This window comes from Variovorax sp. UMC13 (assembly GCF_014170375.1).
Classification (GTDB): domain Bacteria; phylum Pseudomonadota; class Gammaproteobacteria; order Burkholderiales; family Burkholderiaceae_C; genus Variovorax.
In genome coordinates, this window is sequence record NZ_LZZW01000012.1 from 281,629 (window position 1) to 337,292 (window position 55,664).

Annotated in this window: 53 protein-coding genes (2 of these 53 only partly in view); 16 read left to right on the top strand and 37 right to left on the bottom strand. The window is 70.0% G+C overall.

The genetic code is table 11. The annotated features are described in order from the left end of the window. From murG to A9977_RS09925, 21 genes are all read right to left on the bottom strand, one after another. Window positions 1-426, bottom strand: partial view of an undecaprenyldiphospho-muramoylpentapeptide beta-N-acetylglucosaminyltransferase gene (gene murG / locus A9977_RS09825; RefSeq protein WP_183024643.1) — the 5' portion only. It extends 660 nt beyond the left edge of the window; only the first 426 of its 1,086 coding nucleotides appear in the window; its start codon is at window positions 424-426; the stop codon falls past the left edge of the window. Further along, entirely contained in the window at window positions 423-1,721 is a 1,299-nt protein-coding gene (ftsW, locus tag A9977_RS09830; RefSeq protein ID WP_183024644.1) for a putative lipid II flippase FtsW, read from the bottom strand. Before ftsW ends, murG begins: the two co-directional genes overlap by 4 nt. Beyond that, on the bottom strand, window positions 1,718-3,793 hold the full coding sequence (gene murD, locus A9977_RS09835; RefSeq protein ID WP_183024645.1) for a UDP-N-acetylmuramoyl-L-alanine--D-glutamate ligase: 2,076 nt from the start codon (window positions 3,791-3,793) through the stop codon (window positions 1,718-1,720). The genes ftsW and murD overlap by 4 nt, the downstream gene beginning before the upstream one ends. A gap of 7 nt (window positions 3,794-3,800) precedes the next feature. Continuing rightward, complete coding sequence (gene mraY, locus A9977_RS09840) at window positions 3,801-4,979, bottom strand: phospho-N-acetylmuramoyl-pentapeptide-transferase (RefSeq protein WP_183024646.1); 1,179 nt, start codon at window positions 4,977-4,979, stop codon at window positions 3,801-3,803. Window positions 4,980-4,994: 15 nt separating this feature from the next. Continuing rightward, the gene (gene murF / locus A9977_RS09845; protein ID WP_183024647.1) at window positions 4,995-6,458 is read right to left on the bottom strand and encodes a UDP-N-acetylmuramoyl-tripeptide--D-alanyl-D-alanine ligase; all 1,464 of its coding nucleotides are present in this window, start codon (window positions 6,456-6,458) and stop codon (window positions 4,995-4,997) included. Continuing rightward, window positions 6,455-7,957 (bottom strand): UDP-N-acetylmuramoyl-L-alanyl-D-glutamate--2,6-diaminopimelate ligase, encoded by a 1,503-nt coding sequence (locus A9977_RS09850; protein WP_183024648.1) that lies wholly within the window; start codon window positions 7,955-7,957, stop codon window positions 6,455-6,457. Before A9977_RS09850 ends, murF begins: the two co-directional genes overlap by 4 nt. Continuing rightward, complete coding sequence (locus A9977_RS09855) at window positions 7,957-9,711, bottom strand: penicillin-binding protein 2 (protein WP_183024649.1); 1,755 nt, start codon at window positions 9,709-9,711, stop codon at window positions 7,957-7,959. Before A9977_RS09855 ends, A9977_RS09850 begins: the two co-directional genes overlap by 1 nt. Beyond that, complete coding sequence (ftsL, locus tag A9977_RS09860; protein ID WP_183024650.1) at window positions 9,711-10,037, bottom strand: cell division protein FtsL; 327 nt, start codon at window positions 10,035-10,037, stop codon at window positions 9,711-9,713. The genes A9977_RS09855 and ftsL overlap by 1 nt, the downstream gene beginning before the upstream one ends. A 1-nt stretch (window position 10,038) precedes the next feature. Beyond that, on the bottom strand, window positions 10,039-10,962 hold the full coding sequence (gene rsmH / locus A9977_RS09865) for a 16S rRNA (cytosine(1402)-N(4))-methyltransferase RsmH (RefSeq protein WP_183024720.1): 924 nt from the start codon (window positions 10,960-10,962) through the stop codon (window positions 10,039-10,041). Window positions 10,963-10,976: 14 nt separating this feature from the next. Beyond that, window positions 10,977-11,408 carry a division/cell wall cluster transcriptional repressor MraZ gene (gene mraZ, locus A9977_RS09870; protein ID WP_183024721.1) on the bottom strand — a complete coding sequence of 144 codons (432 nt, stop codon included), beginning with the start codon at window positions 11,406-11,408 and terminating at the stop codon, window positions 10,977-10,979. 261 nt (window positions 11,409-11,669) lie between these two features. Continuing rightward, a complete protein-coding gene (hslU, locus tag A9977_RS09875; protein ID WP_183024651.1) occupies window positions 11,670-12,998 on the bottom strand; it encodes an ATP-dependent protease ATPase subunit HslU in 1,329 nt (442 codons plus the stop codon). A 1-nt stretch (window position 12,999) separates the two neighbouring features. Further along, on the bottom strand, window positions 13,000-13,545 hold the full coding sequence (hslV, locus tag A9977_RS09880) for an ATP-dependent protease subunit HslV (protein ID WP_183024652.1): 546 nt from the start codon (window positions 13,543-13,545) through the stop codon (window positions 13,000-13,002). A 43-nt stretch (window positions 13,546-13,588) separates the two neighbouring features. Continuing rightward, window positions 13,589-15,172: an STAS domain-containing protein gene (locus tag A9977_RS09885; RefSeq protein ID WP_183024653.1), complete on the bottom strand. Its 1,584-nt coding sequence runs from the start codon at window positions 15,170-15,172 to the stop codon at window positions 13,589-13,591. Between the two features lie 113 nt (window positions 15,173-15,285). Further along, on the bottom strand, window positions 15,286-15,960 hold the full coding sequence (gene dksA, locus A9977_RS09890) for an RNA polymerase-binding protein DksA (protein ID WP_259651882.1): 675 nt from the start codon (window positions 15,958-15,960) through the stop codon (window positions 15,286-15,288). Window positions 15,961-16,647: 687 nt separating this feature from the next. After that, window positions 16,648-17,706 carry a GTP-binding protein gene (locus A9977_RS09895; protein ID WP_183024654.1) on the bottom strand — a complete coding sequence of 353 codons (1,059 nt, stop codon included), beginning with the start codon at window positions 17,704-17,706 and terminating at the stop codon, window positions 16,648-16,650. Window positions 17,707-17,788: 82 nt separating this feature from the next. After that, the gene (locus A9977_RS09900; protein WP_183024655.1) at window positions 17,789-18,991 is read right to left on the bottom strand and encodes a class I SAM-dependent rRNA methyltransferase; all 1,203 of its coding nucleotides are present in this window, start codon (window positions 18,989-18,991) and stop codon (window positions 17,789-17,791) included. Further along, a complete protein-coding gene (locus A9977_RS09905) occupies window positions 18,988-19,986 on the bottom strand; it encodes a tyrosine recombinase XerC (RefSeq protein ID WP_405054678.1) in 999 nt (332 codons plus the stop codon). The genes A9977_RS09900 and A9977_RS09905 overlap by 4 nt, the downstream gene beginning before the upstream one ends. Window positions 19,987-20,030: 44 nt before the next feature. Next, complete coding sequence (locus A9977_RS09910; protein WP_183024657.1) at window positions 20,031-20,723, bottom strand: DUF484 family protein; 693 nt, start codon at window positions 20,721-20,723, stop codon at window positions 20,031-20,033. A 72-nt stretch (window positions 20,724-20,795) separates the two neighbouring features. Beyond that, on the bottom strand, window positions 20,796-21,668 hold the full coding sequence (gene dapF, locus A9977_RS09915) for a diaminopimelate epimerase (RefSeq protein WP_183024658.1): 873 nt from the start codon (window positions 21,666-21,668) through the stop codon (window positions 20,796-20,798). 34 nt (window positions 21,669-21,702) lie between these two features. Continuing rightward, window positions 21,703-22,593 carry a LysR substrate-binding domain-containing protein gene (locus A9977_RS09920; protein ID WP_183024659.1) on the bottom strand — a complete coding sequence of 297 codons (891 nt, stop codon included), beginning with the start codon at window positions 22,591-22,593 and terminating at the stop codon, window positions 21,703-21,705. Window positions 22,594-22,729: 136 nt separating this feature from the next. Next, the gene (locus tag A9977_RS09925) at window positions 22,730-24,364 is read right to left on the bottom strand and encodes an ATP-binding protein (RefSeq protein WP_183024660.1); all 1,635 of its coding nucleotides are present in this window, start codon (window positions 24,362-24,364) and stop codon (window positions 22,730-22,732) included. Between the two features lie 265 nt (window positions 24,365-24,629). On the opposite strand from A9977_RS09925, the gene A9977_RS09930 reads away from it, so the two are divergent. From A9977_RS09930 to A9977_RS09975, 10 genes are all read left to right on the top strand, one after another. Continuing rightward, on the top strand, window positions 24,630-25,832 hold the full coding sequence (locus A9977_RS09930) for an MFS transporter (protein ID WP_183024661.1): 1,203 nt from the start codon (window positions 24,630-24,632) through the stop codon (window positions 25,830-25,832). A gap of 133 nt (window positions 25,833-25,965) precedes the next feature. Further along, entirely contained in the window at window positions 25,966-26,781 is an 816-nt protein-coding gene (dkgB, locus tag A9977_RS09935) for a 2,5-didehydrogluconate reductase DkgB (RefSeq protein WP_183024662.1), read from the top strand. Window positions 26,782-26,786: 5 nt separating this feature from the next. Further along, window positions 26,787-27,122, top strand: coding sequence for a MoaF-related domain-containing protein (locus tag A9977_RS09940; protein WP_183024663.1), 336 nt, complete (start codon window positions 26,787-26,789; stop codon window positions 27,120-27,122). Next, window positions 27,119-27,547, top strand: a complete 429-nt coding sequence (locus tag A9977_RS09945) for a PPC domain-containing DNA-binding protein (RefSeq protein ID WP_183024664.1) — start codon at window positions 27,119-27,121, stop codon at window positions 27,545-27,547. Before A9977_RS09940 ends, A9977_RS09945 begins: the two co-directional genes overlap by 4 nt. Before the next feature lie 82 nt (window positions 27,548-27,629). Beyond that, on the top strand, window positions 27,630-28,799 hold the full coding sequence (locus tag A9977_RS09950; RefSeq protein WP_183024665.1) for an MFS transporter: 1,170 nt from the start codon (window positions 27,630-27,632) through the stop codon (window positions 28,797-28,799). Window positions 28,800-28,915: 116 nt separating this feature from the next. Then, window positions 28,916-29,824 carry an AraC family transcriptional regulator gene (locus A9977_RS09955; protein ID WP_183024666.1) on the top strand — a complete coding sequence of 303 codons (909 nt, stop codon included), beginning with the start codon at window positions 28,916-28,918 and terminating at the stop codon, window positions 29,822-29,824. A 196-nt stretch (window positions 29,825-30,020) separates the two neighbouring features. Then, entirely contained in the window at window positions 30,021-32,510 is a 2,490-nt protein-coding gene (locus tag A9977_RS09960) for a PAS domain-containing protein (protein ID WP_183024667.1), read from the top strand. Window positions 32,511-32,593: 83 nt separating this feature from the next. Beyond that, window positions 32,594-32,989: a response regulator gene (locus tag A9977_RS09965; protein WP_183024668.1), complete on the top strand. Its 396-nt coding sequence runs from the start codon at window positions 32,594-32,596 to the stop codon at window positions 32,987-32,989. A 108-nt stretch (window positions 32,990-33,097) separates the two neighbouring features. Next, entirely contained in the window at window positions 33,098-34,063 is a 966-nt protein-coding gene (locus A9977_RS09970) for an AraC family transcriptional regulator (RefSeq protein ID WP_183024669.1), read from the top strand. Window positions 34,064-34,222: 159 nt separating this feature from the next. After that, window positions 34,223-34,651 carry a cyclophilin-like fold protein gene (locus A9977_RS09975; RefSeq protein WP_183024670.1) on the top strand — a complete coding sequence of 143 codons (429 nt, stop codon included), beginning with the start codon at window positions 34,223-34,225 and terminating at the stop codon, window positions 34,649-34,651. Here A9977_RS09975 and A9977_RS09980 read toward each other — a convergent pair. Continuing rightward, a complete protein-coding gene (locus A9977_RS09980; RefSeq protein WP_183024671.1) occupies window positions 34,593-35,495 on the bottom strand; it encodes a LysR family transcriptional regulator in 903 nt (300 codons plus the stop codon). The two genes, A9977_RS09975 and A9977_RS09980, sit on opposite strands and share 59 nt — an antisense overlap. Before the next feature lie 196 nt (window positions 35,496-35,691). Here A9977_RS09980 and A9977_RS09985 point away from each other — a divergent pair, with 196 nt between their 5' ends. Beyond that, window positions 35,692-36,414 (top strand): pirin family protein, encoded by a 723-nt coding sequence (locus A9977_RS09985; RefSeq protein ID WP_183024672.1) that lies wholly within the window; start codon window positions 35,692-35,694, stop codon window positions 36,412-36,414. Between the two features lie 26 nt (window positions 36,415-36,440). Further along, window positions 36,441-36,761 carry a GNAT family N-acetyltransferase gene (locus A9977_RS09990; RefSeq protein WP_183024673.1) on the top strand — a complete coding sequence of 107 codons (321 nt, stop codon included), beginning with the start codon at window positions 36,441-36,443 and terminating at the stop codon, window positions 36,759-36,761. Here the strand turns inward: A9977_RS09990 and A9977_RS09995 are convergent, their stop codons facing one another. From A9977_RS09995 to A9977_RS10045, 11 genes are all read right to left on the bottom strand, one after another. Continuing rightward, entirely contained in the window at window positions 36,762-38,378 is a 1,617-nt protein-coding gene (locus A9977_RS09995) for an MFS transporter (protein ID WP_183024674.1), read from the bottom strand. It lies immediately after the preceding gene. Next, window positions 38,368-38,772, bottom strand: coding sequence for a DoxX family protein (locus tag A9977_RS10000; RefSeq protein ID WP_183024675.1), 405 nt, complete (start codon window positions 38,770-38,772; stop codon window positions 38,368-38,370). Before A9977_RS10000 ends, A9977_RS09995 begins: the two co-directional genes overlap by 11 nt. Then, window positions 38,772-40,655, bottom strand: a complete 1,884-nt coding sequence (locus tag A9977_RS10005) for an amidohydrolase (protein ID WP_183024723.1) — start codon at window positions 40,653-40,655, stop codon at window positions 38,772-38,774. Before A9977_RS10005 ends, A9977_RS10000 begins: the two co-directional genes overlap by 1 nt. A gap of 116 nt (window positions 40,656-40,771) precedes the next feature. Continuing rightward, complete coding sequence (locus A9977_RS10010) at window positions 40,772-41,056, bottom strand: XapX domain-containing protein (RefSeq protein WP_183024676.1); 285 nt, start codon at window positions 41,054-41,056, stop codon at window positions 40,772-40,774. Window positions 41,057-41,190: 134 nt separating this feature from the next. Then, window positions 41,191-41,844 (bottom strand): isochorismatase family protein, encoded by a 654-nt coding sequence (locus tag A9977_RS10015; protein WP_183024677.1) that lies wholly within the window; start codon window positions 41,842-41,844, stop codon window positions 41,191-41,193. A 35-nt stretch (window positions 41,845-41,879) separates the two neighbouring features. Then, window positions 41,880-42,701, bottom strand: coding sequence for an alpha/beta fold hydrolase (locus A9977_RS10020; RefSeq protein WP_183024678.1), 822 nt, complete (start codon window positions 42,699-42,701; stop codon window positions 41,880-41,882). Between the two features lie 171 nt (window positions 42,702-42,872). Next, window positions 42,873-45,068 (bottom strand): aldehyde oxidoreductase molybdenum-binding subunit PaoC, encoded by a 2,196-nt coding sequence (paoC, locus tag A9977_RS10025; protein ID WP_183024679.1) that lies wholly within the window; start codon window positions 45,066-45,068, stop codon window positions 42,873-42,875. 3 nt (window positions 45,069-45,071) lie between these two features. Beyond that, window positions 45,072-46,022, bottom strand: coding sequence for a xanthine dehydrogenase family protein subunit M (locus A9977_RS10030; protein WP_183024680.1), 951 nt, complete (start codon window positions 46,020-46,022; stop codon window positions 45,072-45,074). Beyond that, complete coding sequence (paoA, locus tag A9977_RS10035; protein ID WP_183024681.1) at window positions 46,019-46,684, bottom strand: aldehyde dehydrogenase iron-sulfur subunit PaoA; 666 nt, start codon at window positions 46,682-46,684, stop codon at window positions 46,019-46,021. The genes A9977_RS10030 and paoA overlap by 4 nt, the downstream gene beginning before the upstream one ends. A 284-nt stretch (window positions 46,685-46,968) precedes the next feature. Further along, entirely contained in the window at window positions 46,969-47,490 is a 522-nt protein-coding gene (locus A9977_RS10040; RefSeq protein WP_183024682.1) for a PPC domain-containing DNA-binding protein, read from the bottom strand. A gap of 176 nt (window positions 47,491-47,666) precedes the next feature. Next, entirely contained in the window at window positions 47,667-48,065 is a 399-nt protein-coding gene (locus A9977_RS10045; RefSeq protein WP_183024683.1) for a thioesterase family protein, read from the bottom strand. Window positions 48,066-48,297: 232 nt separating this feature from the next. Between A9977_RS10045 and A9977_RS10050 the strand changes: the two genes are divergently transcribed. Next, window positions 48,298-49,248: a transcriptional regulator GcvA gene (locus A9977_RS10050; protein WP_310936109.1), complete on the top strand. Its 951-nt coding sequence runs from the start codon at window positions 48,298-48,300 to the stop codon at window positions 49,246-49,248. 19 nt (window positions 49,249-49,267) lie between these two features. Further along, a complete protein-coding gene (locus tag A9977_RS10055) occupies window positions 49,268-49,732 on the top strand; it encodes an EVE domain-containing protein (protein WP_183024685.1) in 465 nt (154 codons plus the stop codon). A gap of 13 nt (window positions 49,733-49,745) precedes the next feature. On the opposite strand, the gene A9977_RS10060 is transcribed toward A9977_RS10055, so the two are convergent. Genes A9977_RS10060 through A9977_RS10075 form a run of 4 tightly spaced genes read right to left on the bottom strand, consistent with a single transcriptional unit; the run spans window position 49,746 to window position 53,739 of the window. Beyond that, entirely contained in the window at window positions 49,746-50,657 is a 912-nt protein-coding gene (locus tag A9977_RS10060) for an amidohydrolase (protein ID WP_183024686.1), read from the bottom strand. Window positions 50,658-50,673: 16 nt separating this feature from the next. Further along, window positions 50,674-51,666, bottom strand: a complete 993-nt coding sequence (locus tag A9977_RS10065; protein WP_183024687.1) for a tripartite tricarboxylate transporter substrate binding protein — start codon at window positions 51,664-51,666, stop codon at window positions 50,674-50,676. A gap of 31 nt (window positions 51,667-51,697) precedes the next feature. Continuing rightward, window positions 51,698-52,921, bottom strand: a complete 1,224-nt coding sequence (locus A9977_RS10070; RefSeq protein WP_183024688.1) for a CaiB/BaiF CoA-transferase family protein — start codon at window positions 52,919-52,921, stop codon at window positions 51,698-51,700. Window positions 52,922-52,959: 38 nt separating this feature from the next. Beyond that, complete coding sequence (locus tag A9977_RS10075) at window positions 52,960-53,739, bottom strand: enoyl-CoA hydratase-related protein (protein WP_183024689.1); 780 nt, start codon at window positions 53,737-53,739, stop codon at window positions 52,960-52,962. Between the two features lie 306 nt (window positions 53,740-54,045). Between A9977_RS10075 and A9977_RS10080 the strand changes: the two genes are divergently transcribed. Beyond that, window positions 54,046-55,182, top strand: coding sequence for an iron-containing alcohol dehydrogenase (locus tag A9977_RS10080; protein ID WP_183024690.1), 1,137 nt, complete (start codon window positions 54,046-54,048; stop codon window positions 55,180-55,182). Between the two features lie 47 nt (window positions 55,183-55,229). Next, a protein-coding gene (locus A9977_RS10085; protein WP_183024691.1) for a tripartite tricarboxylate transporter substrate binding protein crosses the window boundary here: on the top strand, window positions 55,230-55,664 show its start. Its footprint extends 531 nt past the window's final position; only the first 435 of its 966 coding nucleotides appear in the window; the start codon lies at window positions 55,230-55,232; its stop codon lies beyond the right edge, outside the window.

Here is a 55,664-nt window from a genome sequence, read left to right on the forward strand (position 1 = left end):
GAAGACCCGGTTCGCGACGCTGGCCAGCACCTTGTTGGCCAGGCCCGCGACCGAGTTCTGCTCGTGCAGCACCAGCGGGCTGCCCAGCAGCACGCTCATCAGGCCGCCGGGGAAGGTGATGTAGCCGCCCAGGCCGATGACCACGTCGGGCCTCACGCGGCGCAGCACGCCGACGCTCTGGGCGAAGGCGCGCAGCAGGCGCACCGGCAGCATCAGCACCGTGAGCGGACCCTTGCCGCGCAGGCCGCCGAACTGCACCGGCTCGAAGGCGAAGCCGCGCGGCGGCACCAGCTGCTGCTCCATGCTGCCGGGCGCGCCCAGCCAGTGCACGGTCCAGCCGCGCGCGCGCAGCGCCTCGGCCACGGCCAGGCCGGGGAAGATGTGGCCGCCGGTGCCGCCGGCCATCACGAGGGCCGTGCGCGTCATACACGCCCCCCACGCATGAGGACCCGGTTCTCGTAGTCGACGCGCAGCACCACGGCCAGCGCGATCGAGATCATCAGGATCGCCGAGCCGCCGAAGCTCATCAACGGCAGGCCCAGGCCCTTGGTCGGCAGCGCGCCCAGGTTCACGCCCATGTTGATGAAGGACTGGAAGCCGATCCAGATGCCGATGCCCTGCGCCACCAGGCCGGAGAACACGCGGTCGAGCGCGATCGCCTGGCGGCCGATGTGCATGATGCGGCGCGTGAGCCAGAGGAACAGGCCGATGACCAGCAGCACGCCGATCAGGCCGAACTCCTCGCCCAGCACGGCCAGCAGGAAGTCGGTGTGGGCCTCGGGCAGCCAGTGCAGCTTCTCGACGCTGCCGCCCAGCCCGACGCCGAAGATCTCGCCGCGGCCGATCGCGATCAGCGAGTGCGAGAGCTGGTAGCCCTTGCCCAGCGCGTGCGCTTCGCTGAAGGGGTCGAGGTAGGCAAAGATCCGCTCGCGCCGCCATTCGCTGGTCATCACGATCAGCGCGAAGGCCGCCACCACCAGCGTGGCGATCACGAAGAACATGCGCGCGTTGACGCCGCCCAGGAACAGGATGCCCATCGCGATGACCGCGATCACCATGAAGGCGCCCATGTCGGGCTCGGCCAGCAGCAGCATGCCGACCACCACCACCGCCACGCCCATCGGCAGCACGGCGCGGAAGAAGCGCTCCTTGATCTCCATCTTGCGCACCATGTAGCTGGCGGCATAGAGCACCATCGCGAGCTTGGCGAGCTCGGAGGGTTGGAAGTTCATGATGCCCAGCGGCAGCCAGCGACGCGCGCCGTTGACCACGCGGCCGATGTGCGGGATCAGCACCGCCACCAGCAGCAGCAGCGAGACGACGAACAGCCAGGGCGCGATGCGCTCCCAGGTCTGCATCGGGATCTGGAAGGCCAGCAGCGCCGCGACGAAGGCGATCGCGATGAACAGCACGTGGCGCGTGAGGAAAAACATCGGCCCGTAGCCGGCGCGCGCGAAACGCGGGTTGTCGGGCAGCGCGATCGAGGCCGAATAGACCATCACCGCGCCCCAGGCCAGCAGCGCCAGCGTGACCCACAGCAGCGCCTGGTCGAAGCCCAGCACGCGCATCGGCGCGGCCTTGGTCTGCGACATGGTGCCGCCGCCCAGCCGCACCGGCAGGTGCATCGGCAAGGCGTCGATGCCGCTCTTGGCGGCGCGCGTGAACCAGCCCTTGAGGCGGCCCGGCGCTTCGTTGGGGGTGGCGGCGCTGGCGTTGTTCATGCCGAATGTCCTTCGTCGATGCCGTCGTAGGACGACTCGGGCAGGGCCTGCACCGCTTCGCAGAACACCGCGGCGCGGTGGCCGTAGTCCCTGAACATGTCGAAGCTCGCGCAGGCCGGCGACAGCAGCACCGCGTCGCCCGGATGGGCGCGGCGCGCGGCCAGCTGCACGGCCTGTTCCATCGACTCGGCGTGCACGATCGTGACGCCGGTGTCGGCCAGCGCGGCCTCGATCACCGGCGCGTCGCGCCCGATCAGCACCACCGCGCGCGCGAACTGGCGCACCGGCGCGGCCAGCGGCGTGAAGTCCTGGCCCTTGCCGTCGCCGCCCAGGATCGCGACCACGCGGCGCTCGGCGCCGAGGCCGCCCAGCGCGGCCACGGTGGCGCCCACGTTGGTGCCCTTGCTGTCGTCGAAGTATTCGACCTGGTCGAGGATCGCGACCGACTCGACGCGGTGCGGCTCGCCCTGGTACTCGCGCAGGCCGTAGAGCATCGGGCCCAGCGGGCAGCCGGCGGCGCTGGCCAGCGCGAGCGCGGCCAGCGCGTTGAGCGCGTTGTGCTGGCCGCGGATGCGCAGCGCATCGGCGGGCATCAGGCGCTGCAGGATGATGTCCTCTTCCTGCGCCGCCGCGCCGCGCTTGCGCTTGATGGTTTCGTCGGCCTCGAGCGCGCGCACCAGCCAGGTCATGCCGTTGACGCGTTCGATGCCGAAGTCGGAGGGCCGCAGCGGCAGGCCGGCGCCGAAGGTGATATGGGTGCGGATCTGCGGGCGCTGCAGCTTGACGCGCACCGGCGGCGGCAGCATCGCCATCACGCCGGCGTCGTCGCGGTTGAGGATCATCAGGCCGCGCGCGCCGAAGATGCGCTGCTTGGCGCCGGCATACGCCGCCATGTCGCCGTGCCAGTCCAGATGGTCCTGCGTGAGGTTGAGCACGGTCGCGGCCGTGGGCTCGAAGCCCTGCACGCCGTCGAGCTGGAAGCTGGAGAGTTCGAGCACCCAGACCTCGGGCAGCGTGTCGGCATCGAGGTGCGCGCTCAGCGTGTCGAGCAGGGTCGGGCCGATGTTGCCGGCCACGGCCACGGTCTTGCCGGCGCGCTCGACCAGCTGGCCGGTGAGCGCGGTGACGGTGGTCTTGCCGTTGGTGCCGGTGATGGCCAGCACCGCGGGCTCGTAGCCCTTGGGCACGGCGACCTCGACGACCGGCGGCGCTTCGGCCACCGGCGCGGCTTCCTCGACCGCGGCCGAAGCCGGGTTCGAGACCGCCAGTTCGGCGATGCGGGCGACGAACTCGGCCGCCTCCTTGGCGGCGCTGGGAACGTAGGGCTGGCCGGCGGTCGGCTGGCGAAGGGCTGCGGCGGGCGCGACCGCGGCGGCGGGCACGGCCTGCGCCTCGGTCGCGGCGGCATCGGCCGGCTCGGCTTCTTCGGGCTGCGCCACCGCCACATGGGTCGACGGATCGCGCGGCGCGCTCTCGGCCATCGCGCTCGGCGTGGCGGCCGGTTCGGGCTCGACGGCTTCCGCTTCGATCGCTTCGGTCGGCAGGACCGCCTCGACCGATGCCGACTCGGACGGCGGCACCACGGCCTCCGGCGCTTCGGCAGGCGCCGGCGCTTCCGGCACCGCCTCGGCGGCGGCCGGTTCTTCGATCGTCTGCGGCGCCATCTCGATCTGCATCTGGGCGTCGGGCTCGGCTTCGGGCTCGGCCACCACCGGCGGCAGTTCGACCGTGCGCAGGTCGCTCAGCGCGCGCGCGAACAGGTCGAGTTCGCCGCCCACCGGCAGGCCGACCGCGCGCGCCGCATCGACCACCGGGGCCAGCGTGGCGGGCGTCAGGCCGGGCGAGCAGTACACGGCGCGCACAGAAGTGCCCTCGATCAGCGCGGCGCTCAGCGGACCGCCGACGAAGGCCACGTCGGGCCATTCGGCCTGCAGCCGGCCGAGCAGCGCCGGCGCTTCGCGCGTGTCGGCCACCGTGACCCGCGCGCCGTGGCGCGCGCACCAGCGCGCCATCGCCAGCCCAGACGCACCAAGGCCGAGGACGAGGACGGGGAGGTCTTTCAGATGCCGCATGGTCTCGTTACCGCAGCTTCAGCGTCGACAGGCCCACGAGGCACAGCAGCATCGTGATGATCCAGAAGCGCACCACGACCTGGGTCTCGCGCCAGCCGCTCTTCTCGAAGTGATGGTGCAGCGGCGCCATCTTGAGAATGCGCCGGCCTTCGCCGAAGCGCTTCTTGGTGTACTTGAAGTACATGACCTGCGCCATCACCGAGATCGCCTCGACCACGAAGATGCCGCCCATCACGAAGAACACGATCTCCTGGCGCACGATGACCGCGATGGTGCCCAGTGCGCCGCCCAGCGCCAGCGCGCCGACGTCGCCCATGAAGACCTGCGCCGGGTGCGTGTTGAACCACAGGAAGGCCAGGCCCGCGCCGGCCATGGCCGAGCAGAACACCAGCAGCTCGCCCGAGCCGGGGATGTGCGGGAACAGCAGGTACTTCGAATACACCGAGCTGCCGGTGACGTAGGCGAACACGCCCAGCGCCGAGCCGACCATCACCACCGGCATGATCGCCAGGCCGTCGAGCCCGTCGGTGAGGTTCACCGCATTGCTCGCGCCCACGATCACCAGGTAGGTCAGGATCACGAAGCCGATGCCGCCCAGCGGGTAGCTGATCTCCTTGAAGAAGGGCACCAGCAGGTTGATCTTGGGCGAGAACTCGAGCGCGAAGCCCGAGCGCACCCAGGCGCCGAACAGTTCCAGCACGCGCCAGTTGGAGCTCTCGGAGATGCTGAACAGCAGGTAGAAGCCGGCCACCAGGCCGACCAGCGACTGCCACAGGTACTTCTCGCGCGAGCGCATGCCCTCGGGGTCCTTGCGCACCACCTTGCGCCAGTCGTCGACCCAGCCGATGGCGCCGAAGCCCAGCGTGACCCACAGCACGATCCAGACGAAGCGGTTGCTCAGGTCGAACCACATCAGGGTGGCGAAGGCGATCGAGAACAGCACCAGCACGCCGCCCATGGTGGGCGTGCCGCTCTTGCTCAGGTGCGTTTCCATGCCGTAGCCGCGCACCGGCTGGCCGATCTTGAGGGCGGTCAGGCGGCGGATCGCGTAGGGGCCGACCGCCAGGCCGATCAGCAGCGCGGTGGTCGCGGCCATCAGCGCGCGGAAGGTCAGGTACTGGAAGACGCGCAGGAACCCGAGTTCGGGCGACAGCGTCTGCAGCCATTGGGCCAGGCTCATCAGCATGGGGTGTTGCGCGGTTCATGCGGCATGACCGGCCTCCTTGTTGTTGTTGTCGTCTATCGATTCGGGCTGCACGGCGGCGGCCGTCACGGCCTGCACCACCCGTTCCATGCGCATGGAGCGCGAGCCCTTGACCAGCACGCTGGCGGTCCGTGGCAGCTGTTCTCGCACCGCGGCCTGCAGCGCGTCGATGTCGGCGAAGTGCCGGCCATCGCGGCGCTGGCGCGTGTCGTCGAAGGCCGCGACGCTGTGCGCCGTGGCCTCGCCCAGCGCGAACAGCACCTCGATGCCCTGCTCGCGCGCCCAGGCACCGACCTCGGCGTGGAAGCCCTCGGATTGATCGCCCACCTCGGCCATGTCGCCCAGCACCAGCAGGCGCGGGCCGGGCAGCGCGGCCAGCACGTCGATGGCGGCGCGCACGGAGTCGGGGTTGGCGTTGTAGCTGTCGTCGATCAGCACCAGCGTGCGGCCGTCGGCCATCGGCAGTTCGAGCGCGCGCGAGCGGCCCTTGACCGGCTCGAAAGCCGCCAGGCCTTCGGCGATCTTCTCGATCGAGACACCGGTGGCCAGCGCGCAGGCCGTGGCGGCCAGCGCATTGATCACGTTGTGGCGCCCGGCGATGCGCAGCGTCGTGTGGAAGGCGCCGAGCGGCGTGCGCACCTCGACCTGCCAGGCGCCATGCGCCCAGGTGGCGCCGCCCAGCGAGATGTCGGCATCGGGCGTGTCGCCGAAGGTCATGCAGCGGCGCGTTCCGCCTTCGCGGGCGATCTCGTTCCACAGCGGCGTGAAGTCGTCGTCGGCCGGGAACACCGCGGTGCCGTTGTCGGGCAGTGCCGAGAACACGGCCGCGTTCTCCAGCGCCACCGCCTCGACGGTGCGCATGAACTCCTGGTGCTCGCGCTGCGCGTTGTTGACCAGCGCGATGGTGGGCTTGGCGATGGCGGCCAGCCGCGCGATCTCGCCCGGGTGGTTCATGCCCAGCTCGACCACCGCCAGCTGGTGCTGCGGGCGCAGCCGCATCAGCGTGAGCGGCAGGCCGATCTCGTTGTTGAAGTTGCCGACGGTGGCGAAGGCGCGCTCGCCCGAGGCGGCCTGCACGACCGCCGCGATCATCTGCGTGACGGTGGTCTTGCCGTTGCTGCCGGTCACGGCCACCAGCGGCAGTGCGAACTGGGCGCGCCAACCGGCCGCGACCGCGCCCAGGGCGCGCAGCGTGTCGGGCACTTCGAGGCCCGCCAGGCCGGCTTCGCGCAGGCCGCCGTGGGCGATGGCCGCGACCGCGCCGCTCGCGCGGGCGTCGGCCAGGAAAGCGTTGGCGTCGAAGCGCTCGCCCTTGAGCGCGACGAACAGGTCGCCCGGCTGCAGCGTGCGGCTGTCGGTGTGCACGCGCGCGATCGGCGTGGCGGGGTCGCCCACCAGGCGCGCCTCGGGCACCCAGGCCAGCAGTTGGCCCAGCGTCATCAGGGTGGCGCCCTGCGTCATGCGGCACTCCTCGCGCTCAGCGCGTCGATCGCATGCACGCGGTCGGAGAAGGCGATGCGCTCGCCCGCGATCTCCTGCCAGGCCTCGTGGCCCTTGCCGGCGATCAGCACCACGTCTTCGGGTGCGGCCTGGGCCAGCGTGGCGGCGATGGCCGCGGCGCGGTCGGGCTCGACCTGCGCGGCTTCGGGCCGCGACAGGCCCAGCAGGATCTGGCTCAGGATGGCAGCCGGCTTCTCGCTGCGCGGGTTGTCGCTGGTCAGCACCACGCGGTCGGCCTGGCGCTCGGCCACGGCGGCCATCATCGGCCGCTTGGTCGCATCGCGGTCGCCGCCGCAGCCGAACACGCACCAGAGCTTGCCGCCGCGCTGCGCGGCCAGCGGCTGCAGCCCGGCCAGCGCCTTGTCGAGCGCATCGGGCGTGTGGGCGTAGTCGACCACCGCCAGCGGCCGGCCCGGCAGCGCGATGCGCTCCATGCGGCCGGGCACGCTGTGCAGGCCGCGGCAGGCGTCGACCGCCTCGGCCAGCGTCATGCCCAGCGCGCGCAGCGCACCGATCACGCCCAGCAGGTTGGCCACGTTGTACTGGCCGATGAGTTGCGTGGCGAGCGACTGCGGTGCCGCGCCCTGCTCGACCACCTCGAAGGACAGGCCTTCGGCGCCGTGATGGATGTTCTGAGCCATCAGCCGCGCGGCACCGCCGTCGGCGGAGGTGGTCCAGATGTCGAGCGCGCCGGTGCCGCGGTCGATCAGCTGGGCCACCAGGCTCGCGCCGTGCAGGTCGTCGATGTTGACCACCGCCGCGCCCAGGCCCGGCCAGCGGAACAGCTCGGCCTTGGCTTCCCAGTAGGCGTCCATGTCGCCGTGGTAGTCGAGGTGGTCCTGCGTGAAATTGGTGAACACCGCGACGCGGATCTCGCAGCCGTCGAGGCGGCGCTCGGCGATGCCGATCGACGAGGCCTCGATGGCACAGGCGCTGAAGCCGCGCGCCACGAAGCCGCGCAGCTCGCGCTGCAGCATCACCGGGTCGGGCGTGGTCAGGCCGGTGTGGACCATGTCGGGCGGCACGCCGATGCCCAGCGTGCCGACCAGCGCGCAGGGCCCCTGGCCGGGGCGCTGCGACAGCGCCTCGGCCAGCCACCAGGCGGTCGAGGTCTTGCCGTTGGTGCCGGTGACGGCGATCAGCGGGATCTGGCTCGAGGGCTGGCCGTAGAAGGAGGAAGCGATCGGGCCGGTGGCGGCCTTGAGGCCGGCGAAGGACGCGATGCCCTCGTGTTCGAAGCCGAAGGCCTCGACGCCCTCGCGCTCGACCAGGCAGGCCACCGCGCCCTGCGCCAGCGCCGCGGCCACGTGGGCGCGGCCGTCGGTGGCGGCGCCGGGCCAGGCGATGAAGGCATCTCCGTCGCCCACGCGGCGGCTGTCGGCATGCAGGTCGCCCGGCACGCACGAACGCAGCCAGTGCGCGGCTTCGTTGGGGCTGGAAAGAAGGATGTCGTCGTCCATTAGAAACTCTCGTCGACGCCCTTGGTCAGGACCAGCGGCTTCACGGCCAGGTCGGGTGCCACATTCATCATGCGCAGCGTCTGCTGCACCACTTCGCTGAACACCGGGGCGGCGGCGATGCCGCCGAAGTAGCGGCCGTCGCCGGGCTCGTCGATCATCACGCCGACGATGATGCGCGGCGTCTCGATCGGCGCCATGCCGGTGAACCAGGCGCGGTACTTGTTGCTGGCGTAGCCCTTGCCGACCTGCTTGTGCGCGGTGCCGGACTTGCCGCCGACGGAATAGCCCACGGTCTGCGCCAGCTGGCCGGTGCCGCCAGGGCCCGCGGCCATCTGCAGCATCTTGCGCACCGCGTGCGCGTTCTCGGCCGAGAACACGCGCACGCCGACGGCCGGCTCCGAACTCTTGAGCATGGTCACCGGGATGATGCTGCCGTCGTGCGCGAAGGAGGTGTACGAATGTGCCATCTGAAACAGCGAGGCCGACAGGCCGTAGCCGTAGGCCATGGTGGCCTGCTCGACCGGCTTCCAGTTCTTCCAGGGCCGCAGCCGGCCCGTGACGGCGCCGGGGAACTGGATCTGCGGCTTCTGGCCGTAGCCGAGGGCGGTGTAGGTGTCCCACATCTCGTGGGGCGTCATCTTCTGCGCGATCTTGAGCGCACCGACGTTGCTGGACTTCTGGATCACACCCTCGACCGTCAGCGCGCCGTAGTTGTGCGTGTCGCTGATGGTGAAGCCGCCGATCTGGTAGCGGCCGGGGGCGGTGTCGATGATGGTCGACGGCTTGACGCGGCCGGCCTCGAGCGCCATGCCCACGGTGATCGGCTTCATGGTCGAGCCGGGCTCGAAGGTGTCGGTGATGGCGCGGTTGCGCAGCTGTTCGCCGGTCAGGTTCTGGCGCTTGTCGGGCACATAGCTCGGGTAGTTGGCCAGCGCCAGCACCTCGCCGGTGATGGCATCGAGCACCACCACGCTGCCGGCCTTGGCCTTGCGCGCGATCACCGCGTCGCGCAGCTTCTGGTAGGCGAAGAACTGCACCTTGCTGTCGACGCTGAGCTGGATGTCCTTGCCGTCGAGCGGCGGCACGGTCTCGCCCACGCCCTCGACCACGCGGCCCAGCCGGTCCTTGATCACGCGGCGCGAGCCGGCCTTGCCGGCCAGCTCCTTGTCGAAGGCCAGTTCGATGCCTTCCTGGCCGTGGTCTTCCACGTTGGTGAAGCCGACCACGTGCGCGGCGGCCTCGCCTTCGGGGTACTGGCGCTTGTATTCCTTGCGCTGGTAGATGCCCTTGAGGTTGAGGTCGGCGATCTGCTTGGCGATGGGCGCATCGACCTGGCGCTGGATCCAGACGAAGGTCTTGTCCTCGTCCTCGAGCTTCTTGTCGAAATCCTTCTGCGCCATGCCCAGCAGCTTGGCCACCTGCCTGAGCTTGGCGCGCACCTCGGGGTCGTTGCGCTCCACGTCTTCCGGGATGGCCCAGATGCTGGGCGCGACCACGCTCGACGCGAGCAGCAGGCCGTTGCGGTCGAGAATGCGGCCGCGGTTGGCCGGGAGCTCGAGCGTGCGCGCGAAGCGCACCTCGCCCTGGCGCTGGAAGAAGTCGTTGCCGATCACCTGCACGTAGGTGGCGCGGGCGGCCAGCACCACGAAGCCGAGCGCGATCGCGGCCACGATGAACTTGCTGCGCCAGACCGGCGTCTTGCTCGCGAGCAAGGGGCTGGTCGTGTACTGGACGCTGCGGCTGTTGCGGGCCATCAGCCGCCCCTTCGCGCCGGTGCCGGCGCCGGTGGGGGCGCCGGGATCGGCGGGATCACCGTGCCGTCGGGACGCACGTACTGCGTGATCGCCGGCGTGGTGGTGCGCATCTTGAGCTGCTCCTTGGCCAGCTTCTCGACCCGCAGCGGCGTGGCCTGGGCCCGCTTCTCGACCTGCAGCCGGTCGCCGTCGACCTCGAGCCGGCGCGCCTCGGTGTTGGCGCGGTCGAGCTCGGTGAACAGCAGGCGCGAGCGGTACTGCGTGTGCACGAGGAACAGCGCGGTCGCCATCACGGCCATCAGCAGGAGCACGTTGAGCCGCGCCATGTCAGGCCTCGGTGCGTTCGGCGATCCGCAGGATCGCGCTGCGCGAGCGCGGGTTGCCCGCCACCTCGGCCGCCGACGGCCGCACCCGGCCCAGCGCGCGCAGCTTCATCACCTTGGGCGCCGCGAAGGGCGCGCGGCGGTCGTAGACCTCCTTCGAGTGGGTCGCGATGAACTGCTTGACGATGCGGTCTTCCAGCGAATGGAAGGCGATCACCGCCAGCCGCCCGCCGGGTTCGAGCACCGAGAGGCTGGCCTCTAGCGCTTGTTGCAGCTCTTCAAGCTCGGCGTTGATGAAAATCCGAAGAGCCTGAAATGTGCGCGTTGCAGGGTTCTGGCCCTGCTCGCGGGTTTTGACCGCGCCAGCCACGAGCTCGGCCAGCTCGGTGGTGGTTGAAATTGGGCCCCGTTCTTGTCGGCGAGCATCAATCGCCTTTGCAATCTGAACAGCAAACCGTTCTTCGCCATAGTCACGAATCACCTCTGCAATCTGCTGAGTTTCGGCCGTCGCCAGCCAGTCGGCCACGCTTTCGCCGCGCGTGGTGTCCATGCGCATGTCGAGCGGGCCGTCGAAACGAAAAGAAAAACCCCGTGCGGGGTTGTCGATCTGCGGAGAGCTGATGCCCAAATCCATGAGCAAGCCGGTCACGCTGCGCGGCGGCAGCTCCCCCAGATCCTTGAAACCCTGGTGCCGGATCGAAAAACGCGCATCGGTGATGCGCGCTGCTTCGGCCACCGCTTCCGCGTCCTTGTCGAACGCGATGAGCCGGCCCTCCGGCGCCAGTTTTTCCAGCAGCCGCCGGGTGTGCCCCCCGCGGCCGAAGGTGGCATCCACGAAGGTGCCACCGAGTGCGTCCGGCCGGTCGGCGGTCAGTGCGTCGACCGCTTCATCCAGCAAGACGGTGGTGTGGGTCCATGAAGTGTCCAAGGCGGTACTCGTCATCAGAAGGCGAGGTCCTGGAAGGACTCCGAAGCGAGACCGGCCTGGATGGCTTCGGCCTCCTTGGCATCGTGCGTGGCCTTGTCCCACAGCTCGAAGTGGCTGCCCATGCCCAGCAGCAGCGCGTCGCGCGAGATGTTGGCCGCGGCACGCAGCTCGGGCGACACCAGCACGCGGCCGGTGCCGTCCATGTCGACGTCCATCGCGTTGCCCAGGAACAGGCGCTTGAGCCACTGGTCCTTGAGCGACATCGCGGCGATGCGTTCGCGGAACTGCTCCCAGGCGGGGCGCGGAAAGACCATCAGGCAGCCGTGCGGGTGACGTGTGATCGTGAGTTGACCGCCGGCCGTTGCGGCCAGCACGTCACGATGCCGGGTCGGCACGGAAAGGCGACCCTTGGCATCCAGACTCAGCGATGAAGCGCCTTGAAACACGGCCACGAAACCCTTGTGATGGGACAGCGCGGGCACCTCGACGAGGTACAAACCGACACTTTTTCCCACTTAACTGCACTTTTTTCCACTGTAGCAGCAAAGTTCAGGCGTGCAATCAGGCGTCGCGAGTATTTTTTGTAATGGAATCAACGACTTAGCGCGGTTTCCGAACCTTCGGAAACCGCGAATTCCGTTGCAAATGAAGCACTTAGCTCACGCAGTGAATGTGTTGCGTGAAGCCATGCGCCGTCGCGGCCCGCCTCAAAGGATGAAACGCGACAGGTCTTCGTCGTGACTTAGTGCCGCCAGCCGCTGATCGACGTAGGCCGCGTCGATGCGCACGGTCTGCCCCGACAGCTTGGCAGCGTCGAAGCTGATCTCGTCGAGCAGGCGCTCCATCACCGTCGACAGCCGGCGTGCACCGATGTTCTCGGTGCGCTCGTTGACCTCGAAGGCGATGCTCGCCAGCCGCGTGATGCCCTCGGGCGCGAAGTCGATGGTCACGCCTTCGGTGGCCAGCAGGGCCTGGTACTGCTTGACCAGCGAGGCGCGGGTCTGCGTGAGGATGGCCTCGAAGTCGGCCACCGAGAGCGACTGCAGCTCGACGCGGATCGGGAAGCGGCCCTGCAGCTCGGGGATCAGGTCGCTGGGCTTGCTCACGTGGAAGGCGCCGCTGGCGATGAACAGGATGTGGTCGGTGCGCACCACGCCGTACTTGGTGCTCACGGCCGTGCCCTCGACCAGCGGCAGCAGGTCGCGCTGCACGCCCTGGCGCGACACGTCGCTGCCCTGGGCCTCGGCGCGGGTCGCGACCTTGTCGATCTCGTCGATGAACACGATGCCATTCTGCTCGGCGTTGGCAATCGCCTGCGCGCGGATCTCTTCCTCGTTGACCAGCTTGCCGGCCTCCTCGTCGATCAGGAGGCGCATCGCCTCGGCGATCTTGAGCTTGCGCGTCTTGCGCTGCCCGCCCCCCATCTGGCCGAACATGCCGCGCAACTGCTCGGTCATCTCCTCCATGCCGGCTGGGCCCATGATTTCGAGCGGCGTGCGGGTTTCGGCCAGATCGAGTTCGATCTCCTTGTCGTCGAGTTCGTGCTCGCGCAGCTTCTTGCGGAAGGCCTGGCGGGTGGGGTTGGGCGCGTCCAGGGCGGTGGCGCCACCGTCGGCACCGCGCGCCGGCGGCAGCAGCACGTCGAGGATGCGCTCTTCGGCCGCGTCCTCGGCGCGCATGCGCACCTTGGTGCTTTCCTTCTCGCGCGTCTGCTTGACGGCGATCTCGGCCAGGTCGCGGATGATCGCGTCGACGTCCTTGCCGACGTAGCCGACCTCGGTGAACTTGGTGGCCTCGACCTTGATGAAGGGCGCATCGGCCAGGCGGGCCAGGCGGCGCGCGATCTCGGTCTTGCCGACGCCGGTCGGGCCGATCATCAGGATGTTCTTGGGCGTGATCTCGTGGCGCAGCGCGCCCTCGACCTGCTGGCGGCGCCAGCGGTTGCGCAGCGCGATGGCCACGGCGCGCTTGGCGTCCGGCTGGCCGACGATGTGGTTGTCGAGTTCGGAGACGATCTCCTGCGGGGTCATGGACATGTCAGAGCGTCTCAATCGTGTGGTGCATGTTGGTGTAGATGCAGAGGTCGCCGGCGATCTCGAGCGACTTCTTGACGATCTCGGCGGCCGAGAGCTCGGTGTTCTCGAGCAGCGCCTTGGCCGCCGACTGCGCATAGGCGCCGCCCGAACCGATGGCCACGATGCCGTCCTGTGGCTCCAGCACGTCGCCGTTGCCGGTGATGATCAGCGAGGTGGTGGCGTCGGCCACGGCCAGCATCGCCTCGAGGCGGCGCAGCACGCGGTCGGTGCGCCAGTCCTTGGTCAGCTCGACGGCGGCGCGGGCCAGCTGGCCCTGGTGCTTCTCGAGCTTGGCCTCGAAGCGCTCGAACAGGGTGAAGGCGTCGGCGGTGGCGCCGGCGAAGCCCGCGATGACCTTGCCGTGGTGCAGCCGGCGCACCTTGCGCGCCGAACCCTTGATGACGATGTTGCCCAGCGTGACCTGGCCATCGCCGCCGATGGCGACCTGGTCGCCTCCGGGGCCCTTGCGGCGCACGCTGATGATCGTGGTTCCGTGAAATTGTTCCATCGGAGCCACTTGGGGACCCTGGCGCCCAATGCAAGGGCCGATGTCAGTTCTCGCGCACCCGCACCAGCGCGTGGTCGGCGATGCCCACCACCTTGAAGAAGGCGGCGATCAGCCGGTGCGCGTCGACGAACTGCACCCGCTGGCCGCTGGCGTCGCGCTCGGTGACCCAGTTCAGCAGCGTGCCCGCGGCCGTGAGGTCCAGCCGCACCAGCGCGGCACAGGAAATGGTGGCGGCCGCCGCCGGCTGGGCCGTGCCGGCCTCGGCGATCTCGGCATCGAGACGGCGCCAGGTCGAGACCGAATCGCCGCTCAGGTCGCCGGTCAGCGCGGCCCGCATCGACTCCGGGCCGGCGTTCGCCGCGGGCATGGCGTCGAGCGAAAGCGCCGCCGGGGCGGTGCGCGGCGTGGTCGGCGCCTCCGCAGGCAGGCAGCGGCCGCGCGGCTCTTCCCAGGCCGGCGGCGACACCTCGTAGGTGATGCAGTAGTTGAGCGCGGCCAGCTCGAAGGGATCGACCGCGTTCAGCAGCCGCAGCGCCGCCATGCGCAACTGCCACCAACCCTGCTCGATGTCCCGCTCGTTGACCGGGGTGGCTTTCTCGAGCACGGCCAGCAGGCGCCCGACCCCCAGGAAACGCATGTCGACGGGCGACGCGGCCCAGTGGGCGAACAGCGCGCGCAAGGGACCGGCCGCGTTGGGCTCGATGCCGCCGAGCGCTCGCCAGTCGAGCGTCCAGACGTTGCCGGCCGCGGACAGCGCACGCGTGAGTTCGGCCAGGCTTTCGCGCGTGACCTGGGGCGGGCTGCGCCAGTCGGCCTCGTGGCCGCCGCCGACCGCCGCCTGGGTCTTGGCATGGCGCGCCAGCGCCCGCAGCGACACCCATTCGGGGCCGTTGCGCTTGAGCCGCTGGGCATAGCGCGTGCTGGCGGCCGCGAATTTCTCGGCATCGCCGGTCGCGCGGTACAGATCGAGCAGGGCCAGCCAGTTCTCGTTGTGGTCGGCCTGGCCGTCGGCCACCAGGCTCTGCAGCAGGATCGATTCGGCGCCGGCATCGTCGCCATGGGCGAAGCGGATCGCGGCCTCGTCGAGCGCGCTGTCGTAGACCAGCAGCGGCGAGGGCACGCTCGACGGCGCGTGGTCGAAGGCCATCGGCGACGAGGCGGGCACCGCATGTTCGGGCGGCAGGCCGGGCGTGGTGTCGGCATAGGCGCGCGCGCGCTGCTCGGCCAGCTCCTCGGGGTGGACCGACGAGACCGATTCCTCGGCCGGGCCGCCCTTCCACCACTGCTGGGACATCTGCTCTTCGATCTCGTCGATCTTCTTGAGCGTCAGGGCACGTCCCTCGGTCTTGTCCGTGGAGTTGCCGACGTTGAGCGAGGACGGCTGGTCGGGGTCGTGCGCGCCGGCCGCCTCGCGCTGGCGCATCTTGCGCAGCACGTCGAACTCGCGGCGGCGCACGAAGTCGTTGCGCTGGCGCCGCTCGATCATCTCCTTGAGCATCTCGCGGCTGTAGCCGTTCTCGTCGGTGCCGGTCTCCTGCGCATCGAGCTCGGCCCAGTCCTTGAGCGGGTTGCGCACGAACTTGGCCACCTTCGACAGCAGGCGGCCGGTCGGTTCTTCCTTGGACATGGCCCTCCCGTCAGGACACCGAAGAAAGGTCGTGGCCCGGGCCACGCACGCCCATGCACGGCGGCACCCGAACCGGAAGCCGGATCGGCCACAGCCCCGGACGCGCGCGCAGGCTAGTCACCGAACATCTTCTGCTTGAGTTCGCGGCGTTGCTGCGCTTCGAGCGACAGCGTGGCGGTCGGGCGGGCCAGCAGGCGGCCGACGCCGATCGGCTCGCCGGTCTCGTCGCAGTAACCGTAGTCGCCGGCATCGATGCGCTGGATCGACTGCTCGATCTTCTTGAGCAGCTTGCGCTCGCGGTCGCGCGTGCGCAGTTCCAGCGCATGCTCTTCCTCGATGGTGGCGCGGTCGGCCGGGTCCGGCACGACGACGGTGTCTTCGCGCAGGTGCTCGGTCGTTTCACCGGCGTTCTCGAGGATGCCGCGCTTGAGTTCGACCAGCTTCAGGCGGAAGAACGCCATCTGCTTCTCGTTCATGTACTCCGCGTCGGGCATGGCGATGACCTCGGCGTCGAGCAGTTCCTCGGCGCTCTTGGTCTTCCAGTTGTTGGCCAGCTTCGGGTCCTTCTTCACGGCCACGTGCGGCGGCGGCACCAGGGCGGTCGAGACGATCTGGGTGAAGCTGGACTTGGCGGCGGTCGAGGCGACCGACTGGGCCATCGAGGGCACGGTCAGTTGGGACAGGCGCGAGACCCGTCCGCCGCGGGCGGCGGGCGCTGGCGGCGTGGCGTTGTTCGCGGTCGAAGTTGTCGCCGGGGCGGTGGTGGAGGCGGCAGCCGTCTTTTTCATGGGGGTCGGGGGAGCTGGAAGAACGGCAGCGGAACTGCCGACAGGTTTGGATGACGATGGGCCCACGCCTGCAGTCTTGGTTGCAGCAGCGACAAGCTTGGCGGATTTTTTCGCAACGGTCTCGGCCTTGGCCGGTGATGCTGCGGACTTTTTGGAAGCGCTCTTCTCCTTCGAGGCAGAAGCCGGGGCGGTGGCGGAAACCTTCTTGGCCGCAGGGGTCGCCTGCTTGGCAGCCGCCGCATGCGTTGCTGCGGCGGGCCGGGTGGCGGGCGTTGCCTTGGCGGCGGGTTTCTTCACGGTGACTGGCTCCTTGAACGAACTGGAACGCGCTTTCACTGGGTGTCTCCTCCCATGGGAGCCCCGAGGGCCCCCGTTGTCGAGGTGCTCGCCTGTCGGCGAACCCCGGGGTTATACCCCTTAAAGCTCTCCAGAAACACGCGGCACCCCGTGCCGACAGCCACATCCCGTCGTGCGGGACCCGTCTGGCTCTCGGAACAGGCGCGCGATTGTATAGAGAACTCGGGGGCGCGGGCCATAGGGTGGGGGCGCCATCGTCCGGCCCCGGACGCCCGCCGCCGGGATGGCCCGCAAGACCTTGGAGAAAAAGGCTGTATGGAGGCGCCCCAAAGCCAAACGGCGCGCCCCTCGCGGGACGCGCCGTCGTTCAGGGCCGAAGCCGCCGCGGGATCAGACCAGGCACTGGTCCAGGCCCTGCACCAGGATGTCGCGCGGCAGTTCGATGCCGATGAACACCATGCGGCTGTTGCGCGCCTCGTCCGCACCCCATTCCGGACCCAGGTCGCTGCCCATGAGCTGGTGCACGCCCTGGAAGATCACCTTGCGGTCGGTGCCCTTCATGTTCAGCACGCCCTTGTAGCGCAGCATGCGCGGGCCGTAGATGTTGACGATGGCGCCCAGGAAGTCCTCGAGCTTGGCCGGATCGAAGGCGCGGTCGGCCTTGTAGACGAAGCTCTTGACGTCGTCGTCATGGTGGTGATGGTGGCCGTGGCCTTCGTGCTTGTGCGAGGGATGGTCGCAATGCTCGCCGTGTTCGTGGTCGTGGCCCGCGTGATCGTGGTCGTGGTCGTCTTCCTTGAGGAAGTCGGGGTCGATGTCCAGCTTGGCGTTCAAGTTGAAGCCGCGCAGGTCGAACACGCTGGAGAGCGGCACTTCGCCGAAATGCACCTTCTGCTGCGGGGCGCGCGGGTTCATGTGCTTCAGGCGATGGATCAGCGCGTCGGTCTCCTCGGCCGACACCAGCTCGCTCTTGCTGATGAAGATCTGGTCGGCGAAGCCCACCTGGCGGCGTGCTTCCTGGCGGTCGTTGAGCTGCTGCGGCGCGTGCTTGGCGTCGACCAGCGTCAGGATCGAGTCGAGCAAATAGCTCTCGGCGATCTCGTCGTCCATGAAGAAGGTCTGGGCCACCGGGCCGGGGTCGGCCAGGCCGGTGGTCTCGATCACCACGCGGTCGAAGTCCAGCAGGCCCTGGCGCTTCTTGGCGGCCAGCAGCTGCAGCGCCTCGCGCAGGTCTTCGCGGATGGTGCAGCAGACGCAGCCGTTGCTCATCTGCACGATCTGCTCCTTGGACTCGGTCACCAGGATGTCGCTGTCGATGTTCTCCTCGCCGAACTCGTTCTCGATCACGGCGATCTTCTGGCCGTGGGCCTCGGTGAGGATGCGCTTGAGCAGCGTGGTCTTGCCCGAGCCGAGGAAGCCGGTGAGGATGGTGGCGGGGATGAGGGCCATGGGATGCTCCGGAGGGTCGAAAACGGGAAAGGGCAGAAAGTTTAACGAGGCGGGACTACACCCGCTGGCGCAAGGGCAAAGCCTACTTGCGCACCACCACCAGGCCCTTGAGGTACTCGCCTTCGGGGAATTCGATGGTCATCGGGTGATCGGGCGCCGCGCCCAGGCGCTCGCTGATGTAGCCGTCCACGCCCGCGTCGATGCCGGCCGAGGCCACGATCTTGTGGAACAGGTCGGCGCCGATGCCGCCCGAGCAGGAGAAGGTCAGCAGCACGCCGCCCGGCGCCAGCAGCTTGAGCCCGAGCCGGTTGATGTCCTTGTAGGCGCGCGCGGCGCGCTCGGCATGGGCCACCGTGGGCGCGAACTTGGGCGGATCGAGCACGATCGCGTCGAAAGTCCGGCCTTCCTCGATGAAACGGCGCAGCGAGGCGTTGACGTCGGCATCGAGGAACTGCGCGTTGGCGCCCTCGAAGCCGTTGAGCGCCAGGTTGGCGCGTGCCCGGTCGAGCGCGGGCAGCGAGGAATCGATGGAGGTCAGCTCGGCGCCCTCGATCGCGCCGGCCGCCTTCAGGCCGGCCAGCGCGGCCACGGTGAAGCCGCCCGTGTAGCAGAAGCAGTTGAGCACGCGGCGGAATTTGCGGTGCTGCGCCATCTCGGCGAAGCGCTGGCGGCTGTCGCGCTGGTCGAGGTAGAAGCCGGTTTTGTGGCCGGTCGCGATGTCCAGCGACAGCCGCCAGGCATGCTCGCGGATCACCTGCGCGGTGTCGCCCTCGCCGCGCAGCCAGCCGGTGACGGGCTTCAGGCCCTCGCGTTCGCGCCCGCTGGCGTCGGAGCGCTCGTAGAGCTTCGACAGCCCCGTGGCGGCCAGCAGCGCATCGGCCAGCACCGGCTTCCAGCGCTCGACGCCGGCCGACAGGAACTGCGCGACCAGCGTGTCGCCATAACGGTCGACGATCAGGCCCGGCAGGCCGTCGGCCTCGCCGTGCACCAGCCGCACGCCGTCGCTCTGCAGGTCGAACAGGCCGCGGGCGTCGACCGCCTTCTTCACCCGCTCCTGGAAGAAGGCCGCGTCGATGCGCTGCGTCTCCACGAAGCTCCAGGCCCGGGCCCGGATCTTCGAAGCCGGGCTGGTCGAGGCCCAGGCCAGGAACTGGCCCTCGCTGGACTCGACGCGCACCGTCTCGCCCGCGTCGCCGCTGCCCTTGGCGATGGCCGAATCGAACACCCAGGGATGGCGCCGCAGCAGCGAGCGCTCCTTGCCAGGCCGCAGCCGCAATGCCTTCATTTGTCTTTTGCTTTCGTCTCGGGGGAATCGTCGTTGCGCGCTTTCGCGCGGGGATGGGCGGCGTCGTAGGCCCTGGCCAGGTGCTGGAAGTCCAGCCGGGTGTAGACCTGCGTGGTCGTGATGTTGGCGTGGCCCAGCAGCTCCTGCACCGCGCGCAGGTCGCTGCTCGATTGCAGCACATGGCTGGCGAAGGAATGGCGCAGCATGTGCGGATGCACCGGCGCGGCCAGGCCGGCCTTGAGGCTGCGCGCGCGGACCTGCTTCCAGGCGGCCTGCGGCGTGAGGCGCATGCCGGTGCGGCCGATGAACAGCGCCGCGGCGCTGGCCGGATCGCGCAGCGCCGCGGCCGCCAGCGCGGGCGCATCGGCGCGCACCGCGAGCCAGGCGCGCAAGGCTTCGGCCGCCTTGGAGCCGACCGGCACGCTGCGGCGCTTGCCGCCCTTGCCCAGCACATGGGCCTCGCCCGCAGCCAGGTCGACCCAGCCCGCGGCGTCGCGGTTGGCGTGCAGGTCGAGGCCGGTGAGCTCGCTCACGCGCAGGCCGCAGCCGTAGAGCATCTCGACCACCGCGCGGTCGCGCGCCTCGGTCCAGGGGTCGGCCTCGGCGTCATGCCATTCGGCCAGCCGCACCGCGTCGTCGACCGCCAGCGCCTTGGGCAGCGGCCGGCCGGCCTTGGGTGCGCGCACGTCCTGCACCGGGTTCGAGGCCACCAGGCCTTCGTGGCCCAGCCAGCGGTAGAAGCTGCGCCAGCACGACAGCACCAGCGCGATGCCGCGCGGCTCGCGGCCGGCACCGTGCAGCTGCGCCATCCAGCGGCGCACATGGGCCGCGGTGACGCGCTGGACGCCGAGCCGGGCCTCGGCGATCTTCGCGGCCAGCAGCCGCAGGTGCTCGGCGTAGATGTCGAGCGTGCGTGTGGCCAGCCGGCGCTCCACGCGGGCGTGCTCGAGGTAGCGCGCGATCAGCGCCTCGTCGGTGGGATGTTGTTCAGCCATGGCCATGCGCAGCGGGGTTCACGGTGGCAGGGCCCGGCGGGCGCTCAGGGCCGCAGGCGCGACAGCGATGCCGACGCGAGTTCGGCGATGCGCTCGAGGAAATCGGTGCCCATGTCGGGGTTGAAGCGCTGCGAGTCGGGCGAGGCCAGCACCAGCATGCCGAAGGCCGGCGATTCGGGGTCGGCCCGCAGCGGGATCATTGCGATCGACACCGCCGCGCGCGCGTCCTCCAGCCAGCCCGAGGCCTCGAAGCCCGAATTGAGCCCGCAGTACGGCGCGCTCAGCGAGGTGGCCAGCGCCTTCACGTCGTCGCTCACCCACTGGGCATAGGCCTCGTTCTGGTAGGCGGCGTCGCAGTCCCAGAGCTTGATCGCGGTCTGCGGCACCATGAAGAAGGCGCGCAGGTCGTCGGTCAGGCTGTAGGGCAGGCCGCGCGGATCGCGCGCGGTCAGCAGGCCGCGCGTCCAGCGCTGCATGCGGTCGGCCGTCATCGCGTTCTCGGTGCCGTGGCGCACCATGTCCATCAGCCGGTGCTCGAGCGCCTTGATCTTCTCGCGCAGCATCTCGGCCTGGCGCTCCTGCAGGCTCACGGCCCGGCTGCCGTGCGGGCTGGTGAGCTGCACCTGGGCCAGCAACTGCGCATGGCGCTCGAAGAAGTCGGGCGTGTTCGCCAGGTAGTTGGCGATGTCGTCCTCGGTGATCGGGTTCATGGCGGCGTCGTTGTAGGAGGTGGTCATTCAGGGTTCCATGAGGACGGGTCAACCGGCTGCATCAGCCGAGGTGGGCAGACGACACGCAGTGCGCGCGGCTCAGATTTCCGGAATCTCGATGTCGCCGGCAAAGACGGTGACGGCCGGCCCGGTCATGCGCACCGGCTGGCCCAGGCCCTGCCATTCGATGGTCAGCAGGCCGCCGCGCGTCTCGACGTCGACCCGCGCGTCGAGCCGGCCCGAGCGGATGCCCGCCACCACCGCCGCGCAGGCGCCGGTGCCGCAGGCCAGGGTCTCGCCCGCGCCGCGTTCGAACACGCGCAGCCGCACGTGGGTGCGGTCGACGATCTGCAGGAAGCCGGCGTTCACGCGCTGCGGAAAGCGCGGATGGTGCTCGATCAGCGGGCCCTGGGTGGCCACGGGCGCGGTGTCGACGTCGTCGACGATCTGCACCGCGTGCGGGTTGCCCATCGACAGCACCGCCAGCGCGACGATCGCGCCCTCGGCATGGGTCGACAGCGCCAGGTGCCAGTTCTCCCAGCCGCCGTCGGCCTGCGGCGTGAGGCCGGCCGCGTCGAAGGGCACGCGCGCCAGTTCGAAGACCGGGGCGCCCATGTCGACCGTGACGCGGCCGTCGGCGTTCATGCGCGGCTCGATCACGCCGGACAGCGTCTGCACCCGCACCGCGTCCTGGGTCGTGAGGCCCTGCTCGCGCACGAAGCGCATGAAGCAGCGCGCGCCGTTGCCGCACTGCTCCACCTCGCCGCCGTCGGCGTTGTGGATCACGTACTGGAAGTCGACGCCCGCCGCGGGCGAGGGCCGCACCGAGAGGATCTGGTCGGCGCCCACGCCGAAGTGGCGGTCGGCCAGGAACTGGTACTGCGCGGTCGACAGGCCGAGCGGCGCACGGGTCTCGTCGAGCACGACGAAGTCGTTGCCGGCGCCCTGCATCTTGGTAAAGCGGATTCGCATCGTCGGATTATCCGCCGCGCGCGCTTGCCCCTGCTCAGGCCTCGCCCAGCCGCGCACCCAGGAAATCGAGGAAACAGGCGATGCGCGCCGCCAGCTGGGTGTTGCGGTAGTACACCGCGTTGATCGGCTGGCGCACGTCGACCGTCTCCTTCGCCAGCACCTGCACCAGGTCGCCGCGCTCGCGGTCGGGCCCGGTCATGAAGTCCGACAGGCAGGCGATGCCCACGTCCTGCAGCGCCAGCTGGCGCAGCGTCTCGCCGTTCGACACCGTGATGTCGGGCGTGATCGGCCACTCGTCACCGTGCGCGCCGCGCAGCGGCCAGCGGTTGAGCGATTCGGGCTGGGTGAAGCCCAACAGCGTGTGCGGCGCCAGGCCCAGCACGCCCTTGGGCTTGCCCTGCGCGGCAAGGTAGGCCGGGCTCGCGAGCAGCCGCAGCCGGCTGGTGCACAGCGGGCGCGCATGCAGCGTGGAGTCGCGCAGCACGCCGATGCGGATCGCGATGTCGGTGCGGCGTTCGAGCAGGTCGATGTTGAGCTCGTCGGTGTCGAGCTCCAGCGTGATCTCGGGGTAGCGGCGCCGGAACTCGGGCACCAGCGGCACGATGGCATGCAGCATGAAGGGCGTGGCCGCATTGACCCGCAGCCGCCCGGCCGGCTTCTGGCGCCGCGCCGCCATCTGCTCCTCGGCATCGTCGATCGAGGCCAGGATCGCGCGCGTGCGGCCCAGGAACAGCGCGCCCTCCTCCGTGAGCTCGATCCGGCGCGTGGTCCGGCGCAGCAGCGTGGTGTCGAGCTTCTTCTCCAGCCGGCCCAGCGCGCGGCTCACGCCGGAGACGGTCTGCTCCAGCTGGTCGGCCGCGGCGGTCAGCGAGCCGGTGGCGACGACGGCGGCGAAGGCCTGGAGTTCTTCGAGGGTGGTTTTCATGGGGAAGCTTGGTGCATAGGAGTCCGATGAACCAAGGAAAAAAACGTTGCCTGACAACGACTTGGAAAGAGAACCCGGCAGCTTTGGCGCATGGCCTTGGCGCTGGCACCCTCGATAGCCCGCGATTTGAACCAAGTCATGGGAGCCGATAGCGCGTACCGCTGCGCACCCCTTGCGGCGCCAAGCGCCCGTCCTTGACGAGTTGCTCGACCGCTCGGCGAACACGGGAACGCGGGATCTCCTGGCCGATGCGCTGGTGGACCTCGCCGATCCTCGACTGCGGATAGCGCCCCACGTCTTCCACGATGAGCGCCAGCAACCGATGCGGCTCGATGCGCTGGAGCGTGGTCTGCCCCGCGAAATCGAGGCTGCGCAGCAATCCTGGATCGACGAAGTAGCGCGTGGCCTGGGTGCGGCCGACGCTCTGCACCAACTGCCACGCCAGCAGGCGCCTGATCCAGGGCTGCAGCGCGTCCACGTCCGGCAACTCGACCCGGGCGGCCAATTCGCGGGCCGTCAGTGCGTCATGCTGCGCCAACAAGCCCAAGGCGATGCGCTCGCGCTGCGTGAGCTGATAGCTCTGGTCCGCCTTGGCGATGAAGTCGATGACCTCGGGCTTGAGGATGCGGCGATACACGGTGACTTGCACGCGGTCATGCGTCTCGATCAGCTCCGGCGCAGGCCGGCCCTGTGACAGCAGCACCTCGTAGATCTTGTCGATGCCGCTGCCCTCCCGCTCCATCAACTTCAGGTCATGGAACAACCGGGCGAGATGCTCGTTGCGGCGCACGGTCGTATGCAGCACGTTCTGCGGCGTGACACCCAGCGGCAAGAGGCCGGGATTGACGATCTCCAGGCGGTCGGGGTGCAGGTTCAGGAAGATGTCGCCGCGCTGGGTGTAAGGCCGGTGTACCAGCGCATTGACCAGCAGTTCGCGCACCACGATTTCATCGAAGGCTGGCACGCTCTGGCGATACAGGCCGTCGGGCAGTTCGTAGCGCTCGCGGAAATCCGGCACCTGCTGCCAGACTGCTTCGATGAGCGACATCGGGCTCAGCGCATGGTCGTCCCACACCAGCTTGTTGACCTTCTGGCCGTGCGCGTCGTACTTGATGAACTGAACGACCGGGGCGGTCGCCAACCGGGCGCGCTGGGCCGGACGCCCAAGGCAGAGCAGGCCCAGATGGGTGAGGTGTCCCTCGGATGCAAGAAGGTAGTGGGACAAGAGCTCAGGATCGGACTTTTCCTTAACCGAGGATTTGACGCGATCGGACATGCGCAGCGCATGCAGCAGCCCGTCAAGCTGGGCACCATCCGCCTCGGCGCTGGAAACACGCAGGCTGACCTGTGTCTCCCATGGCAGCGTCGAACGCTCGCTGGCCAAGCGCATCACATCGTCGCCGGTGACGGGCTTGCTCTGGTCGGCCACCCGCAGGAAGTAACGGCCGTCCGTGGTGGACGCCACCGCCAGCGCGCGCGGAATGCGCAGTTCGACGTACTGCCCACCGCTCGCCGCCGTGACGACATCGGGCAGCACGGTCACGTTGACGGTGCGCTCGCTCAACTTGCGTCGAAGGGTGTCCGGCAAGTCGGGAGGAATTTTCTGACCGCTCGGCGGCACCGTCTGACCATCTTCAATGCCGATCAGCAAACGGCCGCCCGTTGCATTGGCGAAAGCCACGCAATCCTTCGCGACTTCGTTCCAGTCGGCCGTGCTGCCCGTCACCGCGCGCAAGGACTTGCAGTCGAGGAGTTGTCCTTCCTGGCTCAAACGATGCCTCCCGCAACGTGTTTCATGGGTTCCTGCTCGGCGTCGGCGGATCGTCGGCCTCTTCGACCCGCACCTCGTCGGCGCGCCAGTTTAGAGCCTCCCGCGAAGCCCGTCGCAGCCCCTGTCGCTGGGCAATGATCGATGGACCGGCACGTGAGGCCGCCGATGACTATTGATTTTCTCGCAAGTATCTTTGGTGAAAAACCGTCTTTTTCTGCAAGGACCCCAGCCTCAGACTCCACCCCATTCCCAAGGAGTCCCTTCCATGCCCATCGCCCTGCTCGCGCTGACGCTCAGCGCCTACGCCATCGGCACGACAGAGTTCGTGATCGTCGGCCTGCTACCCACCGTCGCCGCCGACCTCGGCATCGGCCTGCCCTCGGCCGGCCTGCTGGTCAGCCTCTACGCACTGGGCGTCGCCATCGGCGCGCCGGTGCTCACCGCCCTCACGGGCAAGCTGCCGCGCAAGGCGCTGCTGCTCGGCCTGATGGCCCTGTTCACGGTCGGCAACCTGCTGGCCTGGCAGGCGCCCAGCTACGAGACGCTGGTGGCCGCGCGCATCCTGACCGGGCTCGCGCATGGCGTGTTCTTCTCGATCGGCTCGACCATCGCCACCGGCCTGGTGCCGAAGGAGAAGGCGGCCAGCGCGATCGCGATCATGTTCACCGGCCTGACGGTGGCGCTGGTCACGGGCGTGCCGCTGGGCACCTTCATCGGTCAGCACTTCGGCTGGCGCGAGACCTTCCTGGCCGTGTCCGCCCTCGGCGTGATCGCCCTCGTCGGCAGCTGGATCTTCGTGCCGAACAACATCCGCCACACCGCCCCCGCCTCGCTGGTGGAGCAGGCCAAGGTGCTGGCCGAGCCGCGGCTGCTGCTGGTCTACGCCAAGACGGCCATCGGCTACGGCGGCACCTTCATTCCCTTCACCTTCCTGGCATCGATCCTGACCGAGGTCTCGGGCTTCAGCGCCGGTGCGGTGGGATGGGTGATGCTGGTCTACGGCATCTCGGTGGCCGCGGGCAACATCTGGGGCGGCAAGCTGGCCGACCGCATGGGCCCGATCCCCGCGCTGAAGATCATCTTCGCGCTGCTGGCGGCCGTGCTGCTGGTGCTGCAGTTCACCGCGCCGCACAAGTGGCTGGCGCTGGCCACGGTGCTGGCCTGGGGCGCGGTCGCCTTCGGCAACGTGCCGGGCCTGCAGGTCTACGTGGTGATGCAGGCCGAACGCTTCACGCCGCAGGCGGTGGACGTGGCCTCGGGCCTGAACATCGCGGCCTTCAACCTCGGCATCGCCGGCGCGGCCTGGGCCGGCGGCCTGATCGTCACCCACCTGGGGCTGATGCACACGCCCTGGATCGGCGCTCTGGTGGTGCTGGTCTCGCTGGCCCTGACACAGTGGAGCGGCAAGCTCGACCGGCGTGCCGGCATCCCGCTGCGCTCCAGCGGCCCGGTGCCGGTCGGCCACTGACGCCTTTGCCACAGCCGCGGGCTTCGCTGCGCGCAGCCCGCATGTTCCCGGCCCCTCGAAGGGGCCAAATCCGATCCCCCGGCATCCACGAAGCGATCCGCCGGATCATCCACGCAAGAGAAAGAAACGCCTCATGAGCACGCACAACACCATCCCCGCCTTCGGCCTCGGCACCTTCCGCTTGCAGGACCAGGTCGTGATCGACTCGGTCAAGACCGGCCTCGAACTCGGCTACCGCGCGATCGACACCGCGCAGATCTACGGCAACGAAGCCGAGGTCGGCCAGGCCATCGCCGAGAGCGGCGTGGCCCGCCAGGACCTGTTCATCACGACCAAGATCTGGACCGACAACTACGCGCAGGACAAGCTGGTGCCCAGCCTGAAGGACAGCCTGGCCAAGCTGCGCACCGATCAGGTCGACCTGACGCTGATCCACTGGCCCTCGCCCGGCAACGCCGTGCCGGTGGCCGAGTTCATGGGCGCGCTGGCCGAGGCCAAGGCGCAGGGCCTGACGAAGCACATCGGCGTGTCGAACTTCAACATCGCGTTGATGAAGGAAGCCATCGCCGCCGTGGGCGCCGACGCCATCGCGACGAACCAGATCGAGCTCTCGCCCTTCCTGCAGAACCGCAAGCTGGTCGAGTTCGCGAAGAGCCAGAGCATCCACATCACCTCGTACATGACGCTGGCCTACGGCAAGGCGCTGCAGGACCCGGTGATCGGCGCCATCGCCAAGGCGCACGACGCGACGCCCGCGCAGGTGATCCTGGCCTGGGCGATGCAGCTGGGCTACGCGGTGATCCCCTCGTCCACGAAGCGCGAGAACCTGGCGAGCAACCTGCTGGCGCAGCAGCTCACGTTGAGCGATGCCGACATGGCGCAGATCGCCGCGCTCGAGTGCAACGGCCGGCTGGTCAGCCCCGACGGCCTGGCACCGGCCTGGGATTGAGCGCCATGTCACACGACACGCTGCCCTTCGTGGGCCGTTCCTTCGAGATCCGCTACGGCACGGCCATGACGGTGCGCAACAGCTACGCCGGCGACGGCCGCACCATGACCTACGAGGTCACCGAGGGCGAGTTCGCCGGGGCCACGGCCACGGTGCAGTACGAGGCGGTGGCGCTGTCGCCGGGCCTGTTCGCCCTGTCGTGGCAGGAAGCCGACCGCGGCGTGGTGGTGCACCTCGACGACTTCTCGGCCGGCAGCTCGCGCAGCTTCTACACCACCGCGGGGCTCGAACTGTTCCGCATGGCCGGCACGCTGACGCGCATCGAACAGCCCGCGCCATGAGCACCGCGCCCGAATACATCCGCACGCCCACCGGCTACCTGATGGTGCTGCGCCAGGGCGCGGACGTGTTCGCGCGGCTCGAGCACCTGGCGATCGCGGAAGCGATTCCGTCGGCCAGCTTCACCGGGCTGGGCTTCGTGCACGCGACCTTCGGCTTCTGGGACGCGGCGAAGAAGGTGTTCGAGCCGCAGACCTTCCGCGACGTCGAGCTCGGCAGCCTGGTCGGCAGCCTGGCGTGGAAGGAGGGCCGGCCCTCGGTCCATGCCCACGGCGTGGCGGCCGGGCGCGATTTCCGCGCCTACGGCGGCCACCTGCTGGGGCTGGAGGTCGGCACCGGCTCGCTCGAGCTCACGCTGCTGCTGCACGACAAGCGCCTCGAGCGCGCCATCGACGAGTGCCTCGGCGCCAACGTGCTGGGCCTCTGACACATCGCGCGGGCAGGATGCCGTCGACCATCGACGGCACCGATCCTGCTTGCGCATCCTTCATTCAACGAACGGCCCCCCCATGAAATCCACCTGGTCCCTGCTGGCGCTCGCCGTCGGCGCCTTCGGCATCGGCACCACCGAGTTCGCGCCCATGGGCCTGCTGCCCGTGATCGCCGACGGCGTGCAGGTGTCGATCCCCTCCGCCGGCCTGCTGATCAGCGCCTACGCCATCGGCGTGATGGTGGGCGCGCCGCTGATGACGCTGGCGCTCGGGCGCATCCGCGTCAAGGCGGCGCTGATCGCGCTGATGAGCATCTTCGTGCTCGGCAACCTGCTGTCGGCGCTGGCGCCCGGCTACTGGACGCTGCTGGCCGCGCGGCTGGTCACCAGCCTCAACCACGGCGCCTTCTTCGGCCTCGGCTCGGTGGTGGCGGCCAGCCTGGTGCCCAAGGACAAGCAGGCCAGCGCGGTGGCGACCATGTTCATGGGCCTGACCATCGCCAACATCGGCGGCGTGCCCGCCGCCACCTGGATCGGCCAGCAGATCGGCTGGCGCATGGCCTTCGCCGCCACGGCCGGCCTGGGCGTGCTGGCCATCGCGGCGCTGGCCTGGGCGCTGCCGCGCGGCGAGGCCGGCCAGATGCCCGAGGTGCGCAAGGAGCTGCGCGTGCTGAGCCAGCCCGAGGTGCTGATGGCCATGGCCACCACCGTGATGGGCGCGGGCGCGATGTTCACGCTCTACACCTACGTGGCGCCGGTGCTGCAGAGCCTGACGCATGCCTCCACCGGCTTTGTCACGCTGGCGCTGGTGCTGATCGGCATCGGCTTCACGATCGGCAATGCGCTGGGCGGCCGGCTGGCCGACTGGTCGCTCGACGGCGCCACCCGGCTGTTCCTGGCCGCGCTGGCGGTGATCATGCTGGCCCTGCCCTGGCTGCTGCCCAGCCACGCCGGCGCGCTGGTCGGGCTGCTGGTGTGGGGCATCGCCACCTTCGCCATCGTGCCGCCGGTGCAGATGCGCGTGATGCAGGCCGCGGCCGGCGCGCCGGGGCTGGCCTCGTCGGTCAACGTCGGCGCCTTCAACCTGGGCAATGCGCTGGGCGCGGCCGTGGGCGGCGGCGTGATCTCGGCCGGCCTGGGATATGCCGCGGTGCCGATCGCGGGCGCGGCGCTGGCCGGCGGCGGCCTGCTGCTGGTGCTGGGCGGCGCGGCCCTGCGTCGGCGCCAGGCCGCGGCGAGCGCGGCTTGAGCGCCGGGACGGCCCGTCGAGCACACCGGCGGCGCGTTGCCGCGGGCTTGACCCATGCGCTTCCAGGGTTGCGCCCGCCCGCCTAAGATGCCGCTCCGCCCACGACGACCCTGCCCATGACCGCCGTCGCCGCATCGCCCAGCCGATTTGCCCGCCAGCTCGCGCACCAATACGGGCTGGACGCGGTCGCGGCCGCGAGCGCCGGCACCCGGCCGCTGGACATGGTGCGCATGCACTACGAGCAGCCGCATCTGTTCGTGCTGGCACCGCTGCCGGCCGACGATGCCTTCGTGGTCAGCGTGGAGCTGTCGCGCGCGGGCAGCCGGCGCTTCTTCCAGGGCGATGCGCAGACGCGGCTGGGCCTGATGGAGGTCGGCGCGGTGCACATCGCCGACCTGGCGGCCCGGCCCGCGGCCTATGTCTGCAGCCCCTTCCATTCGGTGCTGTTCCGCATCACGCGCGCGGCGATGGACGACTTCGCGCGCGATGCCGGCCAGGCCCCGGCCACGGCGCTGCGCTGCACGCCCGGCATCACCGACCCGGTGCTGGCCCATCTGGCGGCCGCCCTGCTGCCCTCGCTGCAACGTCCGCAGGAAGCCTGCCCGCTGTTCCTCGACCAGATGGCGCTGGCCCTCTACGCGCACGTGGCCCACACCTATGGCGACTCGGCGCAGCGCACGGCGACCGCGCCGGGCCGGCTGGCGCCGTGGCAGGAGCGGCGCGCCAAGGAACTGCTGGGCACCGACCTCGCGCGCGAGCTGTCGCTGGCCGAAGTGGCGGCCGAATGCGCGCTCTCGCGCAGCCATTTCGGCAAGGCCTTCAAGGCCAGCACCGGCCTGGCCCCGCACGCCTGGCGCATCGGCCGGCGCATCGAGGCCGCGCAGGCCATGCTGGGGCGCGACGACGCCTCGCTGTCGGAGATCGCCATCGCCTGCGGCTTCGCCGACCAGAGCCACCTGACACGCGCCTTCAGCGCGCGCGTGGGCCGCTCGCCGGCGCAGTGGCGGCGCATGCGCCGGACTTAGGGGCGCGCGGTCAGCACCCCGTCAGCAACCCGCGTCGTCGGCGCTGCGGGAACCACTAAGATTTGCGCCGGCGCGCGGTCCCGCGCGCCATGCGGCCCTCCCCACCCCGTCCGTCGTTGCTGCCTCCGATGTCCGTCGACACGCTCCTCGTCCCGCCCGCGCCCCGTCGCCGTTCGCCGCCCGGGTGCGCCGCGCCATGAGCCGCCAGCGCAGTTCCGCCTTCGCGTCCGGCGGCGGCGCCATGGGCGCACGGATGCGCGCCTTCGACTGGTCGGCCACGCCGCTCGGGCCCATCGCCGCCTGGCCGGCCGCGCTGCGGATCTCGGTCGACGGCATGCTGTCTTCGGACTTCCCGGCCTGCCTGTTCTGGGGTCCGGACCTGATCGCCATCTACAACGACGGCTACCGCAAGATCCTGGCCGACAAGCCCGACGCGCTGGGCCAGCCCTTCCGCGTGACCTGGCACGAGGTCTGGGACCAGCTGCGGCCCATCGCCGAGCGGGCGCTGCAGGGCGAGTCGACCTTTATCGAGGACTTCCCGGTCCGCATCGACCGCCGCGGCTTCCTCGAGGAGGCCTTCTTCACCTTCTGCTACAGCCCGCTGTACGACGAGCACGGCGAGGTGCTGGGCGTGCTCGACACGGTGGTCGAGACCACCGGCAAGGTGCTGGCCGAGCGTGGCCTGCAACACGAGCGCGAGCGCCAGCAGGACCTGCTGCAGCAGATGCCCGGCTTCGTCGCCGTGCTGTCCGGCCCCGGCCATGTCTTCAGCTACGTGAACGACGCCTATGTGCAGATCGCGGGGCCGCGCGACTTCCTCGGCCGCACGGTGCGCGAGGTCTTCCCCGAGCTCGCGGGCCAGGGCATCTACGAACGGCTCGACGGCGTCTATGCGAGCGGCCAGCCGATGCACGCCCGGGCGCTGCCGCTGCGGCTCGACGGCGACCCCGAGGCGCGCTACATCGACCTGCTCTACGAGCCGATCCGCGACGACGGCGGCCGCACGGTCGGCATCTTCGTGGGCGGCTACGACATCACCGAGCATGTGCGCGCCAAGACCGACCTGGCGGCCAGCGAAACCCGGCTCAGGGAACTGGCGGCTTCGCTCGAGCAGCAGGTGGAGGAACGCACCCGCGCGCTGCAGGATTCGGAGGACTTCACGCGGCTCGCGCTGGGCGCCACCGGCGGCGTGGGCGTGTGGTCGTATCGCGTGGCCAGCGACACCTTCTTCTGCGACGCGGCGATCTCCGAGCTCTATGGGCTCGACCCCAAGGTCGCCGTCAAGGGCATCCCGCGCACCGCCTTCCTCGCCAACGTGCACCCCGACGACATGCCGCGGCTGCGCGAGACCATGGCGGGCGGCCTGCGCAACGAGGGCGCGCTCGAGCTCGAGTACCGCATCCGCCACCCCGACGGCTCGGTGCGCAGCGTGCTCTCGCGCGGCCACACCTACTTCGACGAGGCCGGCCAGGCCGTGCGCCGCACCGGCGTCGGCATCGACATGACCGGCCAGCGCCAGCTCGAGGAGCAGCTGCGCCAGTCGCAGAAGATGGAGGCGCTGGGCCTGCTCACCGGCGGCATCGCGCACGACTTCAACAACATGCTGCAGGGCATCGTGATGCCGTTGCAGCTGATGAAGAAGCGGCTCGAGCAGGGCCGCCACGAGGGGCTGGAGCGCTACATCGAGGCCGGCCTCGAGTCGGCGCGCCGCGCGGCCTCGATCACGCAGCGGCTGCTGGCCTTCTCCCGCCGCCAGCCGCTGGCCAACCGCAGCCTGGAGATCGCGACGGCGCTGCGCGGCCTGGAGGAGATCCTGCGCAACGCGGTGGGCGAGAACGTCGCGGTGGTGTTCGACGAGCAGGAAGGCACCTGGGACGTGCTGACCGACCCGCACCAGTTCGACAGCGCGCTGCTCAACCTGACGATCAATGCGCGCGATGCCATGCCGGCCGGCGGCACGCTGTCGATCCAGGTGCGCAACGTCAGCCTGAGCGCCTCGGAGGCCAGCCGCATCCAGGGGCTGATGGCCGGCGACTACGTGCGGGTCGCCGTCGCCGACACCGGCATCGGCATGTCGGCCGCGGTGATCGCGCAGGCCTTCGAGCCCTTCTTCACCACCAAGCCCATGGGCCAGGGCACCGGGCTGGGGCTGTCGATGATCTACGGCTACACCCGGCAGTCCAAGGGCAGCATCACGATCGAGAGCGCCGAAGGCACGGGCACCACGGTGAGCCTGTTCCTGCCGCGCGCCCCGCTGGCGGCGGCGCCCGACAGCGCCGTCGCGCCGCCGGCGCCAGCCGCGGGCCCCGTGCGCCGCCGCATCCTGGTGGTCGAGGACGACGCCGTGGTGCGCCAGAGCGCGGTCGAGCTGCTGCGCGACCAGGGCTACGAGGTGCTCGAAGCCGCCGACGGCACGGCCGGCATGGCCTGGCTGGAACAGGCGCCCCACATCGACCTGTTGCTGTCGGACGTCGGCCTGCCCGGCCCCAACGGCCGCCAGCTCGCGGACTTCGCGCTCACGCGCCGGCCCGGCATCCGGGTGATCCTGATGACCGGCTATGCGGCGCACGTCGCCACCGACGCGGCCCTGCTGCAGGGCAACGTCGAGCTGATGACCAAGCCCTTCGACGCCGATGCGCTGCTGCACAGGGTGGGCCGCATGCTCGGCGCGCAAGACGGCGCGTAGGCTCTTTCCTGCGCCCGCTCATGCCCTGGGCTCACCCGGTTCAGGACCGGGCCGGGAAGAATCACGACAAAGGTCCTCCTCACATGCCCCTGCCCATATTCCTTGCCGAAGACGATGCCGGACTGCGCGACGCCCTGATCGCTGCCATGGACGCGGTGTGCGACGCCGAAGTCGTCGCCACCGCCGAAACCGAAGCCGATGCCGTGCGCTGGCTCAATGCCCATCCGCGCGACTGGGGGCTGGCCGTGCTCGACCTGTTCCTGCGTGACGGCACCGGCTTCGGCATCCTGCAGAAGCTCGCCGGCGAGGCCAAGGACCGGGTCATCGTGCTGACCAATTCCGCCACCCGCGAGAATCGCAGCCGCTGCCTGCAACTGGGCGCGCGCGCGGTCTACGACAAGACCACTGAGCTCGACCAGTTCCTCGATCACTGCCTACGGCACCACCGGCAGCAAGCCGCCGGTTCACGCGCCGTTTGAGTGCGCGGGGCCACGGGCCTTGCAGAATTCTTGGAGATCCTTGCACGATCCTCCGGCGACGCATCGGCGGGCGAGACAAGCGGGCGCGAGTTGCCTAAGCTTCGGTCCATGCTGACCTCGACCCCCCACACCCTGCGCAACGACCCACCCGTCGACCGGCTGCGGGCGACCGTGATGCGGGCCGAGCTGGCCGCGATGATCGATCGCATCACCGGCACCGACGGCAGCCACGAGACGGCGATCCCGCGCCTGGGCCTGGTGCGCGCCACCCAGTCGCAGCACCCGGTCCACGGCATCTGCGAGCCCGCCTTCTGCGTGCTGGCCCAGGGCAGCAAGCGCGTGCTGCTCTGCGACGAGGTCTACATCTACGACAGCAGCCAGTACCTGGTGGCGGCCCAGAACCTGCCGGTGACCAGCCAGGTGATCGACGCCTCGCCGGAGGCGCCCTACCTGGGCCTGCGGCTCGGCTTCGACGTCAAGGAGATCACCGCGCTGGCGCTCGACCTGGCCTTCGCCAAGGCCGCGCCGGCGCGCACCTCGCAGCGCGGCATCTTCACCGGCGAGCTGTCGCCCACCTTGCTCGATCCGGTGCTGCGGCTGGTCAAGCTGCTGGACTCGCCCGAGGACATCGCGGCGCTCGCGCCGCTGATCACGCGCGAGATCCTGTACCGCGTGCTGCGCTCGGCCGACGGCTGGCGGCTCGCGCAGATGGCGGTGGTGGACAGCCACAGCCAGCGCATCGCGCAGGTCATCAGCCTGCTGTCGCAGCGCTTCCAGGCGCCGTTGCGGATCGAGGACCTGGCTGACCAGGTGCACATGAGCGTGTCCTCGCTGCACCAGCACTTCAAGGCCGTGACCGCGATGAGCCCGCTGCAGTTCCAGAAGCAGCTGCGACTACAGGAAGCCCGGCGCATCATGATCGGCGAGCACCTCGACGCCGCCACCGCGGGGCACCGCGTGGGCTACGAGAGCCAGTCGCAGTTCAACCGCGAGTACAGCCGCTTCTTCGGCTCGCCGCCCGCGCGCGACATCAAGCGCCTGCGCGAACTCCAGCTGGGGCGCCCGGACAGCTGACGGGCGTCGGCCCGCTTCATCCCGCATACCCGCCACACACGCCGCACCCGCAAGGGCGGCGGCCGCATTTCCGAGAAAAAAGCACTGTCGGTGCCGCCCAGCGGCGCACCGCGGTCGCATCCGTTCCTTCGCTGGGCAGCCAACACCCTAGGGGTACCCATGAAAATCCATCTGACACTGAACCATGGCACGGTGATTTCCGCCACGCTGGCGGACCACAGGACGGCCGAGGATTTCGTGGCCATGCTGCCGCTGACCCTCACGCTGCACGACCTGTTCCGGCGCGAGAAATTCGGCCCGCTGCCCGGCCCCGTCTCGGGCCGCGGCACGCGCGAGCAGGCCTATGCGGTCGGCGACATCGTGTGCTGGACGGCCGGGCCGGACCTGGCGATCCTGCACCGCCAGGACGGCCAGCCCCTGCGCGGCGGCTTCGAGCTGCTGGGCCGGCTCGACGCCGGCGCCGAACTGTTCGCCGTGCCCGGGCCGATCGACGTGACCATCACGCTGGCCGCGCCCGCGCATGCCGGCCTCACGACGGCAGGATGTCCGGCACCAGCTGGCGCTGAAGGCGCGCGCGCCACCACTTGAGCGCCTCGCCCATGGCGGTGGGCTTCCAGGCCAGCCAGAAGGTCTCGTCGGGCCGCGATTCCTCGCAGGCCAGCTCGACCAGCGTGCCGCGCGCCAGCGCGTCCCTCACGCAGTCGCGCGGCAGGAAGCCGTGGCCCAGCCCGTCGATCTGGCAGGTGATCTTGGCCGCCATCGACGGCACCGTGATGCGCCGCTGCCCGGCCAGCAGGCCGATGGTGCGATCGGACAGGGTGCGCGCGCCGTCGCCCACCACCACCGCCGTGTGCTGCAGCAGGTCGGAGCGCGTGAGCGGGCGCCGCAGCATGGCCAGCGGGTGCGTGGGCGCCACGCAGAACACGAAGGCCAGGCTGCCCACGGCCACCGCCTTGTAGCCGCCGCCCGCGGGCCCGTCGCCGGCCGCCACGATGATGTCGGCGCGGCCGTCGCGCAGCGCCTCCCAGGTGCCGGTCATGGTCTCGCAGGCGATGCGCAGCCGGGTGCCGCAGTTCAGGTCCTCGAAGGCGCAGATGTCGGGGTTGAAGGCGCTGGTGGGGATCAACGAGTCGTGCACCAGCCGCAGCTCCGACTCGAAGCCGGTGGCGATCTGGCGCATGCGCGATTCGAGCTCGCCCGCGGCCGCGAGCAGCCAGCGCCCTTCCTTGAGCATCTCCTGCCCGGCCGGCGTGAGCGTGACGCGCGGCCCCTGGCGCGTGAACAGCGCCAGGCCCAGCTGCTCCTCCAGCTTGCCGATCGCATAGGAGATGGTCGAGGGCACCTTGTGCAGCCGCTCCGACGCGGCGGCGAAGGAACCGTGGCGCGCGATCGCGTCGACCAGCTCGATCGCCTCGAGGCTGATCTTCAGCATGGGCCTGCCTCTTTTCTGATCATCGAAATATTCGATTGTTCTCGCATAAAACCTTCAGCATCGGCAGGGTCCTGGCGTTCGATACTTCTTCCACACCAAGAGATCTTCCTCTGTGAGTCGCCCGGAAAGGATGAACAAACCACCGCGGAAGTTCTCGTGAATTTTATCGACAGTCTCAACGAAAAAGGACCGCATCATGCTCGAACTTCGCAAGGCCGATCACCGCGGCGTCGCCAACCACGGCTGGCTCCGCTCGCGCCATACCTTCTCCTTCGGCCACTACCACGACGCCCGGCAGCAGGGCTTCTCCGACCTGCTGGTGATCAACGACGACCGCGTCGATCCGGCCCAGGGCTTCGGCACCCATCCGCACCGCGACATGGAGATCTTTTCCTATGTGCTCGAGGGCGCGCTGGCGCACCAGGACTCGATGGGCACGGGCTCGGTCATCCGCCCGGGCGACGTGCAAATGATGAGCGCCGGCACCGGCGTGCGCCACAGCGAGTTCAACCACTCGAAGACCGACGGCGTGCACTTCCTGCAGATCTGGATCGTGCCCTCGCTGAAGGGCGCGGCGCCGCGCTACCAGCAGGTGCATTTCAGCGAGGCCGAGAAGCGCGGCCGGCTGCGGCTGATCGCCTCGCCCGAGGGCGACGGCGGCTCGCTGGGCGTGCACCAGGACATGCGCATGTACGCCGGCCTGTTCGACGGCGCCGGTGAAAGCGCCACGCTGGAACTGCCCGCCGACCGCTACGCTTACGTGCATGTGGCACGCGGCAGCGTGGAAGTGAATGGCGAGCGGCTCGGCGAAGGCGACGGCGCGCGCATCCGCGGCGAAAAGCAGTTGCGCTTCGCCAAGGGCGAGCAGGCCGAGGTGCTGGTGTTCGATCTGCGGCCGCACGAGCTGCCGTCGATGTGAGCATGGATCAAACCAGGAAACGCAGCATGCAAGACCCGCAAGCCCAACCCGCGATCGTCAAGGACCGCCCCGAGAAGAGCCGCTTCGAGATCGCGCTCGACGGCCACCGCGCAGTGGCCATCTACGAACGCGCGCCCGGTGTCATCACCTTCGTCCACACGCTGGTGCCCGACGAACTGCAGGGCCGCGGGCTGGCCCGGCAACTGGTGCTGGCCGGGCTGGCTTCGGCGCGCGAACGCGGGCTGGCGGTGATCCCGCGCTGCCCGGTGTTCGCGGCCTACATGCGCAAGCACGCCGAGACCCACGACCTGCTCGCGCCCGAGGGGCGTGCGCTGCTCGGGCTCTGATCAGCCCGGCGCGGCGGCCCGCGCATGCTTCATGTCCAGCGCCAGGAAGTGGTGCACCACCGGCTGGCCCGGCCCGATGTGGAAGCGGATCGCCTCGTTCTGCAGGTCGGCATCGGCATGCGAGACGCGGTGGTGCTGGCGCAGGTGCTCGGCCCAGGACTCGACCAGGAACCACTCCATGAGCCGCTCGGGCTCGCTGGTGTGCTCGGTCAGGCCCCAGGCGTAGGCACCGTCGCGCCGGCGCTCGAGCGACACCCGCTCCATCGCCTGCACGAAGGCCGGCTGGTCTTGCTTGCGGATGCGGTACTCGACCTGCACCATGACCGGGCCGCGGTCGTGCGCCACGGGCGCGGTCAGCAGCGGCTCGGGCCAGTGGTTCGAGGCCTGCAGGTCGGCCTCGCCGGTGGGCAGCTTGACGCGGTGGAACACCAAGGCCACGAGCGCCAGGCCCGCGGCGCCGACCACCAGCGTGACCGGCACGCCGACCTGCTGCGCGACCAGGCCCCAGCCCAGGCTGCCGCCGGCCATCGCGCCGTTGAAGACCGTGAGGTAGATCGCCAGCCCGCGCCCGTGCACCCAGTTGGGCAGCACCGCCTGCGCCACGCCGTTGAGCGTGGTGAGCGCGATGATCCAGCCCACACCCAGCAGCAGCATCAGCAGCACCGCCACCCACTGCGGCGGCGCCAGGGCCAGCGCCACCATCACCACGGCCGAGATCAGCGAGGCCGCGAGCACAAGCCCGTCGGCATCGAGCTTCTCGCGCAGGCGCGGCAGCAGCACCGCGCCCAGGATCGCGCCCGCGCCCACCGCCCCCAGCATCACGCCGTAGAAGCCGGCCGTGCCGCCGAGCATCTTGCGCGCCACCAGCGGCAGCAGCGCCCAGACTGCGCTGGCGAACAGGAAGAACACCGCCGCGCGCAGCAGCACCACGTGCAGCTCCCGGCTGGCGCGCGCATAGCGCAGGCCGGCGCGGAAGGCGCCGAAGAACTGCTCCGACAGGCCCGTGTCGACGGCGGCCGGCCGCTTCCACCACAGCAGGGCCGCGATCACGAACACATAGCTCAGCACGTCGGCCCCATAGGCCGTGGCCGCGCCGAAGCTCGCGAGCAGCAGGCCGCCCACGGCCGGGCCGATGGCGCGCGCGATGTTGATGCCCAGCGAGTTGAGCGCCACCGCGTTCTTCAGGTCGGCGCGCGGCACCAGCTCGGGCACGATCGATTGCCAGGTCGGCCCCATCAATGCGGCGCCGATGCCGCCCACGAAGGTCAGCGCGACCAGGTACTCGACCGTGAGCGCGTTGCTGCGCGACAGCAGCAGCAGCGTGGCGCTGACGCAGGCCAGCATGACCTGGATGAAGATCAGGAAGCGCCGCCGGTCAAGGATGTCCGACAGCACGCCTGCCGGGATGGCCAACAGGAAGATCGGCAGCGTGGCCGCGGTCTGGATCAGCGCCACGGCCGCCGGGCTGGCCGAGAGCTCGGTGACCATCCACGAACTGGCGACGTCGCGCATGAAGCTGCCCACGTTGCCCAGTACCGTCGCGGCCCAGAGCACCGCGAACACGGGCTGGCGCAGCGGCGCGAAGCTGCCCTGCGCCTTGGTGGCTTCAGTGTTCATCGCGCGCCTTCAGGTCGTGCCAGGCCACCAGCAGGAAGGCGCCCACCAGGCCCCAGTGCTCGAAGAAGGCGTTGGCCGCCATGAAGCGCTCGGGCGTCGCCACGGCGATCTCCCAGAAGCGGTTGGCCACGAAGGTCGCCATCAGCGTGAAGCTCGCCAGGCCCAGCGCGCCGAGCCATCGATGGAAGCCCGCGAGGATCATCAGGGCCGCACCCAGCTCGAACACGATGACCGCCACCGCCATCGGCCCGGCGGGCGACAGGCCGAAGTGATTCATCTCGGCGAGGGCCGAAGGGAAGTCGGTGGCCTTGTTGAAGCCGCCCTGCAGGTAGGCGGCGCAGAGGAAGAGCAGTGCGAGCCAGTGCACCGCGCGCGTGGTGAAGAGGCGGCGCATCAGATTGCCCAGCAGGCGCAGCCCAAGGCGCCCCAGAAACTTTTCAAGTCCGCGATCGGCAATTGGCTGCTCCATGCGGTCGCATGCTGGTGCCCGTGCACGTTGCAGTCGTTGGCGCAGGCGCAGTCGGCCGCCATGCGGCGCAGCGTGGCCTGCATCGGTCGGCCTTCCTTCTCGCCCCAGCCGCCGTAGCCGCCGAAGCTGCGCACCGGCGACCAGTCGGGCATGGCGGGCGGCGGCGCGCCGTCGTCGTGCGGCTGGAACGGGCCCGCGCCGTAGACCACGCGGCCACCCACCATCGTCAGCAAGGCCGTGGTGTCGGCGATCTCGGATTCGGGGCAGGCGAAGAAGTCGCGGTCGGGCACCACCAGGTCGGCCAGCATGCCGGGCTCGATGCGCCCTTTCTTGCCGACCTCGTTGGAGAACCAGGTCACGTTCTCGGTCCACATGCGCAGGGCCGCTTCGCGGTCGATGCAGTTGCGCTGTGGATAGAGCTGCAGGCCGCCGACCGTCCGGCCTGTGACCAGCCACGACAGCGAGACCCAGGGGTTGTACGAGGCCACGCGCGTGGCGTCGGTGCCGGCCGAGACCTTCACGCCCTTCTCCAGCATGCGCTTGACCGGCGGCGTGGCCGCGGCCGCGCCCGCGCCGTAGCGCTCGACGAAGTACTCGCCCTGGTAGGCCATGCGGTGCTGCACCGCGATGCCGCCGCCCAGCGCGGCGATGCGGTCGATCGATTTCTCGGAGATGGTCTCGCAGTGGTCGAAGAACCAGTTCAGGCCGGCCAGCGGCGTGTCGCGGTCCACCTTCTCGAACACGTCGAGCGCGCGCTCGATGGTCTCGTCGTAGGTCGCATGCAGGCGCCAGGGCCACTTGTTCTGCACCAGCACGCGCACCACCTCTTCCAGCTCGCCTTCCATCTCGGGCGCCATGTCGGGGCGCGGCTGGCGGAAGTCCTCGAAGTCGGCGGCCGAGAAGACCAGCATCTCGCCCGCGCCGTTGTGCCGGAAGTAGTCGTCGCCCTGCTTGTACTTCGAGCTCGCGGTCCAGTCGAGGAAGTCCTGCTTCTCCTGCTGGGGCTTCTGCGTGAACAGGTTGTAGGCCAGGCGGATGGTGAGCTGGCCCGCATCGGCCAGCTGCTGGATCACCTGGTAGTCCTCGGGGAAGTTCTGGAAGCCGCCGCCCGCGTCGATGGCGCCGGTCACGCCCAGCCGGTTGAGCTCGCGCATGAAGTGGCGCGTGGAATTGAGCTGGTATTCGAAGGGCAGCTTGGGCCCCTTGGCCAGGGTGGCGTAGAGGATGCTCGCGTTGGGCTTGGCCAGCAGCAGCCCGGTCGGGTTGCCGGCCGCGTCGCGCACGATCTCGCCGCCGGGCGGCGCGGGCGTGTCTTTCGTGTAGCCCACGGCGCGCAGCGCGGCGCCGTTGAGCAGCGCGCGGTCGTACAGGTGCAGCAGGAACACCGGGGTGTCGGGCGCCACCGCGTTGAGCTCGGCGATGGTCGGCAGGCGCTTCTCCGTGAACTGGTGCTCGGTGAAGCCGCCCACCACGCGCACCCACTGCGGCGCGGGCGTGAGCGCGACCTGGCGCTTCAGCATGCTCATCGCGTCGGCCAGGCTGCGCACGCCGTCCCAGCGCAGCTCGAGATTGTGGTTGAGCCCACCGCGGATGATGTGCAGGTGGTTGTCGATCAGGCCCGGCAGCACCGCGCGGCCCTGCAGGTCGATCAAGCGCGTGCCGTCGCGCGCCAGCGGCAGGATGTCGGCGTCGCTGCCCACGTGCGTGAAGCGGCCGGCGCGGATCGCGACCGCGGTGGCCGTCGGGTTGGCGCGGTCCAGCGTGGTGAAGCGGCCGTGGTGCAGGATGAGTTCGGGGGCATCGACCATGGGGTGCGTCCTTGAAGAAGCGGGAGTTTGCGCCAGGCCGGGCGCGGCCCAGGCGGCGCCGAGCGCGCCCAGCGCACCGACGAAGTGGCGGCGGCCGTGGGGACCAGGTGCGGTGCTCATGCCTTGGGTTCGACCGGAGGGGTTTCGGCGCGGGCCGTGGGCTTCGCGCATTGCGGCAGCTCGCCGAACATGTGCGGCCTGACCTGGTGCTGCAGCCACGAACTGGCCGCGGGGCCGCGGTCGAACAGCCGCTTGGCCAGCGACGGCAGCTGCTCGCCCGCGAGGATGCCCAGCAGTCCGACCAGCGCGATGATCGGCGGCGCCGGCGAGCGCACGCTGAACAGCGCGTAGATCACGCCGACCAGGACACCGAGGGCGAGCGAGACGATGTAGGGTTTCATGGGTTCGCGGCCAAAACGCGTGAAGGAACCGTCGCGAGCGCCCCGAGCCTGCATCGAGGACCGGAGCCGCACTTGCGTGCGGTGAGGACCGCAGGTGCGGGATCGGGGTGCGCAGCAGGTTCATTCATGCGTTTTCAGCCTTCGTGTGCGTTGAACATGGTCTTCGCGTAGGCAATGCCCAGGCCGTAGGCACCGCCGAAGCGGCGCGCGATGCCCGTGGTCATCTCGTAGCTGTCGGTGCGGGCCCAGTCGCGCTGCAGCTCGAGCAGGTACTGCAGCGCGGTCATGGGCTGCGCGCCGGCCTGCACCATGCGGTCCATCGCGCGCTCGTGGGCCTCGGTGGAGACGTCGCCGCAGGCATCGGCGATCACGTAGACCTCGAAGCCCTGGTCCAGCGCCGACAGCGCCGGGCCGACGATGCACACGCCGGTCCACAGGCCCGAGAGCACGATGCGCGGCTTGCCGATCTCGTTGATCCGGCGGATCACGGCGGCATCTTCCCAGGTGTTCATCGAGCTGCGGTCGAGCATGGCCTGGCCCGGGAAGGCGGCCGTGATCTCGTCGAACATCGGGCCCGAGAAGCTCTTCTCGGCCACGGTCGTGAGGATGGTCGACACGCCGAAGCCGGCCGCGGCATTCGCCACCAGCGCGGCGTTGTTGCGCAGCGTGACCGCCTCGATCGAGTGGGTGGCGAAGGCCATCTGCGACTGGAAGTCGATCATGACCAGCGTGTGGTCTTGCGGGGTGAGCAGCTTGGCGCCGGGCGTCGGGGTGGCAGTGAGGGGCATGGTGTGTCCTGCAAAAAAAAGAAAAGGGATGCGGCTCAGGCTTCGATGAAGGCCAGCAGGTCGGCGTTGAGCCGTTCCTTGTGCGTGAAGGGCAGCGCGTGCGGCGCGCCCGGGTAGACCTTGAGTTCGGCGCCGGCGATGGCCTGGGCGGCGAGCCGGCCCGTGGCCTCGAAGGGCACCACCTGGTCGTCGTCACCGTGCACCACCAAGGTGGGCAGGTCGAACTTCTTCAGGTCGGCAAAGAAGTCGGTTTCGGAGAAAGCGGTGACGCAATCGACCGTGGCCTTGATCGAGGCCAGCAGCGCGATCTGCAGCGTCTGGGCCAGGATGCCCTTCGACACCTTGGCGCCTTCGCGGTTGGTGCCGTAGAAGAGCGTGCTGAAGTCGTCTAGGAACTGCGGGCGGTCGGCCAAGAGGCCGGCCTTGATGCCGTCGAACACGGCCTTGTCCACGCCCTGAGGATGCGCGGGGGTCTGGATGAACAAGGGCGTGACCGCGCTCAACAGCGCCGCCTTGGCGATGCGCGCCGTGCCGTGGCGGCCGATGTAGCGCGCCACGTCGCCGCCGCCCATCGAGAAGCCGACCAGCACCACGTCCTTCAGGTCGAGGGTCTCGATCAGTTCCGACAGGTCATCCGCGAAGGTGTCGTAGTCATAGCCGGTCCAGGGCTGGCCCGAGCGGCCGAAGCCGCGGCGGTCGTAGGCGATGGCGCGCAAGCCGTGCTCGGCCAGGAAGTGCATCTGGTACTCCCACATGTCGGCATCGAGCGGCCAACCGTGGCAGAAGACGACCGGCCGGCCCTGGCCCCAGTCCTTGTAGTAGATCTCGCATCCATCGCGCGTGGTGAAAGTGCTCATGTCGGACTCCGGCTGAGGAGCGCTGACGGCGGAGCCAAGCGCAGGACGCGCTCTCTCCCGTCAGACGCTCGAAAGGAGTCCGCAGGCTACCGGCGCGCGGCGCCGGCGGCTTGAACGAAAAGGCGCTGCCTTGTCTTTTTGCGCGATGCAACTGCAACAACAGGGGCCGGCTCAGGCCTCCAGAGGCGGCAGCGCGCCGATGCGCTTGTCCAGCGTGAGCGGGTAGTCGCGCACCCGCGTGCCGGTCGCGTTGTACATCGCGTTCGACACCGCGGCCCCGACCCCGCAGATCCCCAGCTCGCCCACGCCCTTGGCCTTCATGGGCGAGGAGGTCGGGTCGGTCTCGTCGAGGAAGACCACCTCCTGGTGCGGGATGTCGGCATGCACCGGCACCTCGTAGCCCGCCAGGTCGTGGTTGACGAAGAAGCCCAGCCGCGGGTCGACCGCCAGTTCCTCCATCAGCGCCGCGCCCACGCCCATGGTCATGCCGCCGATCACCTGGCTGCGCGCGGTCTTGGGGTTGAGGATGCGGCCCGAGGCGCAGACCGCGAGCATGCGGCGCACCCGCACCTCGGCGGTGAAGGCATGCACGCCCACCTCGACGAAGTGCGCGCCGAAGGTGGACTGCTGGAACTTCTTGTCCAGGTCGCCGTAGCTCATGGTGTCCTCGGCCACCAGCGCCTGGCCAGCCGCGAGTTCGGCCAGCGGCACGCTGCGCCCGCCGGTCGTCACGCGGCCGTCGGCGAAGGTGGCGCTGGCGATGTCGAGGCCGGCGCGCTGCGCCATCATCTGGCGCAGCTTCACGCAGGCCGCATAGACGCCCGCGGTCGAACTGTTGGCGCCCCACTGCCCGCCCGAGCCGGCCGAGACCGGGAAGCTCGAATCGCCCAGCCGCACCACCACCCGCTCGATCGGAACGCCCAGCATCTCGGCCGCGGTCTGCGCGATGATGGTGTAGCTGCCGGTGCCGATGTCGGTCATGTCGGTCTCGACCGTGACCACGCCCTGCGCATCGAGCCGCACCCGCGCGGCCGACTTCATCACCAGGTTGTTGCGGAAGGCCGCGGCCATGCCCATGCCGACCCACCACTGGCCGTCGCGCACGCGGCCCGGCACCGGGTTGCGCCGCTCCCAGCCGAAGCGTTCGGCACCGATGCGCATGCAGTCGACCAGCCGGCGCTGCGAGAAGCGGCGCTCGGGTTTGGCGGGATCGACCTGCGTGTCGTTGAGCGCGCGGAAGGCGATCGGGTCCATGCGCAGACGCTCGGCCATCTCGTCCATCGCGACCTCCAGCGCCATCAGCCCCGGCGCCTCGCCGGGCGCGCGCATCGCGTTGCCTTCGGGCAGGTCCAGCACCGCGAGCCGCGTGCCGGTCAGCCGATGCGGCGCGGCATAGAGCAGCGCGCTCTGCTGCGTGGCCTCTTCGGGTTGGCCGCCGGGCTGGTCGCCGGACCAGCTCTCGTGGCCGATGGCCGTGAGCCTGCCGTCCTTGGTGGCGCCCAGCCGGATGCGCTGGATGGTGGCCGGCCGGTGGGTGGCGTTGTTGGCGATCAACGGGCGCTGCAGCGCGACCTTGACCGGCCGCTTCGCGAGGCGCGCGCCCAGGGCTGCGAGCAGCACGTCGGACCGCAGGAACAGCTTGCCGCCGAAGCCGCCGCCGATGAAGGGCGAAACCACGCGCACCTTGGCCTTGGGGATGCCCAGGGTCTTGGCCAGGTCGGTGGCGGCCCAGTCGATCATCTGGTTCGAGGTCCAGACCGTGAGCTGGTCGCCGCGCCAGGCGGCGATGCTGGCCATCGGCTCCATCATCGCGTGCGAATGGTCGGGCGTGGTGTAGGTGGTGTCGAGCTGCACCTCGGCCCGCTCGAAGTGGGTGCCGAAGTCGCCGACCTTCTTGTCCTTCTGGACCAGCTTGGCTTGCGACGCCTTGGCCTGCGCCAGGTCGAAGCGGCCGTCGGCCGGCGCGTAGTTGACGCGCAGCAGCGCCGCGGCGGCACGCGCCTGCTCGAAGCTCTCGGCCACCACCAGCGCGATCGCCTGGTGGTAGTGGTCGACGGTCGGCCCGCCGAGCAGCCTGGCGGTGTTGCGCTCGCCCTTGCCCAGCTTGCCCGCGTTCTGCGCGGTGACGATGGCGATCACGCCGGGGGCGGCCTGGGCCCGCGCCGTGTCCATCGACACGATGCGACCCTTGGCGATGCCGGCGCCGAGCACGACGCCATAGGCCTGGTTCGCGACCACGTCGTGCTGCTCGTAGGCATAGCGCGCGGTGCCGGTGGTCTTGAGGCGGCCGTCCACGCGGTCGACGGCCTGGCCGACGACCTTGAGCTGGTCGATCGGGTTGGTGGTGGCGGGGGTGTCGAACTTCATGGCTCAGGTCCTGGCTTGGGCAAAGGTGGCGGCGAGCGTGCGCTCGGCCAGCGGCAGCTTGAAGGCGTTGTGCGCGGTGGGCCGCGCGTCGGTGAACAACGCATCGGCCACGGCCTTGGCGCCGCGCGGCATCAGCGCGTCGGCGCCCTCCATGCGCCAGGGCCGCGGCGCCACGCCGCCCAGCGCAACACGCCCGCTGCCGTCGCGCTGCACGATGGCCGCGACCGACACGACCGCAAAGGCATAGGACGCGCGGTCGCGCACCTTGTGATAGACGTGCGTGCCACCCACCGGGCCGGGCAGCGTGACGGCGGTGATCAGCTCGCCGGATGCCAGCGCGGTCTCGACCTGCGGCGTGGCGCCGGGCAGGCGGTGCAGCTCGGCGATCGGGATCACGCGGCGCGCGCCGTCGGGGCGCAGGGTCTCGACCGAGGCATCGAGCACGCGCATCGCGACCGCCATGTCGCTCGGGTGCGTGGCGATGCAGGCGTCGCTGGTGCCCACCACCGCCAGCTGCTTGCTCGCGCCGCCGATGGCCGCGCAACCGCTGCCCGGCTGGCGCTTGTTGCAGGCCTGGTTCGTGTCGTAGAAGTAGGGGCAGCGCGTGCGCTGCAGCAGGTTGCCCGCGGTGCTGGCCTTGTTGCGCAGCTGGCCCGAAGCACCGGCCAGCAGCGCGCGCGAGAGCACGCCGTAGTCGCGCCGCACGCGCAGGTCGGCCGCGAGCTGGGTGTTGCTCACCAGTGCGCCGATGCGCAGGCCGCCCTCGGGCGTCGCCTCGATCGTTTTCAGGCCGAGCCCGTTGAGGTCGACCAGGTGCGCGGGCGTCTCGATCTCCAGCTTCATCAGGTCGAGCAGGTTGGTGCCGCCCGCGATGAACTTCGCGCCGGGCACGCGCTGGGCCTGGGCCAGGGCGTCGTCGGTCGAGCTCACGCGTTGGTAGGTGAAGGATTTCATGCCTTGGCTCCCGCGTTCGCGACGTCGGTGATTGCCTCGACGATGTTGCTGTACGCGCCGCAGCGGCAGATGTTGCCGCTCATGCGTTCGCGCAGCTCGGCGGCCGAGAACATGGGCTTCGCGTTCAGGTCCTCGCTGACATGGCTGGGAACGCCCTTCGCGATCTCGTCGAGCACGCCCGCGGCCGAACAGATCTGGCCCGGCGTGCAGTAGCCGCACTGGAAGCCGTCGTGCTTGACGAAGGCCGCCTGCAGCGGATGCAGGCGCTCGGGCGTGCCCAGGCCTTCGATGGTGGTGACCGCACCGCCCTCGTGCATGACCGCGAGCGTGAGGCAGGCGTTGATGCGCTGGCCGTCGACGATCACGGTGCAGGCGCCGCACTGGCCGTGGTCGCAGCCCTTCTTGGTGCCGGTGAGGTGCAGGTGCTCGCGCAGCGCATCGAGCAGCGTGGTGCGGGTGTCGAGCGCCATGCGCTGGGTCTTGCCGTTGACCTGCAGCGTCACGGTCGTGAGCGGCGGGCCGCCGGCGGCGGTGTCCGGGCTGCGCACGGCGTCCTGCGCCTGCGCTTGCGCCGTCCGGGCCACCATCGTGGCGGAGGCGGAGGCCGCGCCGGCGGCGAGCAGCCCACGCCGGGTGATCGGCAAATGGTTCGAGCTTTGCATGGGTTCGTCCTTCATCGTGGGGGTGTGGCGGGCGGCACCGGATGGCTACCGCCCGCGCATGTCACGAACCACTCTACGGAGCGATGGCGCATCGCACCAGAGGCGCATCGCTTCATCGCGTAACCCGGCGTGCCTGACGTACCGGTGCACGAAGCCGGTCTACAGAGGGAGACGGCCATGCCTGGCCGGGTGCCGTCGGCGGGCTCCTACGGCAGCTGTCGCCTCCGGCCTAAGCCCGTGCCGGGCCGCGCTTGCACCGCCGCGGTGCAGGGCGTGCCGGCGGCCTACTTCGCGCCCGGGTACAGGCCCAGCACGTTGGCGCCGATGGCCGGGTCGACGAAGCGCTCGAGCCGCTGCGGATGCAGGATCACCGTGATCTCGCACGAACCCGTGCCCACCGTCATGCCCAGGAAGTGGCCGCCGGCGCCGATGAAGGTTCCGTCGGTCACGATGCCGTGCGCATGGATCGAGGGCTTGCCCTCCTTCCACGCGATGCTGCCGGTGAGGTTGGCCATCTCCACGTCCTTGAAGGTCTTGGGGTTGAAGACCTTCTTCGAGAAGTCGTAGAAACCGAAGGTGGCCTCGCGCATGAAGCCGATGCCGAAGATGCTCGCGCTCTGGATCCGCTCGACCTCGGCCAGCTTTTCGATGTGCGCGAGCACGTCGTCGCCGTTGCGCAGCACCATCAGGTAGCCGGTGGGCGTGCGCGTGACCTTGCCGGTCAGGTCCTGCGCCTGCGCCGACGTGCCGAAGGCGAGCGCGGCGAAGAGTGCGATGCACAGGGAAGTGAAAGTCTTGATGACCATGGAGATGCCTCGATTCTTGGTTGGGATGAGAGGGAGATGCACGGATGCGGCTTGCGCCGCGCGAGGGCCGTCGCCGCCCCTCGAACGGTTCCGGCCGGGTGAGGAACGCCCGCACGCGCGGCCGGGGCCGTGCGCGCTGGCATTCGACGCTGGAGGCCCGCGTGCGGGCCGAATGCCTAGGTCTGGGGAAGGCTGGCCTGCACCTTGGCGCGCAGGCGCTCGACGTTCACCACGAAGCGGCTGTGGGTGCCGCGCGCGACTTCCTTGTCGCCCTCGTGCACCGTGAAGTCGAAGCCCACGCTGCGGCCGTCGAGCGCGTTCACGCGCGCCTCGATGCGCACCGCCTGGCCCAGCAGCGTGGCGCCGCCGTGCGTGAGCGCGATGGCCGTGCCCACCGAGTTCTCGCCCGGCGCGACATGGCCGAGCAGGAAGTCGAGGCAGGTCTGCTCGACGTCGCGCACCAGCTCGGGCGTGGCGTAGAGGCGCAGTGCCTCGCCCAGGAAGTCCACGGTGCGGCGCACGTCCACCACCAGTTGCCGATGGGCGACCGCGCCCACCTCGAGTTCGTTTGTCATGCCGCTGTTCCGAAGGCGCCGCAGCGCGTGGAGTGAGGCTCTCAGCGCGTGCGCGTCGAGCAGGGGCGCCAGTCTAGGAAGGCGGCCCCCGCTTGGGCAAACGAGTTTTTCTAGGGCGAATGCGGAGAAAATATTGAAGGCTTTTGGCGCACACTCGGCGCTCCCGACCTGCAAGGTGCAGCTCGGCGCACCGGGTCTGCCGACCCGGGCCGGTTCATCGAAGGAATCCACTGTGTCGCGCCCCATCCCGCCGCTCAATCCCCTGAGGGCTTTCGAAGTCGCCGCCCGGCATCTGAGCTTCACGCGCGCCGCGGAGGAACTGTTCGTCACGCCCTCGGCGGTGAGCCACCAGATCAAGACGCTGGAGGAAAGCCTGGGCATCGCGCTGTTCACGCGCGACGCCAAGTCGCTGTCGCTCACCGCCGCCGGCAAGGCCTACCTGCCGGGCGTGCAGCAGGCCTTCAAGCAGCTCGCGCATGCCACGCACCAGCTGCAGACGCAGGGCATGCCGGCGCTCAAGATCAACGTGCCGCCGACCTTCGCGGTCAAGTGGCTGATCCCGCGCATGGACCGCTTCATGAAGGCGCATCCCGAGATCGACCTCAAGGTCTCGACCTCCAAGCACATGGTCGACTTCGCGCGCGAAGACTTCGACCTCGCGGTGCGCTACGGCCGCGGCAAGTACCCGGGCCTGCATTCCGAGCTGTGCCTGCCGGTCGAGGTGTTCCCGGTCTGCAGCCCGGCGCTGATGCGCGGCGAGCACCCGCTGCGCACGCCGTCCGACCTGCGCTTCCACACCCTGCTGCACGACGACAGCACCTACAGCGACGTGAGCAACCCGCACTGGGCCATGTGGCTCGAGCACGCGGGCGTGACCGACGTCGATGCCACGCGCGGTCCCTCGTTCTGGCCCAGCCACCTGGTGATCAACGCCGCGGTCGACGGCCTGGGCGTGGCGCTGGCCAAGAAGAACTGGGTGCTCAAGGACCTGGCCGACGGCCTGCTGGTGCGACCCTTCGACATCAGCCTGCCGGTGGAGTTCTCCTACTTCATCGTCTACCCCGAGGAGCGGGTCCACGACCGCCGCATCGCGGCCTTCGTCGACTGGGTGCGCCAGGAGGTGGCCAGCGAGCCGTCCGGCGGTGCCCCGGCCATCGCCGGCCTGACGGCCTTCGCGTCCTGACAAAGGGAGGAGACGCGCCATGACCCGCTACTGGCTGATGAAGTCCGAACCCGACGAATGCGCGATCGACGACGCGCTGGCCGCGCCCGACGCCACCGTGCCCTGGACCGGCGTGCGCAACTACCAGGCGCGCAACTTCATGCGCGACGGCATGCAGGTCGGCGACGGCGTGCTGTTCTACCACTCGAGCTGCCCCGAACCGGGCATCGCCGGCATCGCGCGCGTGGCCTCGGGCACCCGCCCCGACCCGACGCAGTTCGACCCCGCCTCGCCCTATTTCGACGCGGCCTCGAAGGCCGAGGCGCCGCGCTGGCTGCTGCTGGACGTGCAGGCACTGCGCAAGACCCGCCTGCTCGGCCTGCCCGAGCTGCGCGCCACGCCGGCGCTGGCCGAGCTGGTGGTGCTCCAGCGCGGCAACCGGCTGTCGATCACGCCGGTGGACGATGCGCACTGGCGGCTGATCACCGAGGACCTGCTGGCCTGAGGGCCGGCCCCCTTCACCCCAAGCGATAGAACCGCACCGCGTTGTCGTGCAGCAGCGCGCGCCGCTCGTGCGCGGGCCGGTCGGCGATGGCGGCCACGAAGCCCGCGAGGATCGTGCCGTAGCCGGCCACCAGGCTGTCGACCGGGAAATTGCTCGCGAACAGGCTGCGCCCGGCACCGAAGATTGCGATCGCGTCGCGGATCACCGGCACGTTGTCGGCCTGCGTCCAGGGCTTGCCGCGCTGGCCCAGGCCTGAGATCTTGATCGCGGTGTTGGGCTGCGCGGCCAGCGCCTCCAGCGCGCGGCGCCAGCCCGCGAGCCCAGCCGGGCTGCGATCGGCGGGCAGGCCGGTGTGGTTGAGGATCAGCAGCGTCTGCGGGAAGTCGCGTGCCAGGTCCGCCGCCTGGTCCAGGTTCCACCAGGGCGCCTGCAGGTCGAAGGACAGGCCGTGCGGCTGCAGCAGCGCATAGCCGCGGCGCCAGCGCGCGTCGTCCATCGAACCCGCGAGGCCGCGCTGCGCGACATCGGCCGAGGCCGCGGTCACCGGCTTGTGCCGGATGCCGCGCACCAGCGGGAAGGCGGCCTGGGCGGCCAGCAGCGCGGGCGCGTCGCCATGGTCGAGCGCCACATGCGCGACCAGCGCGGTGGGCCGGCCGTGGGCCTGCGCGAGTTGCGTGAGCCAGCGCGTCTCGGCCACCGGGTCGGCGCGATCCCACTCGGCCTCGATGTGCACCGTGCCCGCGGGCGCATGGCCGCGCGTGTCGCGCGCCAGGTCCTCGGGCAGGTAGTTGCGCTGCAGCGCCGAATAGTCGCCGTAGCGGAAGTTCGGCACCGTCTCGCCCTGCAGCCAGGGATAGGGGTTGGCGCCCAGGTCCCAGAAGTGCTGGTGGGCGTCGATGAAGGGTTCGTCGAACTCGAAATCCATCGCCGGATTCTCGCGCTCAGCCCGCGAGCTTGAGCTTGCCCGCGAGCTCCTTGAAGAAGGCGCTCTCCCGGGTCATCACGGCCTCGAGCGTCGCGTCGTCGGCGTAGGTGTCGGTGCTGAAGTGCAGCTTGGTCAGCGCGTCGATCCAGACCGGCTCCTTGACCGCCTTGGCGGTGGCGGCCTTGAGCACGGCCATCACCTCGTCGGGCGTGTTGCGCGGCGCCGAGAGGCCGCGCCAGATGCCGATCGACAGGTCGATGTTCCGCTCCTTGAGCGTGGGGATGGTCTCGAAGCCGTCGGCCACGCGCTTGTCGGCCATCACCGCCAGCGCCTTGAGCTTGCCGGCCGCCACATAGCTCGACACCTCGGCCGTGCTGACCGTCACCGCCTCGATGTGGCCGCCCAGCAGCGCCAGCACCGCGGGCGCGCCGCCGGGATAGGGGATGTGGTTGAACTTCGCGCCGGTCTTCTCGCCCAGCGCCGCGGCCGCCATGTGCCAGGTCGAGCCATGGCCGGCGTTGCCCACGCGGATGTTCGCATCAGCCTTGCGCGCGGCATCGAGGAACTGCTCCAGCGTGGTCCAGGGCGCATCGGCGCGCACCACCACCGCGGCCGGGTCGGCGTTCAGGCGCGCGATCGGCCGCAGGTCCTTGTACGAGAACTTGGCCAGGCCCAGGTGGTTGAGGAAGGTGAGCTCGGTCGAGGAGAGCACGATCTTGTAGCCGTCGGGCCTGGCGTTGACCACGTCACCCAGGCCCAGCACGCCGCTGGCGCCGGGGCGGTTGACCACCACCAGCGGCTGCGGCAGGAACTTGGCGACCGCGGCGCCGAAGGAGCGGCCGACCACGTCGGCGCCGCCCCCGGCCTGCCAGGGCACGACCAGCTCGATCGGCTTGCTGGGGTAGGCGCCGGGCTGGGCCCAGGCGGGCACGGCCAGCGTGGCGCCCAGCATCAGGGCCGCGCGCAGGCCGTGGCGGCGCGCGGGGTCGAAGGATTCTGTCGTTGTCATGTCTTGTCTCCGTTCTTTGCTCTGCTCACGCTCAGCTGGCCGCCGCGACACCGACCTTGGCCGGGCCGAAGGCGCCGGCCTGGCGCAGTGCGTCGATGCGCTCGGCCGACAGGCCGATCTCGCCCAGCACCTGCTCGGTGTGCTGCCCCAGCAGCGGCGCGGGATGGCGCACCTGCTGCGGCGTGCCGCTGAGTTTGACCGGGAAGCCCAGCGCGCGGGTCTTGCCTTCGACCGGATGGTCGATGGTCAGCACCATGTCGCGTGCCACCGCCTGCTCGCTGGCCAGCGCCTCGGCGTAGTCGTAGATCGGGCCCGCGGGCACGCCGGCGGCGAGCAGCGCCGCCACCCATTCGTCGGCCGTGCCACGTGCGAACTCGGCCTCGAGCTCGGCGATCAGCACCTCGCGGTTGCGGATGCGCAGCACGTTGTCGGTGAAGCGCGCATCCTGCACCAGGTCGTCGCGGCCGATCACGCCGCACAGCGCCTTCCAGAGCTTCTGGTTGGCGGCGCCGATGACGAAGGGCCGGTCCGACGCGCGCACCGCCTGGTAGGGCGCGCTCATGCGGTTGGCACTGCCGATGGGCACCGGCACCTCGCCCGTGCCCCAGTACTCGGCCGACTCCCAGACCGACAGGCTCAGCGCGGTCTCGAACAGCGAGGCGTCGATGAACTGGCCCTCGCCGGTGATGCCGCGGCCGATGATCGCGCTCAGGATGCCGTAGGCCGCGAACAGGCCCGCGCCCAGGTCGGCCAGCGGCACGCTCGACTTGACGGGGGGCTGGCCCGCATGGCCCATCACGCTCATCACGCCGGTCATGGCCTGCGCGATCAGGTCGAGGCCGGGGCGGCGCGACCAGGGGCCGGTCTGGCCGAAGCCCGAGATGCTGGCGTAGACCAGCCGCGGGTTGATCTCGCGCAGGGTGGCGTAGTCGATCTTGAGCCGCGCGACCACGCCGGGCCGGTTGTTCTCGACCAGCACGTCGGCCTCTTTCACCAGCGCGTAGAAGGCTTCGAGGCCGGCCGGGCTCTTGAGGTCGATCTCGACGCTGCGCTTGTTGCGGTTGAGCGCCAGGAAGCCGCCGCTGTCCTCGCCCTTGAGGCGGAAGCCCATCGACTTGCGGGTCTGGTCGCCGATGCCCGGCGTCTCGACCTTGATGACGTCCGCGCCCATGTCGCCGAGCAGCATGCAGCAGAATGGGCCGGCCATGATCTGGCTGACGTCCAGGACCTTGATGCGGGAAAGAGGAAGGGTCACGCGGAGCTCCGTGGGAATATCGGGGGGAACGGACGCACTCAGCGGCCCGTGAAGACCGGGCGGGTCTTGGCGAGGAAGGCCTGGAAGCCGATGCGGAAGTCCTCGGTGTCGAAGCAGGCGTAGGCCTCGTCGGCCTCGGCCGCCGTCAGCGGCTGCGGCTGCGCCAGGCGGCGCACGAACTGCTTGTGCCAGCGCGCCACCAGCGGCGCGCCGTTGGCGATGCGGCGCGCGGTGGCCTGGCCCTGCGCCAGCACCTCGGCGTCGTCGACCACGCGGTTGACCAGGCGTTTCTCGAAGGCCTCCTTGGCGTCGAACACCCGGCCCTCGAGCACGATCTCGAGCGCGGTCGCGCTGCCCACCAAGTCGACCAGGCCGCCCAGCTCGCCGTACGACATCACCAGGCCCAGCTTGTTGACCGGCACGCCGAAGCGGCTCGAGCTGCCGCAGATGCGCATGTCGCAGACCGAGGCGATCTCCAGCCCGCCGCCCACGCAGGCGCCCTCGATCACGGCCAGCGTCGGGTGCTTGCTGTGCGCGATGGCCTGCATCGCGGCGTGCGTGACCTTGGCGTAGTCGCCGGCCTGGGCCGCGCTGGAACGCAGGCGGGTGAACTCCTCGATGTCGGCGCCGGCCGAGAAGGCCTTGCCGCCGGCGCCGCGCAGCACGATGCAGCGCAGTTCGTCGTCGGCCGACAGCTCGGCGAAGGCATCGGTCAGGCCCTGCCACATGCCCAGGTCCATGGCATTCATCTTGTCGGGCTTGTTGAGGATGACGGTGGCGATGCGCTCGTCGCGCTCGATGAGGATGAGCGGGGTCATGTCGGGTCGTCTCTTTCGTGTGGTGCGCCGCGCCTTCTCGGCGGCACGGGATGAGGGGTGCGAACGGTCCGAAGTCTAGGAACGCAGGGCCGTGCGGACAAACGAAAAAAACTGGGCCGGTCTTCAAGAAAAACTCGCGCGGCCCCCGCCGCCGGGCTTGTGAATTTTTCTCGGTCGGGCTTCAAGTTATTCCACGTTGCCCCGCCGGCGCCCCCTTCCTAGACTCGCGGCCCACGACGGCAGAGCGCCCAGCCGAGGCGCCCGCCCAGGAGACAACCCGCACAACGCAGCCCGAACGGAGACCGCATGGCCCTCATTAACTACATCACCCAGATCCAGATCGACTTCGGCGCCGTCAAGCTGCTCGCGCAGGAATGCGAGCGCATCGGCATCCGCCGGCCGCTGGTGGTCACCGACGCCGGCGTGCGCGCCGCGGGCGTGCTCGACCGCGTGACCGCGCAGCTGGGCGGCCTGCCCTTCGTGGTGTTCGACGGCACGCCCTCGAACCCCACCGAGCGGGCGATGCGCGCCGCGGTGGCGATGTACGTGGAGAACCAGTGCGACGGCATCGTCGCGGTCGGCGGCGGTTCGCCGATCGACCTGGCCAAGGGCGTGGCGGTGTGCGCCACGCACGAAGGCCCGCTCAAGTCCTTCGCGGCCATCGAAGGCGGCGCGGCGCGCATCACCGCCGCCACCGCGCCGGTGATCGCCGTGCCCACCACGGCCGGCACCGGCAGCGAGGTCGGCCGCGGCGCGGTGCTGATCCTCGACGACGGCCGCAAGGTCGGCGTGCTCTCGCCCCACCTGGTGCCGCGCGTCGCGCTGTGCGACCCTGAACTCACGCTGGGTCTGCCGCCGCTGCTCACCGCCGCCACCGGCATGGACGCGATCGCGCACTGCATGGAGACCTTCATGGCGCCGGCCTTCAACCCGCCGGCCGACGGCATCGCACTCGACGGCCTGCGCCGCGGCTGGCGGCACATCGAGACCGCCACCTCGACGCCCGGCGACCGCGCGGCCCGGCTGCACATGATGAGCGCCTCGATGCAGGGCGCGCTGGCCTTCCAGAAGGGCCTGGGCTGCGTCCACAGCCTGAGCCATTCGATGGGCGGCCTGAGCCCGCGGCTGCACCACGGCACGCTCAACGCGATCCTGCTGCCGGCCGTGATCCGCTTCAACGCCGAAGCCCCGTCGATGCAGCAGGAGCAGCGGCTCGCGCGCATGGCGCAGGCCATGGGCCTCGGCGGCGCCGACGAGGTGGCGCCCGCGGTGAGCGCGATGAACCGCCGGCTGGGCCTGCCCACCGGCCTGGCCGCGCTCGACGTCTCGCCCGAGCTCTTCCCGCGCGTGATCGAGGGCGCGCTCAAGGACCACTGCCACAAGACCAACCCGCGCGAGGCCAGCCCCGCCGACTACCAGGCGATGTTGATGGACTCGCTCTGAGCCCTTCGACAGCGGCCTTCCCACAGAAAAAAACCGGAGACAAAGACATGCAAAGACGCCACTTCCTCGCCACCACCCTCGCCGCCTGCAGCGTGCCGCTGGTGCACGCGCAATCGCCGCTGCCACCCGGCCCGATCCGCATCGTGGTGGGCTTCCCGCCCGGCGGCGGCACCGACGTGATGGCGCGCGTGATGGCCCAGAAGCTGTCGGTGATGTGGGGCACGCCGGTCACGGTCGAGAACAAGACCGGCGCGGGCGGCGTGATCGCGGCCGAGTACGTGGCCAAGCAGCCCGGCGACGGCACCACGCTGCTGATGACCAACATCAGCAACCATGCGATCGCGCCCGCGCTCTACCCCTCGCTGCCCTATGTGGTGGAGCGCGACTTCACGCCCATCGTGCTGGTGGGCATCACGCCCAACCTGCTGATCTGCAACACCAGCCAGCCGGCGCGCACCCTCAAGGACGTGGTCGCGCTGTGC

Excerpts from the sequence above, each read along its gene's own strand:
- A9977_RS09990 (WP_183024673.1), top strand. The coding sequence starts at position 36,441 with ATGCAAGACCCGCAAGCCCAACCCGCGATCGTCAAGGACCGCCCCGAG.
- murD (WP_183024645.1), bottom strand. The coding sequence starts at position 3,793 with ATGCGGCATCTGAAAGACCTCCCCGTCCTCGTCCTCGGCCTTGGTGCG.
- A9977_RS09920 (WP_183024659.1), bottom strand. The coding sequence starts at position 22,593 with ATGAAAACCACCCTCGAAGAACTCCAGGCCTTCGCCGCCGTCGTCGCC.
- A9977_RS09940 (WP_183024663.1), top strand. The coding sequence starts at position 26,787 with ATGTCACACGACACGCTGCCCTTCGTGGGCCGTTCCTTCGAGATCCGC.
- dksA (WP_259651882.1), bottom strand. The coding sequence starts at position 15,960 with ATGAAAAAGACGGCTGCCGCCTCCACCACCGCCCCGGCGACAACTTCG.
- A9977_RS09900 (WP_183024655.1), bottom strand. The coding sequence starts at position 18,991 with ATGAAGGCATTGCGGCTGCGGCCTGGCAAGGAGCGCTCGCTGCTGCGG.
- A9977_RS09960 (WP_183024667.1), top strand. The coding sequence starts at position 30,021 with ATGAGCCGCCAGCGCAGTTCCGCCTTCGCGTCCGGCGGCGGCGCCATG.
- A9977_RS09910 (WP_183024657.1), bottom strand. The coding sequence starts at position 20,723 with ATGACCACCTCCTACAACGACGCCGCCATGAACCCGATCACCGAGGAC.
- paoA (WP_183024681.1), bottom strand. The coding sequence starts at position 46,684 with ATGCAAAGCTCGAACCATTTGCCGATCACCCGGCGTGGGCTGCTCGCC.
- A9977_RS09885 (WP_183024653.1), bottom strand. The coding sequence starts at position 15,172 with ATGTCCAAGGAAGAACCGACCGGCCGCCTGCTGTCGAAGGTGGCCAAG.
- A9977_RS09980 (WP_183024671.1), bottom strand. The coding sequence starts at position 35,495 with ATGCTGAAGATCAGCCTCGAGGCGATCGAGCTGGTCGACGCGATCGCG.
- A9977_RS10010 (WP_183024676.1), bottom strand. The coding sequence starts at position 41,056 with ATGAAACCCTACATCGTCTCGCTCGCCCTCGGTGTCCTGGTCGGCGTG.
- A9977_RS09970 (WP_183024669.1), top strand. The coding sequence starts at position 33,098 with ATGCTGACCTCGACCCCCCACACCCTGCGCAACGACCCACCCGTCGAC.
- A9977_RS10000 (WP_183024675.1), bottom strand. The coding sequence starts at position 38,772 with ATGCGCCGCCTCTTCACCACGCGCGCGGTGCACTGGCTCGCACTGCTC.
- murF (WP_183024647.1), bottom strand. The coding sequence starts at position 6,458 with ATGACGCAGGGCGCCACCCTGATGACGCTGGGCCAACTGCTGGCCTGG.
- A9977_RS09930 (WP_183024661.1), top strand. The coding sequence starts at position 24,630 with ATGCCCATCGCCCTGCTCGCGCTGACGCTCAGCGCCTACGCCATCGGC.
- hslU (WP_183024651.1), bottom strand. The coding sequence starts at position 12,998 with ATGTCCATGACCCCGCAGGAGATCGTCTCCGAACTCGACAACCACATC.
- A9977_RS10055 (WP_183024685.1), top strand. The coding sequence starts at position 49,268 with ATGACCCGCTACTGGCTGATGAAGTCCGAACCCGACGAATGCGCGATC.
- A9977_RS09950 (WP_183024665.1), top strand. The coding sequence starts at position 27,630 with ATGAAATCCACCTGGTCCCTGCTGGCGCTCGCCGTCGGCGCCTTCGGC.
- hslV (WP_183024652.1), bottom strand. The coding sequence starts at position 13,545 with ATGGAACAATTTCACGGAACCACGATCATCAGCGTGCGCCGCAAGGGC.
- A9977_RS10045 (WP_183024683.1), bottom strand. The coding sequence starts at position 48,065 with ATGACAAACGAACTCGAGGTGGGCGCGGTCGCCCATCGGCAACTGGTG.
- A9977_RS09850 (WP_183024648.1), bottom strand. The coding sequence starts at position 7,957 with ATGGACGACGACATCCTTCTTTCCAGCCCCAACGAAGCCGCGCACTGG.
- A9977_RS09955 (WP_183024666.1), top strand. The coding sequence starts at position 28,916 with ATGACCGCCGTCGCCGCATCGCCCAGCCGATTTGCCCGCCAGCTCGCG.
- paoC (WP_183024679.1), bottom strand. The coding sequence starts at position 45,068 with ATGAAGTTCGACACCCCCGCCACCACCAACCCGATCGACCAGCTCAAG.
- A9977_RS09895 (WP_183024654.1), bottom strand. The coding sequence starts at position 17,706 with ATGGCCCTCATCCCCGCCACCATCCTCACCGGCTTCCTCGGCTCGGGC.
- A9977_RS10040 (WP_183024682.1), bottom strand. The coding sequence starts at position 47,490 with ATGGTCATCAAGACTTTCACTTCCCTGTGCATCGCACTCTTCGCCGCG.
- A9977_RS10020 (WP_183024678.1), bottom strand. The coding sequence starts at position 42,701 with ATGAGCACTTTCACCACGCGCGATGGATGCGAGATCTACTACAAGGAC.
- A9977_RS10060 (WP_183024686.1), bottom strand. The coding sequence starts at position 50,657 with ATGGATTTCGAGTTCGACGAACCCTTCATCGACGCCCACCAGCACTTC.
- A9977_RS09965 (WP_183024668.1), top strand. The coding sequence starts at position 32,594 with ATGCCCCTGCCCATATTCCTTGCCGAAGACGATGCCGGACTGCGCGAC.
- A9977_RS09905 (WP_405054678.1), bottom strand. The coding sequence starts at position 19,986 with ATGGCTGAACAACATCCCACCGACGAGGCGCTGATCGCGCGCTACCTC.
- A9977_RS10075 (WP_183024689.1), bottom strand. The coding sequence starts at position 53,739 with ATGACCCCGCTCATCCTCATCGAGCGCGACGAGCGCATCGCCACCGTC.
- A9977_RS10005 (WP_183024723.1), bottom strand. The coding sequence starts at position 40,655 with ATGGTCGATGCCCCCGAACTCATCCTGCACCACGGCCGCTTCACCACG.
- A9977_RS09945 (WP_183024664.1), top strand. The coding sequence starts at position 27,119 with ATGAGCACCGCGCCCGAATACATCCGCACGCCCACCGGCTACCTGATG.
- A9977_RS09985 (WP_183024672.1), top strand. The coding sequence starts at position 35,692 with ATGCTCGAACTTCGCAAGGCCGATCACCGCGGCGTCGCCAACCACGGC.
- dkgB (WP_183024662.1), top strand. The coding sequence starts at position 25,966 with ATGAGCACGCACAACACCATCCCCGCCTTCGGCCTCGGCACCTTCCGC.
- A9977_RS10015 (WP_183024677.1), bottom strand. The coding sequence starts at position 41,844 with ATGCCCCTCACTGCCACCCCGACGCCCGGCGCCAAGCTGCTCACCCCG.
- ftsW (WP_183024644.1), bottom strand. The coding sequence starts at position 1,721 with ATGAACAACGCCAGCGCCGCCACCCCCAACGAAGCGCCGGGCCGCCTC.
- A9977_RS09975 (WP_183024670.1), top strand. The coding sequence starts at position 34,223 with ATGAAAATCCATCTGACACTGAACCATGGCACGGTGATTTCCGCCACG.
- ftsL (WP_183024650.1), bottom strand. The coding sequence starts at position 10,037 with ATGGCGCGGCTCAACGTGCTCCTGCTGATGGCCGTGATGGCGACCGCG.
- A9977_RS10065 (WP_183024687.1), bottom strand. The coding sequence starts at position 51,666 with ATGACAACGACAGAATCCTTCGACCCCGCGCGCCGCCACGGCCTGCGC.
- mraY (WP_183024646.1), bottom strand. The coding sequence starts at position 4,979 with ATGCTGATGAGCCTGGCCCAATGGCTGCAGACGCTGTCGCCCGAACTC.
- A9977_RS09995 (WP_183024674.1), bottom strand. The coding sequence starts at position 38,378 with ATGAACACTGAAGCCACCAAGGCGCAGGGCAGCTTCGCGCCGCTGCGC.
- A9977_RS09855 (WP_183024649.1), bottom strand. The coding sequence starts at position 9,711 with ATGGCCCGCAACAGCCGCAGCGTCCAGTACACGACCAGCCCCTTGCTC.
- A9977_RS10080 (WP_183024690.1), top strand. The coding sequence starts at position 54,046 with ATGGCCCTCATTAACTACATCACCCAGATCCAGATCGACTTCGGCGCC.
- A9977_RS10030 (WP_183024680.1), bottom strand. The coding sequence starts at position 46,022 with ATGAAATCCTTCACCTACCAACGCGTGAGCTCGACCGACGACGCCCTG.
- dapF (WP_183024658.1), bottom strand. The coding sequence starts at position 21,668 with ATGCGAATCCGCTTTACCAAGATGCAGGGCGCCGGCAACGACTTCGTC.